The organism is Arthrobacter sp. 05T423 (genome assembly GCF_056396245.1).
In genome coordinates this window covers 112,736-168,928 of the sequence record NZ_JBFTLC010000001.1, presented here as the reverse complement: position 1 = coordinate 168,928, position 56,193 = coordinate 112,736, and the positions used below count along the sequence as shown (strand labels likewise).

Annotated in this window: 53 protein-coding genes and 1 tRNA gene (2 of these 54 only partly in view); 18 read left to right on the top strand and 36 right to left on the bottom strand. The window is 66.6% G+C overall.

Annotation, left to right across the window (positions count from 1 at the left end; genetic code table 11):
* Window positions 1–586 carry the 3' portion of an SGNH/GDSL hydrolase family protein gene (locus AC1DFE_RS00845; RefSeq protein WP_476904037.1) on the top strand. 266 nt of this gene lie to the left of the window's left edge, so 586 of the gene's 852 nt are visible here — the last part of the coding sequence; its start codon lies off the left edge, out of view; its stop codon occupies window positions 584–586.
* A gap of 96 nt (window positions 587–682) precedes the next feature.
* On the opposite strand, the gene AC1DFE_RS00840 is transcribed toward AC1DFE_RS00845, so the two are convergent.
* Window positions 683–2,557, bottom strand: a complete 1,875-nt coding sequence (locus tag AC1DFE_RS00840) for an ABC transporter ATP-binding protein (RefSeq protein ID WP_476904036.1) — start codon at window positions 2,555–2,557, stop codon at window positions 683–685.
* A gap of 79 nt (window positions 2,558–2,636) precedes the next feature.
* Between AC1DFE_RS00840 and AC1DFE_RS00835 the strand changes: the two genes are divergently transcribed.
* Window positions 2,637–3,266, top strand: a complete 630-nt coding sequence (locus AC1DFE_RS00835; RefSeq protein WP_476904035.1) for a PH domain-containing protein — start codon at window positions 2,637–2,639, stop codon at window positions 3,264–3,266.
* A 43-nt stretch (window positions 3,267–3,309) separates the two neighbouring features.
* On the opposite strand, the gene AC1DFE_RS00830 is transcribed toward AC1DFE_RS00835, so the two are convergent.
* From AC1DFE_RS00830 to ychF, 4 genes are all read right to left on the bottom strand, one after another.
* Entirely contained in the window at window positions 3,310–4,437 is a 1,128-nt protein-coding gene (locus AC1DFE_RS00830; RefSeq protein WP_476904034.1) for an ABC transporter permease, read from the bottom strand.
* Window positions 4,434–5,975, bottom strand: coding sequence for an ABC transporter permease (locus tag AC1DFE_RS00825; protein ID WP_476904033.1), 1,542 nt, complete (start codon window positions 5,973–5,975; stop codon window positions 4,434–4,436). Before AC1DFE_RS00825 ends, AC1DFE_RS00830 begins: the two co-directional genes overlap by 4 nt.
* Before the next feature lie 178 nt (window positions 5,976–6,153).
* A complete protein-coding gene (locus AC1DFE_RS00820) occupies window positions 6,154–7,932 on the bottom strand; it encodes an ABC transporter family substrate-binding protein (protein WP_476904032.1) in 1,779 nt (592 codons plus the stop codon).
* Between the two features lie 324 nt (window positions 7,933–8,256).
* The gene (gene ychF, locus AC1DFE_RS00815) at window positions 8,257–9,342 is read right to left on the bottom strand and encodes a redox-regulated ATPase YchF (protein ID WP_476904031.1); all 1,086 of its coding nucleotides are present in this window, start codon (window positions 9,340–9,342) and stop codon (window positions 8,257–8,259) included.
* A 114-nt stretch (window positions 9,343–9,456) separates the two neighbouring features.
* Between ychF and AC1DFE_RS00810 the strand changes: the two genes are divergently transcribed.
* Window positions 9,457–10,692 (top strand): DNA recombination protein RmuC, encoded by a 1,236-nt coding sequence (locus AC1DFE_RS00810; RefSeq protein ID WP_476904030.1) that lies wholly within the window; start codon window positions 9,457–9,459, stop codon window positions 10,690–10,692.
* Between the two features lie 35 nt (window positions 10,693–10,727).
* Here the strand turns inward: AC1DFE_RS00810 and AC1DFE_RS00805 are convergent, their stop codons facing one another.
* Together AC1DFE_RS00805 and AC1DFE_RS00800 are read right to left on the bottom strand one after the other, a co-directional pair.
* Window positions 10,728–11,804 carry a 4-hydroxy-3-methylbut-2-enyl diphosphate reductase gene (locus AC1DFE_RS00805; protein ID WP_476904029.1) on the bottom strand — a complete coding sequence of 359 codons (1,077 nt, stop codon included), beginning with the start codon at window positions 11,802–11,804 and terminating at the stop codon, window positions 10,728–10,730.
* A gap of 41 nt (window positions 11,805–11,845) precedes the next feature.
* Window positions 11,846–12,694 (bottom strand): hypothetical protein, encoded by an 849-nt coding sequence (locus tag AC1DFE_RS00800; protein WP_476904028.1) that lies wholly within the window; start codon window positions 12,692–12,694, stop codon window positions 11,846–11,848.
* Window positions 12,695–12,920: 226 nt separating this feature from the next.
* Between AC1DFE_RS00800 and xseA the strand changes: the two genes are divergently transcribed.
* Window positions 12,921–14,222, top strand: coding sequence for an exodeoxyribonuclease VII large subunit (xseA, locus tag AC1DFE_RS00795; RefSeq protein WP_476904027.1), 1,302 nt, complete (start codon window positions 12,921–12,923; stop codon window positions 14,220–14,222).
* A gap of 209 nt (window positions 14,223–14,431) precedes the next feature.
* Window positions 14,432–14,620, top strand: a complete 189-nt coding sequence (locus AC1DFE_RS00790) for an exodeoxyribonuclease VII small subunit (protein ID WP_476904366.1) — start codon at window positions 14,432–14,434, stop codon at window positions 14,618–14,620.
* 43 nt (window positions 14,621–14,663) lie between these two features.
* Here the strand turns inward: AC1DFE_RS00790 and AC1DFE_RS00785 are convergent, their stop codons facing one another.
* The 8 genes from AC1DFE_RS00785 to AC1DFE_RS00750 form a co-directional block, all read right to left on the bottom strand.
* Complete coding sequence (locus tag AC1DFE_RS00785) at window positions 14,664–15,518, bottom strand: PPK2 family polyphosphate kinase (RefSeq protein ID WP_476904026.1); 855 nt, start codon at window positions 15,516–15,518, stop codon at window positions 14,664–14,666.
* Window positions 15,519–15,553: 35 nt separating this feature from the next.
* Window positions 15,554–16,774 carry a pyridoxal phosphate-dependent aminotransferase gene (locus AC1DFE_RS00780; RefSeq protein ID WP_476904025.1) on the bottom strand — a complete coding sequence of 407 codons (1,221 nt, stop codon included), beginning with the start codon at window positions 16,772–16,774 and terminating at the stop codon, window positions 15,554–15,556.
* 249 nt (window positions 16,775–17,023) lie between these two features.
* The gene (locus AC1DFE_RS00775; RefSeq protein WP_476904024.1) at window positions 17,024–17,983 is read right to left on the bottom strand and encodes an ABC transporter substrate-binding protein; all 960 of its coding nucleotides are present in this window, start codon (window positions 17,981–17,983) and stop codon (window positions 17,024–17,026) included.
* Window positions 17,980–18,723, bottom strand: a complete 744-nt coding sequence (locus tag AC1DFE_RS00770; protein ID WP_476904023.1) for an ABC transporter permease — start codon at window positions 18,721–18,723, stop codon at window positions 17,980–17,982. The genes AC1DFE_RS00775 and AC1DFE_RS00770 overlap by 4 nt, the downstream gene beginning before the upstream one ends.
* The gene (locus AC1DFE_RS00765) at window positions 18,720–19,433 is read right to left on the bottom strand and encodes an ABC transporter permease (RefSeq protein ID WP_476904022.1); all 714 of its coding nucleotides are present in this window, start codon (window positions 19,431–19,433) and stop codon (window positions 18,720–18,722) included. The genes AC1DFE_RS00770 and AC1DFE_RS00765 overlap by 4 nt, the downstream gene beginning before the upstream one ends.
* Entirely contained in the window at window positions 19,433–20,521 is a 1,089-nt protein-coding gene (locus AC1DFE_RS00760) for an ABC transporter ATP-binding protein (RefSeq protein WP_476904021.1), read from the bottom strand. Before AC1DFE_RS00760 ends, AC1DFE_RS00765 begins: the two co-directional genes overlap by 1 nt.
* A 268-nt stretch (window positions 20,522–20,789) precedes the next feature.
* A complete protein-coding gene (rsgA, locus tag AC1DFE_RS00755) occupies window positions 20,790–21,851 on the bottom strand; it encodes a ribosome small subunit-dependent GTPase A (protein WP_476904365.1) in 1,062 nt (353 codons plus the stop codon).
* Between the two features lie 354 nt (window positions 21,852–22,205).
* Complete coding sequence (locus tag AC1DFE_RS00750) at window positions 22,206–22,673, bottom strand: NUDIX hydrolase (protein ID WP_476904020.1); 468 nt, start codon at window positions 22,671–22,673, stop codon at window positions 22,206–22,208.
* A gap of 55 nt (window positions 22,674–22,728) precedes the next feature.
* On the opposite strand from AC1DFE_RS00750, the gene AC1DFE_RS00745 reads away from it, so the two are divergent.
* Entirely contained in the window at window positions 22,729–23,769 is a 1,041-nt protein-coding gene (locus AC1DFE_RS00745; protein WP_476904019.1) for a pirin family protein, read from the top strand.
* A 56-nt stretch (window positions 23,770–23,825) separates the two neighbouring features.
* On the opposite strand, the gene AC1DFE_RS00740 is transcribed toward AC1DFE_RS00745, so the two are convergent.
* Window positions 23,826–24,698, bottom strand: a complete 873-nt coding sequence (locus AC1DFE_RS00740) for an N-acetylglucosamine kinase (protein WP_476904364.1) — start codon at window positions 24,696–24,698, stop codon at window positions 23,826–23,828.
* Between the two features lie 150 nt (window positions 24,699–24,848).
* Here AC1DFE_RS00740 and AC1DFE_RS00735 point away from each other — a divergent pair, with 150 nt between their 5' ends.
* Entirely contained in the window at window positions 24,849–25,880 is a 1,032-nt protein-coding gene (locus tag AC1DFE_RS00735; protein WP_476904018.1) for a nitronate monooxygenase, read from the top strand.
* 22 nt (window positions 25,881–25,902) lie between these two features.
* On the opposite strand, the gene AC1DFE_RS00730 is transcribed toward AC1DFE_RS00735, so the two are convergent.
* A complete protein-coding gene (locus AC1DFE_RS00730; RefSeq protein WP_476904017.1) occupies window positions 25,903–26,889 on the bottom strand; it encodes a LysR family transcriptional regulator in 987 nt (328 codons plus the stop codon).
* Window positions 26,890–26,979: 90 nt separating this feature from the next.
* Here AC1DFE_RS00730 and AC1DFE_RS00725 point away from each other — a divergent pair, with 90 nt between their 5' ends.
* Both AC1DFE_RS00725 and AC1DFE_RS00720 read left to right on the top strand, forming a co-directional pair.
* Entirely contained in the window at window positions 26,980–28,251 is a 1,272-nt protein-coding gene (locus AC1DFE_RS00725; RefSeq protein ID WP_476904016.1) for an MFS transporter, read from the top strand.
* Window positions 28,252–28,369: 118 nt separating this feature from the next.
* A complete protein-coding gene (locus tag AC1DFE_RS00720) occupies window positions 28,370–28,879 on the top strand; it encodes an Lrp/AsnC family transcriptional regulator (protein ID WP_476904015.1) in 510 nt (169 codons plus the stop codon).
* A 72-nt stretch (window positions 28,880–28,951) separates the two neighbouring features.
* On the opposite strand, the gene AC1DFE_RS00715 is transcribed toward AC1DFE_RS00720, so the two are convergent.
* From AC1DFE_RS00715 to AC1DFE_RS00705, 3 genes are all read right to left on the bottom strand, one after another.
* The gene (locus tag AC1DFE_RS00715) at window positions 28,952–29,194 is read right to left on the bottom strand and encodes a 2-nitropropane dioxygenase (RefSeq protein WP_476904014.1); all 243 of its coding nucleotides are present in this window, start codon (window positions 29,192–29,194) and stop codon (window positions 28,952–28,954) included.
* Window positions 29,191–29,946 carry an ArsR/SmtB family transcription factor gene (locus AC1DFE_RS00710; RefSeq protein WP_476904013.1) on the bottom strand — a complete coding sequence of 252 codons (756 nt, stop codon included), beginning with the start codon at window positions 29,944–29,946 and terminating at the stop codon, window positions 29,191–29,193. The genes AC1DFE_RS00715 and AC1DFE_RS00710 overlap by 4 nt, the downstream gene beginning before the upstream one ends.
* Window positions 29,947–30,080: 134 nt before the next feature.
* Entirely contained in the window at window positions 30,081–31,316 is a 1,236-nt protein-coding gene (locus AC1DFE_RS00705) for an MFS transporter (protein WP_476904012.1), read from the bottom strand.
* Window positions 31,317–31,489: 173 nt separating this feature from the next.
* Here AC1DFE_RS00705 and AC1DFE_RS00700 point away from each other — a divergent pair, with 173 nt between their 5' ends.
* The 6 genes from AC1DFE_RS00700 to AC1DFE_RS00675 all read left to right on the top strand — a co-directional run bounded on the left by AC1DFE_RS00700 (window position 31,490) and on the right by AC1DFE_RS00675 (window position 35,019).
* Window positions 31,490–32,008 carry an Lrp/AsnC family transcriptional regulator gene (locus AC1DFE_RS00700; RefSeq protein ID WP_476904363.1) on the top strand — a complete coding sequence of 173 codons (519 nt, stop codon included), beginning with the start codon at window positions 31,490–31,492 and terminating at the stop codon, window positions 32,006–32,008.
* 9 nt (window positions 32,009–32,017) lie between these two features.
* Entirely contained in the window at window positions 32,018–32,242 is a 225-nt protein-coding gene (locus AC1DFE_RS00695) for a hypothetical protein (RefSeq protein WP_476904011.1), read from the top strand.
* 25 nt (window positions 32,243–32,267) lie between these two features.
* Window positions 32,268–33,263, top strand: coding sequence for a magnesium/cobalt transporter CorA (gene corA, locus AC1DFE_RS00690; protein WP_476904010.1), 996 nt, complete (start codon window positions 32,268–32,270; stop codon window positions 33,261–33,263).
* Window positions 33,263–33,769 (top strand): AFG1/ZapE family ATPase, encoded by a 507-nt coding sequence (gene zapE / locus AC1DFE_RS00685; RefSeq protein WP_476904009.1) that lies wholly within the window; start codon window positions 33,263–33,265, stop codon window positions 33,767–33,769. Before corA ends, zapE begins: the two co-directional genes overlap by 1 nt.
* Before the next feature lie 74 nt (window positions 33,770–33,843).
* On the top strand, window positions 33,844–34,185 hold the full coding sequence (locus tag AC1DFE_RS00680; RefSeq protein WP_476904008.1) for a hypothetical protein: 342 nt from the start codon (window positions 33,844–33,846) through the stop codon (window positions 34,183–34,185).
* A 432-nt stretch (window positions 34,186–34,617) separates the two neighbouring features.
* Window positions 34,618–35,019 (top strand): Hpt domain-containing protein, encoded by a 402-nt coding sequence (locus AC1DFE_RS00675; RefSeq protein ID WP_476904007.1) that lies wholly within the window; start codon window positions 34,618–34,620, stop codon window positions 35,017–35,019.
* Between the two features lie 82 nt (window positions 35,020–35,101).
* Here the strand turns inward: AC1DFE_RS00675 and AC1DFE_RS00670 are convergent.
* From AC1DFE_RS00670 to galU, 5 genes are all read right to left on the bottom strand, one after another.
* A tRNA-Ala gene (locus AC1DFE_RS00670) sits at window positions 35,102–35,174 on the bottom strand.
* Window positions 35,175–35,218: 44 nt separating this feature from the next.
* Window positions 35,219–36,019 carry an SDR family oxidoreductase gene (locus AC1DFE_RS00665; RefSeq protein WP_476904006.1) on the bottom strand — a complete coding sequence of 267 codons (801 nt, stop codon included), beginning with the start codon at window positions 36,017–36,019 and terminating at the stop codon, window positions 35,219–35,221.
* Between the two features lie 32 nt (window positions 36,020–36,051).
* The gene (locus AC1DFE_RS00660; RefSeq protein WP_476904005.1) at window positions 36,052–37,038 is read right to left on the bottom strand and encodes a hypothetical protein; all 987 of its coding nucleotides are present in this window, start codon (window positions 37,036–37,038) and stop codon (window positions 36,052–36,054) included.
* Window positions 37,039–37,164: 126 nt separating this feature from the next.
* The gene (locus AC1DFE_RS00655) at window positions 37,165–37,785 is read right to left on the bottom strand and encodes a GNAT family N-acetyltransferase (RefSeq protein WP_476904004.1); all 621 of its coding nucleotides are present in this window, start codon (window positions 37,783–37,785) and stop codon (window positions 37,165–37,167) included.
* 6 nt (window positions 37,786–37,791) lie between these two features.
* Window positions 37,792–38,697: a UTP--glucose-1-phosphate uridylyltransferase GalU gene (gene galU / locus AC1DFE_RS00650; RefSeq protein WP_476904003.1), complete on the bottom strand. Its 906-nt coding sequence runs from the start codon at window positions 38,695–38,697 to the stop codon at window positions 37,792–37,794.
* An 88-nt stretch (window positions 38,698–38,785) separates the two neighbouring features.
* Between galU and AC1DFE_RS00645 the strand changes: the two genes are divergently transcribed.
* From AC1DFE_RS00645 to cpaB, 3 genes are all read left to right on the top strand, one after another.
* Entirely contained in the window at window positions 38,786–39,397 is a 612-nt protein-coding gene (locus tag AC1DFE_RS00645) for a 5-formyltetrahydrofolate cyclo-ligase (RefSeq protein ID WP_476904002.1), read from the top strand.
* Between the two features lie 147 nt (window positions 39,398–39,544).
* Window positions 39,545–39,814 carry an FmdB family zinc ribbon protein gene (locus tag AC1DFE_RS00640; protein ID WP_476904001.1) on the top strand — a complete coding sequence of 90 codons (270 nt, stop codon included), beginning with the start codon at window positions 39,545–39,547 and terminating at the stop codon, window positions 39,812–39,814.
* Between the two features lie 388 nt (window positions 39,815–40,202).
* Window positions 40,203–40,826, top strand: coding sequence for a Flp pilus assembly protein CpaB (gene cpaB / locus AC1DFE_RS00635; protein WP_476904000.1), 624 nt, complete (start codon window positions 40,203–40,205; stop codon window positions 40,824–40,826).
* A 56-nt stretch (window positions 40,827–40,882) separates the two neighbouring features.
* On the opposite strand, the gene AC1DFE_RS00630 is transcribed toward cpaB, so the two are convergent.
* The 11 genes from AC1DFE_RS00630 to AC1DFE_RS00580 all read right to left on the bottom strand — a co-directional run.
* Complete coding sequence (locus AC1DFE_RS00630) at window positions 40,883–41,134, bottom strand: hypothetical protein (RefSeq protein WP_476903999.1); 252 nt, start codon at window positions 41,132–41,134, stop codon at window positions 40,883–40,885.
* Window positions 41,131–45,336: an AAA family ATPase gene (locus AC1DFE_RS00625; protein WP_476903998.1), complete on the bottom strand. Its 4,206-nt coding sequence runs from the start codon at window positions 45,334–45,336 to the stop codon at window positions 41,131–41,133. Before AC1DFE_RS00625 ends, AC1DFE_RS00630 begins: the two co-directional genes overlap by 4 nt.
* 158 nt (window positions 45,337–45,494) lie before the next feature.
* Window positions 45,495–47,084, bottom strand: a complete 1,590-nt coding sequence (gene guaA, locus AC1DFE_RS00620; protein WP_476903997.1) for a glutamine-hydrolyzing GMP synthase — start codon at window positions 47,082–47,084, stop codon at window positions 45,495–45,497.
* A gap of 72 nt (window positions 47,085–47,156) precedes the next feature.
* Window positions 47,157–47,657 carry a DUF3817 domain-containing protein gene (locus AC1DFE_RS00615; protein WP_476903996.1) on the bottom strand — a complete coding sequence of 167 codons (501 nt, stop codon included), beginning with the start codon at window positions 47,655–47,657 and terminating at the stop codon, window positions 47,157–47,159.
* Window positions 47,654–48,508 carry an SURF1 family protein gene (locus tag AC1DFE_RS00610; protein WP_476903995.1) on the bottom strand — a complete coding sequence of 285 codons (855 nt, stop codon included), beginning with the start codon at window positions 48,506–48,508 and terminating at the stop codon, window positions 47,654–47,656. Before AC1DFE_RS00610 ends, AC1DFE_RS00615 begins: the two co-directional genes overlap by 4 nt.
* Window positions 48,509–48,574: 66 nt before the next feature.
* Entirely contained in the window at window positions 48,575–49,063 is a 489-nt protein-coding gene (locus AC1DFE_RS00605; protein WP_476903994.1) for a PTS sugar transporter subunit IIA, read from the bottom strand.
* Between the two features lie 50 nt (window positions 49,064–49,113).
* Window positions 49,114–50,865, bottom strand: coding sequence for a glycerol-3-phosphate dehydrogenase/oxidase (locus AC1DFE_RS00600; protein ID WP_476903993.1), 1,752 nt, complete (start codon window positions 50,863–50,865; stop codon window positions 49,114–49,116).
* A gap of 97 nt (window positions 50,866–50,962) precedes the next feature.
* On the bottom strand, window positions 50,963–52,099 hold the full coding sequence (locus tag AC1DFE_RS00595) for a GuaB3 family IMP dehydrogenase-related protein (RefSeq protein ID WP_476903992.1): 1,137 nt from the start codon (window positions 52,097–52,099) through the stop codon (window positions 50,963–50,965).
* Window positions 52,100–52,323: 224 nt separating this feature from the next.
* Window positions 52,324–54,183 carry an ABC transporter ATP-binding protein gene (locus tag AC1DFE_RS00590; RefSeq protein WP_476903991.1) on the bottom strand — a complete coding sequence of 620 codons (1,860 nt, stop codon included), beginning with the start codon at window positions 54,181–54,183 and terminating at the stop codon, window positions 52,324–52,326.
* A 152-nt stretch (window positions 54,184–54,335) separates the two neighbouring features.
* Window positions 54,336–55,847 carry an IMP dehydrogenase gene (guaB, locus tag AC1DFE_RS00585; protein WP_476903990.1) on the bottom strand — a complete coding sequence of 504 codons (1,512 nt, stop codon included), beginning with the start codon at window positions 55,845–55,847 and terminating at the stop codon, window positions 54,336–54,338.
* Between the two features lie 257 nt (window positions 55,848–56,104).
* Window positions 56,105–56,193, bottom strand: the 3' end of a protein-coding gene (locus tag AC1DFE_RS00580; RefSeq protein ID WP_476904362.1) for an acyltransferase family protein. Its footprint extends 1,981 nt past the window's final position; only the last 89 of its 2,070 coding nucleotides appear in the window; its start codon lies beyond the right edge, outside the window; it ends in the stop codon at window positions 56,105–56,107.

The following is a 56,193-nucleotide window of genomic DNA, read 5'->3' as shown; positions in this document are numbered from 1 at the left end:
GGTGATCGTGGGCAACATCTCCCACACCGCACTGCTGATCGGTGACTCGCAGTCCGAGCCGCAGGCCAGCTGGCCGCGCCGGGCCCTCGCCGGGCTGGGCTACGACGTCTTCTTCTGCGGCAAGGGCGGCACCGGCTACGTCGCCTCCAACGGCACCACCGGCAACTTCGTCGATGCGCTGCAGCGCGGCGACTGGCACCTCCCCTACGGTTTCCCGCCGCTGGTGGTCATCGAGGGCGGCGGCAACGACGCGAAGCAAGGCGCCAGCAACGAGCAGATCTCGGCCAACGCCGACCGGCTCATCACCACGATCAAGCAGCGGTACCCGGGTGCGAAGCTGGCCATAGTGGGAACCCTGGGCAAGGGAGCGGACCACGGCCGTGGCCGCCGCGCTGAGGTGGACGCCCTGCTGGGGACCGTCGCCGCGGACCACGGCATTCCGTTCGTCAGTGTCGGGGACTGGCTCACCCGTTACGGGCTGGAGGCGCAGCTCAAGGACAGCGTCCATATGAACGACGACGGCCACCGCGCCCTGGGTGCGTTGCTGGGCGACAGGCTCGCCAGGCTGGGGCTGGCACTGCCCTAGGCTCGGGTGCTTTTTAGCCACGAAGCCGCAGTACGAAGGGAGCCGGTGGCCGCCTTTTGGCGGTCACCGGCTCCCTTCGTACTGCTTAATACCCGGCTATTCGGTTCCGGTGGCCAGCAGCTGTGCCCGCAGTTCCCGGCGTTCGCGCTGCCTTTCCGGATCCGGCAGCGGCACGGCGGCCAGCAGCCGCTGCGTGTAGGACTCCTTCGGGTTGCGCAGGATCTGGTCGCGGGAGCCCTGCTCCACGATGCGGCCGCGCTGCATGACGCAGATGCGGTCGGCCAGCACGTCCACGACGGCAAGGTCGTGGGTGACGAAGAGGCAGGCGAACCCCAGCTCGCGCTGGAGGTTCTGGAACAGCTCCAGGACCTTGGCCTGCACCGACACGTCCAGCGCCGACGTCGGTTCGTCAGCCACCATGAGTTTCGGCTTGAGCGACAGTGCCCGGGCAATGCCGACGCGCTGCTTCTGCCCGCCAGAGAGTTCATGCGGGTATCTGTTCCGGTAGTTCCGCGGCAGCTCCACCTGGTCAAGCAGGGCCTCGATGCGCTTCTGCAGGTCGGCGCCCTTCGCCACCCCGGCGAGGTACATCGGCTCGCCGATGCTTTCCCCGATGGGCAGGCGCGGGTTCAGGGACGAGGACGGGTCCTGGAACACCATGCCGATGTGGCGCCGCACCTTGTGCAACTGCTTGCCGTTCTTCTTCGCGGCGGAGATGTCCTCCCCCACCACGCGCATCGTTCCGGCAGCGACCGGCAGGAGGCCGACGGCGGCACGCCCGATGGTGGTCTTGCCCGATCCGGATTCCCCCACGAGGCCCACCACCTGCCCGGGGTAGATGGCCAGGTTGGCGCCCTCGACGGCGCGGAATGCGGGCACGCGGCCCTGCTTCGGATACTCGATCGAGACGTCGGTCAGCTCCAGGACAGGCTCCCCCGCCGGTCCCCTGGATTCGGCGGCAGCCAGGGCTGCCGCGTTCTCCCGCTCGCGGCGGACCAGTTCATCGCGGTCCACGGACTCGAGGTCGGCATGGGTGGCGGCGGCCAGGGCCGCAGTCACATCCACGTCCGGCGCCGTGTCGGTTCCGCCCTGGCCCAGGTGCGGCACCGCTGCAAGCAGCGCCTGTGTGTACGGGTGCTGCGGGTTGTGGAAGATCTGTTCCGCGGTTCCGGTCTCCACGATGAGGCCCTTGCGCATCACTGCGATCCGGTCGGCCAGGTCCGCCACGACTCCCATGTCGTGGGTGATCAGGACGACGGCGCTGTCCAGCTTGTTGCGCAGGTTCCTCATCAGGTCCAGGATCTCTGCCTGCACCGTGACGTCCAACGCCGTGGTTGGCTCGTCAGCGATCAGCAGTTTGGGGTCACAGGACAGCGACTGCGCGATCATGGCACGCTGCCGCTGGCCGCCGGAGAGCTGGTGCGGGTACGACTTGAAGGCCTTCACGGGGTCCGGCAGCTCCACCAGCTCCAGCATCCGCAGCGCACGTTCCTTGGCCTGGTCCGGTGAGACTTCGTTGTGCAGCCGCACCGTCTCGACGATCTGGGCTCCCACCGTGTAGACCGGGTTCAGCGCCGTCATGGGCTCCTGGAAGATGACCGCCACGTCCTTGCCCCGGACGTTGCGGATGTTCGCGGCATCCGCACCCAGCAGCTCCTTGCCGGAGAGCCTGACGCTGCCGGACACCCTGCTGTTGCTGGGCAGCAGGCCGAGCAGCGCCATGGAACTGGCGCTTTTACCCGAGCCGGATTCGCCCACGATGGCCAGCACCTCGCCGGCGCGGACCTCATAGTTAAGGCCGACGGCGGCCGGCACCCACTTTTTTTCCACGCCGAAGTCGACGCTGAGGTCGCGCACTTCAAGGACGACCGAACCCTTAGCGTCTGCCCTGCGCCGTCGGATGCCGGGCTCGATGGAGTTTGGCTCCAGCGGGTCCGACGACGGGCGGTCAGGGGTGATGTAGTCAGACATGTTGGGGTTTTCCTTCCACCCGGGCCCGCGGGCCAGCTGAGATTAGTGCTGCGGCCGGGAATACTGAATTATTGGGGGCATGAGCACTCTGCCGCATGCCGGAAACGCCGCAATCTTCAAAGCGCGCACCAACAAATGGTTTGCCGGATTTTCGTGGCTCGTGGCGGCCGCCGGGCTGGCCGGCCTCGTCGTGGCGGGCGGATTTCCAGCCCTGTCCGGTGCCGCGCCCCTGTTGCTCATCGCCTACCTGGGCTGGCTGCTGTTCTGGCGACCCGCCGTGGTTGTCCACGACGCCGGCGTCACCATCGAAAATCCGTTCCGCTCCATCACGGTGCCGTGGGCGGCGCTGGTGCAGGTGGACACCCGCTACGCGCTGACCCTCGTCACTCCGGGACGAAGCTACGGGGCCTGGGCGGCCCCCGCTCCCGGTATCTGGGGCGGACGCAACGCCCGCCCCGAGGACCTTCGCGGACTGCCGGACAGCACGTACGGGCCGGGGAACTCCGTCCGCCCCGGCGACTTGAAGACCACTGACTCGGGACAGGCCGCGCAGCTGGTCCGTGCGCGCTGGCAGCGGCTGGTCGAATCGGGGCTCCTGGATGCCGGAGCAGCCGAGACCACCCCCGTCGGCGTGAAATTCCGTTGGCGCGAGGCAGCAGTAACCCTGCTCCTTATCGGGCTCAGCTACTGGAGCGTGGCCGTCCTGTAAGCGGGGCCCGGGCTTCGCCCGCCCGTCGCGTCGCAGCAGCACGTCAGGCTCCCCTGTCCCCGCCGGAGGTCCGGCCATCATCGGCCTCGCTGCCCAGTGCCGTCACGGGCGCCGCCTCCGCAACGGCGGTGTCCTTTGCCTTCTTGGAGTTGAACTTCTTTTGCCGCGGGTCAAAGGCGTCCCGCAGGCCGTCACCAATAAAGTTGATGCTCAGGCAGATGAGCACGATGAACAGGCCAGGGAACCAGAACAGCCAGGGACGGGTGGCGAAGGCTTCCTGGTTCTGGGAGATGAGCAGGCCGAGCGAGGTGTCCGGGGACTTCACCCCGACGCCCAGGTAGCTCAGGGCCGTTTCGGTGAGAATCGCCGCCGACATGGTCAGCGTGACGTTGACGATCAGCACGCCCACGGCGTTGGGCAGGATGTGCTTGAAAATGATCCGGGCGTTGCTGGCCCCGGAGATGCGCGCCGCGTCCACGAACTCGCGTTCCCGCAGGGAGAGGAACTCGCCGCGCATGAGCCGCGCCAGGCCCACCCAGCTAATCAGTCCGAGGAAGATGCCGAGGGCCAGGACGCCGTTGCTGCTGGCGAAGGCTGCAAACCAGCTGCCCTCATCGCGGCGGCCTGCCAGCTGCGCCATGACGGCGGCGAGGAGCAGCGCCGGGACGATGATGATGACGTCGGTGAGGCGCATCAGGACGGCTTCCATCCAGCCGCGGAAGTAGCCGGACAGCGCCCCGACCACCACGCCGATCAGGCCGGCGATCAGGCCGATCACCACCATGATGGTGATGGACTGCTGGGCGCCGCGCATGGTCATGGCGAACAGGTCGCGCCCGATCCGGTCCTGGCCGAAGGGGTGCTCGCCCCAGGCCAGCGGCCACAGGGATGCTGTGGGAGTGCCGTCATTGACCAGCGGCGAGACGTCTTCGTGGGTGTACTTCCACCAGCCGGGGATCCCGGCATAGCCCACGGAGGTGAAGGCCATGACGAAGATGATGGCGAAGACGGCAAGGCCGACGATGGCGCCGGAGTGGCCAAGAAACCGCTTGCGGACAATCTGGCCCTGGCTCAGGCCGCGGGCTTCGGAAACAGGCTCGATGCCGGCAGCTTCCTGCCGCAGGCCGGCCTCCTCCGCCATGATCTCGTCCTGCTGACTGGGCTGGCTCATGCTTTCACCCTTACTCGTGGATCCAGTGCGGAGTAGGCGAGGTCCGCGATGAGGTTGAACGCCATGGCTGTTATGGCGACGCAGACGAAGACACCCATGACGGGGTTGGGGTCAACGTGCTGGATTCCGTCAAGGAACAGGAATCCCATGCCCCGGACGGAGAAAACCGTCTCGGTGATGACTGCGCCGCCAATCAGGCCGCCGATGTCGAAGGCCACGATCGTGGCCACCGGGATCAGGGCGTTCCGGAACGCGTGGCGCATGACCACAGTCCGTTCCGACAGGCCCTTGGCCCGGGCCGTCCGGATGTAGTCCATGTTCATGATCTCCAGCATGGAGGCCCTGGTAAACCTGGTGTAGCCGGCGAGCGAGATGAGGATGAGCGCGGTGGTGGGCAGGATGAGGTGGGTGAAGGAATCGAGTCCGAGGATCCAGAAGTCGCCCTCGATGTTGGGCGTGCCCGCGCCGATGGTTGCGATCGGCCGCCCCCGGACCCGGCTGTTGTTAAAGTACGCGGGCCAGGCCTGCATGAAGCGGTCCAGCATGATGAGGAAGCCCACCAGGAAGGACGTAATGGCAGCAGCGCGCATGGACTGTCCGCGGTCGTAGCCGCCCATCACGTAGCCGATGGCGAGGCCGACCAGGACCGCGGCAAGCGCCAGCAGCACGATCATCAGGAACGTTGCCTGGTTCAGCAGCGGCTGAACCACGAAGTAGAGGACCACCCCCACGCCCGCGGCGATCAGGGCGGACTGCAGTGCTTTGCGGTTCCGCAGGCCCGCTGTCAGCAGGGTAACGGCAAACGCGATGCCCGCCCCGGCGATGGCGATCACCACGGGGCCGAGGCCTGGAGTCTTGAACCACTGGGTCACGGAGAAGTAGATGAGGACGGCAGCGACGGCGGCGAAGACGATGCCGCCCGTGAGCACCCTGCGCCTGGCGTCACCGCCGGCCACGATCAAAGCCACGGCGCCGAGGACCGCGCCGACGCCGAGCGAGACCGGCAGGGGTATCTCCGGGTTCCGGAGGAAGTTGTTGAAGCCGATGGCGCCAAATTCCTTGAGCAGGACGGCGACCCAGAAGATCGGCAGGGAGAAGAACAGGAAGGCCATGAAGGTCACGCCGTAGTCCAGGGTGCTGTACTGGCGCAGCGCGGTGATGATGCCCAGCGTGATGCCCACGAGGATGGCCAGGACGGCGGCCCCGGTAACCAGGGTCAGTGTCTGAATGAGTGCGTGGCCGAGGGCGTCCGTGATGGGCTGGCCGGCGATATTCTTACCCAGATTGCAGGATCCGGTGAAGGGCACCAGACACTGGGCTGCGCCGCCGAGCCATTTGAAATAGCGCACCGGAGCAGGTGTATCGAGATCCAGCAGCGCGGATCTGGAGTCCATGAGCTGCTGCTTGTTCGGCGCGCTGCTGGCGCGGAACTCTGCAAGCGGATCGCCCGATGCCGCGGTCAGCAGATACACCAGGAAGGATGCGCCCAAAAGGATGAGTGCGGCGGTGACTAGCCGCCGGACTATGTAGGTCACCATTGTGATAGAACCTCAGGATTCGGGCCCGGGGATTGCCCGGACCGGTCGCAGGTTTGGCGGTACCTTATTGCTTGTGCTGCCAACACAGGCACTGCCGGGAGATGGCGCCGCAAGGCGCCGGGACCGTGGTGCATGGTCCCGGCGCCTCAACTAGCTTGTTAATCTTCGTGGCGCGGACTTACTTCTCGGCCCACTCCCAGAAGTTCCACCAGACGCCTGTCTGGTTCGGCATGAACTTCACGCCGGTTATGCGGTCGCTGTAGGCGTCAACACCAACGGACTGGAAGAGCGGGAGGCCGTAGGCCGAATCCCAGATCTTCTTGTCTATCTGCTTGCTGAGGTCGGCCTGCTTACTGCGGTCGGTGGTCACAATGAGTTCGTCCATGAGCTTGTCGGCTTCAGGATCGCTGAACTTGTTGAAGTTGGAACCGTTGCCGGAGCGGAAGATCTGCGGCACGCCGGAGACTCCGACGCCCGGGTTGATCCAGCCGAAGATCGTGGCGTCGTAGCCGCCCTTGCCGAGGGCCTTGCCCCAGTCAGAGGCGCCAAGTCCGCCGTCGACGATCTTGAAACCGGCCTTGGTTGCTGACTCGCGAATGAGCGAGAACGCGTCCACCCGGTTCGGGTTGTCCTTGTTGTACATGATGCGGACCTCGGGGGTCGCCCCGTTCAGGAGCTTCTTGGCTCCGTCAACATCCGCATCCTGGTAGGACGAGGAGCCGTTAGCCTTCACGGAGTCGTTGTAGGCCGGCTGCGCGGGAACGAACAGCTGCGAGTCCAGGGGCTTTGCCTGTGGATCGAGCTTCTTGATGATCTTGTCGACGATGTCCTTGCGCGGCACCGTCTTCATGAAGGCCTCACGGACGTTCTTGTCCGCGAACGGTCCCGAGTAGTTCAGGTCGATGTGGTCATAGGAGAGCTGGTTGCCCTGGTCCACAGTCACGCCCTGGCTTTCCAGAGCCTTGAGCTGGTCCAGCGTGTCAGCCGAGGCCTGCGGCGCGATGATGTCAGCCTCGCCGTTCTTCAGGGCCTGGACCTGGGCCGGGGAGGAACCGATGTAGCGGACGGTGATCTCGTCCAGCTTGGCCTCCGGGCCCCAGTTGTAGTCCTTGTTGCGGACCATGGTCAGGGACTGGTCCTGGTTGATGCTCTGGACTACGAACGGGCCGTTGGACAGGAACAGGCTCGGATCGCTCGGCAGGGTCTTGGAGTCGAAGCCGGTGTTCCACATGTCGGACATGGTCTTGAGCTTGGCATCAGGGGCCTTGGGCGCCTTGGCATCGCCGCGGGGCAGGCTCTTGAGGTGGTCGATGAAGGCCTGCGTGTCTGCGAGGCCGGCCTTCTTGGCCAGGACGTGCGCCGGTATATCAATGCCCGGTCCGCCCAGCGCGATCTCCCAGTCAGCGAACGGCTTGGAGTACTTAATGGTCATGGAGCGGTTGTTGTCGCCAATTTCAGGGAAATCAGTGAGGCCGAGACCCGTGGAGTCGCCGGCGTACGAGAAGTAGGACGTTCCCGTCTTGCCCTCGGCGTCAGCGTCGTTGTAGTACCCGGAGAAGGCTGCCCACTGGAGGAGCAGGTCCGCTGCGGTGACGGGCGTGCCGTCCGACCACTTCACACCCTCGTTGATGGTGTACTTCACGGTCAGCGGGTTGTCAGACGTCTTTTCCATCTTGCCGAATTTGTCGTTGTGGACGACGTTCAGCTGGTTGTCGATGTAGTAGAACCCGGAGTGTGTGGCGTAGCTGACCTTCGAGTTGATGTCAGTGTTGCCATCGGCCGTGTTGGGGTTGAACGTGTTGAACGCATTTACCTCAACTACAGTGGCTGTTCCCCCCTGCTTGCCGGCCGCATTACTGGACGGGGTTGTCCCGCCATTGGTGCTCGCGCAGGCGCTGAGCGCCAGTGCAGCCGCGGCTGCAACGCCTACTGCTTTGGAAATACGACTGAATCGCATTCCGCCTCCTATGTTTCTGTGAGTGTGGAAAGGACCTTCGCTGTGGGCGCCGGCCAGACCCGCTACATCCCCCCAGTGAGATGTGGCGAGTCTCACATGACAAGTAGCCTAGACCCGAACGCGCGGGCTGCGGTCCGAAAGTTGTCCCTCAGTAAAGGTTGTTACCGAGATGCAACCAAGCTGTTGGCGGGCGAAAAGCCCGATCCATTTTTCCTTGACGCTCTGCTGCACTGAGAGTCATGGGGCAATCACACAAAAAGCCCCGATCCAATGGATCGGGGCTTTTGGTTGTTAATACTCAATCACTGAGTAGCTCAGGGAAACTCACACGTTAAAGCGGAACTCCACTACATCGCCGTCGGCCATGACGTATTCCTTGCCTTCGATACGGACCTTGCCGCGGGATTTGGCCTCCGACATGGAACCGGCGTCGATGAGGTCATGGAAGGAGACAACCTCGGCCTTGATAAAGCCGCGCTGGAAGTCCGAGTGGATGACGCCGGCCGCCTGCGGGGCGGTGTCGCCCTGGTGGATGGTCCACGCACGTGCCTCCTTGGGCCCGGCCGTGAGGTAGGTCTGCAGCCCCAGGGTGTGGAAGCCGACGCGCGCCAGCTGGTCCAGCCCGGATTCGTCCTGCCCGTTCATTTCGAGCATTTCGCGTGCCTCGGCCTCGTCCAGTTCAACAAGGTCAGACTCGAGCTTCGCATCAAGGAAGATACAGTCGGCCGGCTCAACCATGGCGCGCAGCTCGGCCTGCTTCTCCTCGCTGCCGAGGATTCCTTCGTCCGCGTTGAAGACGTAGATGAAGGGCTTGGCCGTCAGGAGGCTGAGCTCCTTGAGATGCTCCATCTCCAGCTTGTCGCTCTTAATGGAAGAGTAGATGGTGTCGCCGCGCTCCAACACGGTCTGGGCGGTCTTGATGGCGGCGAGCTCCGCAGCCTCCCGCTTCTTGATCTTGACCTCTTTTTCGATCCGGGGAATGGCCTTCTCGATGGTCTGCAGATCGGCGAGGATCAGTTCGGTGTTAATGGTCTCCATGTCGGAGCGGGGGTCGACCTTGCCGTCGACGTGGATGACGTCGGGGTCATCGAACACCCGCACCACCTCGGCGATGGCTTCCGCTTCGCGGATGTTGGCCAGGAACTGGTTTCCCAGGCCCTCCCCTTCCGAGGCGCCCTTGACGATGCCGGCGATGTCGACGAAGGAGACAGCTGCGGGCAGTACCCGCTGCGAGCCGAAGATCCCGGCGAGCTGCTGGAGCCTGGGGTCGGGCAGGTTCACGACGCCGACATTGGGTTCGATGGTGGCGAACGGATAGTTCGCGGCCAGGACCTGGTTGCGGGTCAGTGCGTTGAATAGTGTTGATTTGCCGACGTTGGGCAGTCCGACGATGCCAATAGTAAGAGCCACGGACATTGATTCTACCCGTTCGGCCCCCGCATCCCGTGCCGCTATCCAGCTCCGGTGGCCTGGGCCCGGCTTGCCTTCGCAAAAAATGTCACAGCCGCGTGCCACAGTGAAGGCATGGAACCTTTTGCAGTCATTCTGGCCCTTTTGATGCTGTTGCTGGGCGCCGTGTCCGGCGCGGGCGCGGTGTACGTGGTGTTGCGCCGGCGGAGCGCCGCCCTGGAGGCGGATTTCGACGGCGTTTCGGCGCGGCTTTCGGAGGTCACCGCCCAGTTTGCGGCCGCGGATGCCGAGCGCAGGCTCCTGTCCGCCCAGAACCGGGAGCTGGGCATGTCCCGCGAGCAGGACGGAAGCGTTCTCCGTGCCCTGGCGCCAGTGGCCGAGAAACTGACTGCGGTGCAGCAGCAGGTATCCCTGCTGGAACGCGACCGGCTCGAACAGTACGGCCAGCTTGCCCAGCAGCTGCAGGAAGCCCGTCTCACGGACGAGCAGCTGATGCGGTCCACGCATGCGCTGGAGTCGGCGCTCCGGTCCAACAGCGCGCGCGGCCAGTGGGGCGAAGTGCAGCTGCGCCGCGTGGTGGAGGCTGCGGGCATGATGCGGCACGTCGATTTCCACGAGCAGCACCACGGCACATCAGGGACGGAGGCCGCCGTCCGCCCGGACCTCGTGGTTCAGCTGCCGGGTGACAAGCAGCTTGTTGTCGACGCCAAGGTCCCCCTGTCCGCCTACCTTGAGGCGCAGGAACTGGGGCAGTCGGCCGGCGACAAGCCCGCCCTCAGCCAGGCGGCGCTGCAAAACCTCATGGCTGCACACGCCAAGGCGCTGAAGTCCCACGTGGACGCCCTCAGCACCAAGAAGTACTGGGATATTTCAGGGAACTCGCCGGAGCTGGTGATCTGTTTTGTCCCGGCCGAGTCCATTCTCGCCGCCGCGCTTTCCGCCGATCCCGCGCTGCTGGACTACGCGCTCTCCCGGAATGTGGTGCTGGCCTCCCCCGGCACACTGCTCGCGGTGCTCAAGTCAGTGGCGTTCACGTGGCGGCAGGACGTTCTCACTGACAGTGCGCGGGAACTGTTCGAACTTGCCCGGCAGCTGTACGAGCGGATGGGCACGCTCGGGGACAACGTCGGCAAGCTGGGGTCCTCGCTGAAAAGCTCCGTGGACCGTTATAACGCGATGGTCGGCACGCTGGAGGCACGTGTGCTTCCCACCGCGCGGAAACTGAATGCCCTGGACACCACCGGACTTGTCACGCCGCCGGCTGTGCAAGTCACGCCGCGTTCCCTCGCAGCCCCGGAACTGGGGGCCGGCGAGCTGCGGGCCACCGTGGAAGAGGAAGACGCCGCTTAGTCACCGCCGGACGGACGCCGGCTCGCCTGCCGCTGTTAGCGTGAGCGGCGTCCGCCGAGGGCGCGGGATACGTCCCCCGCCTCCTTGAGGGTGGCGCGGAGCTCTTTGGGCAGCGAGAAGAGCAGGTCTTCCTCCGCAGTCACGATTTCCTCGACGGCGTCGTATCCGTAGTCGGCCAGGAGGCGAAGCACGTCCTTGACCAGAACCTCCGGAACGGACGCCCCGGAGGTCACACCCACCGTGGCAGCGCCCTCGAACCAGGCCTCGTCAACCTCGTTGGCGAAGTCAACACGGTACGACGCCTTGGCACCGTACTCGAGCGCCACCTCGACGAGCCGGACGGAGTTGGAGGAGTTGGCCGAACCGACCACAATCACCAGGTCGGCCTGGGGCGCGATCTTCTTGATGGCCACCTGGCGGTTGGTCGTGGCGTAGCAGATGTCGTCGCTGGGCGGATCCTGGAGCGTGGGGAACCGTTCCTTGAGCAGCCGGACGGTCTCCATGGTCTCGTCCACGCTGAGCGTGGTCTGCGAAAGCCAGATGACCTTTTCGGGATCCCGTACCGTCACCTTGTCCACCTCATGGGGGCCGTTGATGATCTGGATGTGGTCGGGAGCCTCGCCGGCCGTCCCTTCAACCTCTTCGTGGCCGTCATGGCCGATGAGGAGGATGTCGAAGTCGTCCTTGGCAAAGCGGACGGCCTCCTTGTGGACTTTCGTCACCAGGGGGCAGGTCGCGTCGATGGTGCGCAGCCCGCGGTCTTCCGCGGACTGGACGACGGCCGGGGACACGCCGTGGGCCGAGAAGATGACCAGGGCGCCTTCGGGCACTTCGTCCGTTTCGTCCACGAAGATGGCGCCCTGCTCCTCGAGGGAGCTGACCACGTGCACGTTATGGACAATCTGCTTCCGGACATAGACGGGCGGTCCATAGTGCTGCAGGGCCTTTTCGACGGCGATAACCGCGCGGTCGACGCCCGCGCAGTATCCGCGGGGAGCCGCCAGCAGAACCCTCTTCGGGCCGGGGACCGGTGCCGCCGCGAGCACTTCCTCCGGCGAACGCCGCCTTCGCGGGACGGTTGGCATCGAAAGGGAAACTGCAGAGGAAGTCATTGCTCCATGCTACCGGCTGGGCCGCAGGCCTCCGGGCGGGCTCATCGCCTGCGGGCAGGACCGCCGACCAGTCTGAGCAGCAGGCCTGCCGCCACCAGGACCACACCGATAATCGCCGCCACCAGCGTCCAGGACGCAAACCCGGCAGCAGAAGCCGCAACGAACTCCCGCTTGAACAAGTCTGCCATTTCGTTTCCGCTCGCGGTGCCCATGACGGCGTCGGCGGCCCACCGGGATGCCAGCGTCCACAGTCCGGAAAGCGCCAATGCGCCCGCTCCGATGCCCGCCAGGACTTTCCACCGGCGGCGGGCGGTGACGAATGCCAGAAGGAATGCGATCCCGGCGCCGATCGCCAGGCTGTAGCCAAGCGGGGAGTAAGCGGTCACCCGTTCAGTGAGCTGGCGCTGGTTCGTCCGGCCGATGTTCACCAGGGCCTGGCCCGGAGCGTCCAGCTGGACACCCACCTGGCTGGAAATCTGCTTTGCGGCGAGGGCCACGAGCGGGGCCACATCCAGGGTCAGCGAGGTGCTGGAACCCGCTTCGGGAGGGAGGGACGCCGGGTCAGCGAAGTTGAGGCGGTGGCTCTTTCGCAGCGTCTCTTCCCAGGCCGCCGGGTACCCAGGCAGGCCGGTGAGGGACGTGGCCGCCGATTCCAGCACAGGCCGGACCAGTGCGGCCATCTGCGCAGGGATTGCGCCGCCGGTATCAATGCCGTTGACGGCGGCGGTCGCCAGGCGCTTCTGGAACTCCGAGTTCTTCCCGAGCGGCGCCGCCAGGGCAACGAAGCCATCCTCCTGCACGATGTTGCGGTCCACCCAGATGGCCGGAACGGCGGCGGCGGAGAGGAGCAGACCGAGGATGACGGCCAGGGCCGCAAGAAATGAGCGCAAGGGATTCCTAGCTGGTCGGGTTTCTCGGCTGGTCGGGTGCCTAAGTGGTCAGAAGGACACTGCCATCCTAGGCGTGCGGCGCGGCGATCGAAAATGCCGGCCCGTCAGCAATGTCGGCGCCCGGTGATACAGCTATGGATAGAGTTGATTAACCCATCCACCCGCACCAAATCCACAGGCAAAGGACTGACCATGCAACTGCCACTCGCCGCCACCGGGGCTGCACATGGCTGAAAATGCCACCGTCCCTGCAGCCGGCGCCGGCCCTGTGGCCGGGCAGGGGGCCGCACCCGGCCCCAGCACGGTGCCAGCCACCGCCGCCGACACAAGCCCGGATAACCCCTGGCCCCTGCAGTTGCTCTCCCAAAAGCTCAAAACCCACATCGAACGGGCACCGGCAGCCTGGGTTGAAGGGCAGGTCATCGAACTGAACCGTCGCGGCGGCAGTGCGTTCCTTACCCTCCGGGATGTGGACGCCGAGATCTCCCTGCCGGCCTCCATCTGGTCCAAGTTGCTCGACCGGCAGGAGACGCCGCTCGAGCGCGGAAGCCGGGTGGTGGCCCTGCTCAAGGCGGAGTTCTGGCTGAAGACCGGGCGCCTGAACATGTCCGTGAAGGACATCCGTCCCGTTGGGTTGGGCGATCTCCTCGCCCGGATTGAACGTCTGCGCCATGCCCTGGCCGCGGAAGGACTGTTCGCCGAATCGCGGAAAAAGCGGCTGCCGCTGCTCCCCCACCGGATCGGGCTCATCACCGGCCGTGACTCCGATGCCAAGAAGGACGTGCTGCGCAACGCAGCCCTGCGCTGGCCCGCAGTGGAGTTCGAGATCCGCGAAGTCGCGGTGCAGGGCAACACCGCCGTATCGCAGATGGTCAAGGCCCTGCGTGAACTCGATGCCCGGCCCGAGGTCGACGTCATCGTCATTGCCCGCGGCGGCGGCGCGCTGGAAGACCTGCTCCCGTTCAGCAGCGAGGAACTCATCCGCGCCGTGGCCGCCGCGGTCACCCCGGTGGTCAGCGCGATCGGCCACGAGGCGGACCGGCCCATCCTGGACGACGTCGCCGATCTCCGCGCCTCCACGCCCACGGACGCCGCCAAGCGGATCGTGCCGGAAGTGTCGGAGGAACTTGCCCGGGTCCGCCAGGCTGAAGCCCAGCTGCGCCGCTCCGTGACAATGCTGGTGGCCCGGGAAACGGACCGCCTGGCGGCAGTCCGTTCCCGCCCCGTCCTCGCGGCCCCGGAAAGCATGATCACGGCGCGGGCGGACGACGTGGAACGGCTCGCGCGCCGGTCCACGGCCGCCATCAGTGCGGCCGTCACGAGGGCCTCCGACCAACTGGGCCACCTCCAGGCGCAGGTCGGGGCCCTGTCGCCGCAGCAGACCCTTGACCGCGGGTACGCCGTGGTGCAGCTCTCCGGAACCGCCGGGCCAGTTGTCCGCCAGCCGTCCCAGGTCCCTGCGGGAACTGCGCTCTCGGTCCGCGTGGCCGGCGGGCGGTTCGGCGCCGAATCCACCGGCGCACCATAAGCCGGGACACCCTGAAGCCAGCGCCTCAAATGCGCCGGCCCCGAATGACGTCCGCAGCAATTGATCACCACCCCCGACATGACAGGCCAGGAAACATGACAGACCCCACCCTGAACGAAGACCCGGCCAACCCGGCCAACAGCACGGGAAATCCGGGCACCACAACGGCCAACGCAGGCCAGCCCGGCGGCGTCGCCCTTCCTCCGGACATCGATGCCCTCAGTTACGAGGAGGCGCGGGAACAGCTGGTGGCTGTGGTCTCCAAGCTCGAGGCCGGCGGAACCAGCCTCGAGGACTCCCTGGCCTTATGGGAGCGGGGCGAGGCCCTGGCACGGCGCTGCGAGGAATGGCTCGAAGGCGCCAGGAAAAGGCTCGCCGCTGCCCGCAAGGACGCCTGAACACCAGCGGGGGCTAAGCCCGGTTCAGGACCTCACGGGCAATTCAGGACCGTTCCACGAGGCGGCGCTCGGCTTCAACGTCGAACTCGGCCTTGGGCCACTCCAGTTCCAGCTCGCCGAGTCCCTCCAGCAGCAGCTGCTGCACCGCTATGCGCGCATACCATTTCTTGCTGGCCGGCACGACGTACCAGGGCGCATGTTCCGCGTTGGTGGCATCGAAGGCTGCCTGGTACGCGTCCATGTAGTCGTTCCAGAAGGCGCGCTGTTTGAGGTCCTCGGTGTTGTACTTCCAGTGCTTGGCCGGATTGTCCAGCCGGGCCAGCAGCCGCTCTTTCTGCTCGTCATTGCTGATGTGCAGCATGACCTTGACCACCTTGGTGCCCACCGCCGCCTGCCGGGCTTCAAACTCGTTGATGGCCCGGTAGCGGCGTTCCAGCTCCTTCGGGTCCGCCCAGCGGTGCACCCGGTGGATCAGGACATCCTCGTAGTGGGACCGGTCAAAGACCCCCAGCATGCCGGCCGCCGGGACTTCCCGTTCGATCCGCCAGAGAAAGTCGTAGGCACGCTCCTCGGGGGTTGGGGCCTTGAAGGACTTGAACTGGACGCCCTGGGGATCCATGGCGCCCAGCACGTGCTTCACGATTCCACCCTTGCCGGCGGTGTCCATCCCCTGCAGGATCAGGAGAACCCTCTTGCTGCCGCCGAACTTGGACTCGGCAAACAGCTTCTCCTGAAGGTCTGCCAGCTTCGCGTCCAACTCCTCGAGCAGCAGCTCGCCGTCGGCCTTGTTCCCCGGATAACCCAGGGTGGTGTCCGGGTCAACGTCGGCCAGCTTGAAGCCCTTGCCAACTTTCAAGGACTCGGAGGGTAACTTCGTGAATTCCACAACGCCGGCCATCGGGTCCTCTTTCCGCAGTTGTCTGTGGGTAAAGGCTAGTTCCCCTCGTACCTGCTGAGGAAGTCTCCCATCCGGCCAATTGCTTCCTCGATGTCCTTGACGTTCGGCAGGGTTACCATCCGGAAGTGGTCGGGCCGGACCCAGTTGAACGCCCGGCCGTGGGAGACCAGGATCTTCTGTTCCTTGAGCAGGTCCAGGACGAACTTTTCGTCGTCCCGGATGTTGTAGACCTCCGGGTCCAGCTTGGGGAACAGGTAAAGGGCCCCCCGCGCCTGCTGGGTGCTGACACCGGGGATGGCGTTGAGCATCTCATACGCCTTGTTGCGCTGTTCCAGCAACCGGCCGCCGGGCAGGATGAGGTCGCTGATGCTCTGGTACCCGCCCAGGGCGGTCTGGATGGCGTGCTGGGCCGGGACGTTGGCGCAGAGCCGCATATTGGCGAGCAGGTTGATGCCTTCAAGATAGTCCGCGGCATCCTTTTTGGGCCCGGAGATCGCCATCCATCCCGCACGGTAACCGCAGACGCGGTACGCCTTGGACAGCCCGCTGAATGTCAGGCACAGCACGTCGTCCCCGGTGAGCCCGGCCATGTTTACGTGCACGGCGTCCTCGTAGAGGATCTTCTCGTAGATCTCGTCGGCGAAGATCACCAGCCCGTGCTTTTCCGCGAGGGCAACAATCTTGCGCAGCGTGCTTTCCGGGTACACGGCCCCGGTGGGATTGTTCGGGTTGATCACCACGATGCCCTTGGTGCGGGGCGAGATCTTGGCCTCGAGGTCCTCCAGGTCGGGCTGCCAGCCGGACTCCTCGTCGCAGAGGTAGTGCACGGGACGTCCGCCGGCCAGCGCCACGGACGCGGTCCACAGCGGATAGTCCGGGGTGGGGATGAGGATTTCGTCGCCCTCTTCGAGCAGGGCCATCAGCGACATGGTGATGAGTTCGCTGACGCCGTTGCCCAGGTAGATGTCGTCCACGTGGATGCTCTGGATGCCGCGGGTCTGGTAGTACTGCGAGACGGCGGTGCGGGCGGAGAAGATGCCGCGCGAGTCGCTGTATCCCTGGGCGTGGGGCAGGTGGCGGATCATGTCCACCAGGATCGCGTCCGGCGCTTCAAAACCGAAGGGTGCGGGGTTGCCGATGTTCAGTTTGAGGATGCGGTGACCCTCTGCCTCCATCTGCTGGGCGGCCTGAAGAATCGGTCCACGGATGTCGTAAAGGACATTATGAAGCTTGGTGGACTGCTTGAATTCTGCCATTCATCAAATATGCCACAAGCGGGATGTCCTTCCGGGGAGACGTGCCTCACACAGAGCTTGGCTCCGGTCGTAACGAACCAGCCGACAGCGCCCCCAAGTAGCTCGCAGTTGTTGTCGTTTTGAGGCTTCATAACGACAACAACTGCCAGTCAGTTGGGTTCGCGCCGTCATCCGCTTAACTACGACGGCGGCTGCCGGTCCCAGCGGAACCGGCAGCCGCCGTCGTACTCGCCTAGTCAGCCACCCGGGCTACTTGACGATGCCCTTGTCCTTCAGCCATGCAGCGGCCGCGTCCTTGGCGTTCTGCTTCTGGTTACCGCTGACCGCACGGTTGAGGCTGATCAGATCGTCGGTGGTGAGGATCTTGGAGACGTTGTTGAGCGCTTCCTTCGCCTTGTCCGTCACCTTGGCCGTGTTGTAGAGCGGCAGCACCTGCTGTGCCTTGAAGTTGTTCTTCGGGTCCTCCAGCACCACCAGGTCATTGTCGGCGATGGACGGCGTGGTGGTGAAGATGTCGGCCACCTGGACTTCATCGTTCAGGAGAGCCTGCAGCGTCAGGTTGCCGCCGCCGTCGCTGAAGGGCTTCAGCGCCTTGAGTTCGCAGCCGTAGTTCGTCTTGAGCCCCGGGAACCCGTAGGACCGCGTTTCAAAGGTGGCCGGCGCGGCCATGGTCAGGTCCTTGCAGACCTTGGCCAGGTCCTCGATGGACTTCAGCTGGTACTTTTCCGCGGTGGCCTTGGTGACCACCATGGCGTCCTTGTCCTCGGCCTTGGACGGATCGAGCACGGCGAGTCCCTGCGGCAGCTTGCCCTGCAGCGCCTTGAAGATGTCCTCCGGCGTGACCTCTGCCGCCTGCGCATCGACGTGGGACAGGAGGTTGCCGGAGTAGTCCGGAACGACGTCTACCGATCCGTCCTGGACGGCCTTGAAGTAGATCTCACGCGAGCCGATGTTCGGCTTGGTGGTGGCGGTGACCCCGGCCGCGTTCAAAGCACCGGCGTAGATTTCCGCGATGATCTGGCTTTCGGGGAAGTCCGCGGAGCCGACGACGAGGGAACCGCCGGACGTGGCACCGCCGGTTGAACTCGTGCTGGGGGACGACAGCGGGTTGCCGCTGCTGCACGCCGAAAGGGCAAGGGCGACGCCGACACCGGCGGCGAGGCCGCCCAGGCCACGGCGGGTAAGAGTCGTGCGGACGGGATACTTCATGCGGTGCCTCCTTGAACAACGGCTGCCGCGGGCGCGGCGGCCGAGAGATCGGTGGCGGCCTTGCGGCCGCCTTTGGAACGAGCGGTGAGTCCGGGCGAAACGAGCAGCCGCTGCGCGGCCGCCAGGACCAGGTCAACCACGATGGCCAGGGCTGCGATGAGCAGCGAGCCTGCCAGCATCCGCGGGAAGTCCTGGAGCACCAGCCCGTCGAACAGGTACCGTCCGAGGCCGCCGAGCGGAAGGTACGCCACCACCGACACCGTGGCGATCACCTGCAGCACAGCGGTGCGGATACCGCCGAACATGACCAGTAGCCCGTTGGGAACCTCCACGCCGAACAGGACCTGCAACTCTTTCATGCCCATGGCGCGGGCGGCGTCCACCACGTTGGAGTCCACGCTGGAGATGCCGGCGTAGGTGCCGGCCAGCAGCGGCGGCACGGTGAGGATGACTAGCGCCCACACCGGCGGCATGAGGCCGCTGCCGGCAACGAGGGCGAACAGCACGAGGAGCCCGAGCGTGGGCAGGGCCCGGAGCGCGCCAGCCACGGCCACGGCCACCACCCGGCCCCGGCCGGTGTGCCCGATGAAGAGCCCCACGGGAACCGCGATGGCGGCGGCGATGACCAGGACCAGGCCGCTGTACTGCAGGTGTTCGAGCAGGCGGACGGGGATTCCCCCCGGGCCGGACCAGTGCAACGGGTTGGCGAGCCAGGCGAATGTTTCGGTGAAGATGTTCATGATCCGGCCCCCGCGTGCACCTTGGCGTCGGCGATGAATTCCGCGCCGGACTGGGCCTGCGCGTCGGTCCGAACCGAACCGGCCCTGGTCCAGGGCGTGAGGACCCGTTCAAGAATCACCAGCAGCGCGTCCATAACCACGGCCAGCAGCAGGATGGCAACAATCCCCACCACCACTTCCGTGACAAAGTTCCGTTGCAGCCCGTCCGTGAACAGCATCCCCAGGTTTCCCACCCCCAGCAGGGCGGCAACGCTCACCAGCGAAATGTTGCTTACCGACACCACGCGGAGGCCGGCGAACATCACGGGCAGGGACAGCGGCAGGTCGATCTGCAGGAACCGGGCGGCCGGCTTGTAGCCCATGGCAACGGCCGCCTGCCGGAGGTCATCGTCCACCGAATCGAAGGCGTCCATGGCCGCCCGCACCAGCAGCGCGACGGCGTAGATGGTCAGGGCCACAATGACGTTCAGCGGGTCAAGGATGCGGGTTCCGAGCAGCGGCGGCAGGATGATGAACAGCGCCAGGGACGGGATGGTGTAGAGCAGCGAACTCACCGTGGACACGAGCTGCCGGAGTGCGCTGTGCCGCCGCGATAGCTGTGCCAGCGGGATGGAGATCAGCAGGCCCAGGACCATCGGAACCAAGGCCAGGACCAGGTGCTGGCCGGCCCGTTCAAAGACCATGGGGCTGTTCGCCAGGAACCACTCCATCAGGGTGCGCCCTGCCGGGTCCGGCGTGCGGACTCGATGACGGAGAGCACCTCCGCCCCCTTGACCACTCCGGCAACCTTGCCGTCGCCGTCGACCGCGACGCCGAGTCCCGAGGGCGAGGACAGGGCGGCGTCCAGGGCACGCCGGAGGGTGTCGCCCGGCCGGAACAGTGAGCCGCCCGGAATGAGCTGGGAGTCCAGGCCGGGGCCTTCCCAGCCCAGCGGGCGCTGCTGGTCGTCCACCACCAGGCGCCAACTGTCCGTATGTGAAGTGGCGTCCCTGCCCCTGGTGACCGTGTCCACGGGATGGACCGTGACGCCGTCGGCCGTGGTGAAGGCGAGGTGCCGGAACCCGCGGTCCCGGCCCACGAAGGAAGCCACGAACTCGTTGGCCGGTGCCCGGAGAATCTCCTCCGGCGCGGCGTACTGTGCCAGCTTGCCGCCGACGGCGAAGACCGCCACCTTGTCGCCCAGCACGGTGGCTTCGTCGATGTCGTGGGTGACAAAGACGATGGTCTTGGCCAGGTCGCGCTGCAGCCGCAGGAGTTCCTGCTGCAGCTCGTCGCGGACCACGGGATCCACGGCGCTGAAGGGTTCGTCCATCAGCAGCACGGGCGGATCGGCCGCGAGCGCCCGGGCGACGCCGACGCGCTGCTGCTGGCCGCCCGAGAGCTGTGACGGGTACCGTTTGCCCAGCGACGGAGCCAGGCCCACGACGTCGAGCAGTTCTTCCGCACGCTTGCGGGCGTCAGCCTTTGGCACGCCGTTGAGCCGCGGCACGGTGGCAATGTTGTCAATGACGGAGCGGTGCGGCATCAGCCCGGACGACTGCATCACGTAGCCCATGGAGCGGCGGAGCTCGGCAGCGGGCACGGAGGTGACGTCGCGCCCGCCGACCGTGATGGTCCCGGACGTGGGCTCCACCATCCGGTTGATCATGCGCAGGGAGGTGGTCTTGCCGCAGCCTGATGGTCCTACGAACACCGTGATGGAGCCCTGGTCAATGGACATGCTCAGCTGGTCCACCGCCGGTTGCCCGCCCTGGTACTGCTTGGTGACGCTCCGGAACTCAATCATGGCTTCGGCCATACCCGGCTTACCTAACTGTTGGGCGGCAACATCGGACGGTAAAGCGAAATGATCATAAGCACGCCGTTTTTTGGCTGTAAAGCGCGTCTTGACACAGCGTAACCACTGGCTGGAGCAAAACTGGGGCGGGCGCGGATACCGTAATCATTCGGAGACAAACACCTTTGATTCGGCGCCAGCCCCTTCCCGGATGGGTGGAGGAGTTTTTGTCCAGATAATGGGTCCAAATGCCCCCGAAGCGGCCATTATCTGGACAAAAACTCCAGCTTCAGGAGTGGCGGTAGCGTTCGGCCGCTCGCTGGCTCCGGCTCGCCACCACCACTTTCTGGTGCCATTCCCGCTGGTACGCCCGTCTCGCTGCACTGTCGTGGCGCCGTTCAAGGGCGGCGAGCTCGCGCTGGAGCTTGAGGTAGCTGGCCCACCGCCTCTCCTCGAGGGACCCGTCGTCGAGCGCCGCCCGCACGGCGCACCCGGGTTCCCTGTCATGGGCGCAGTCGGAGAAGCGGCACTGCCCGAAAAGCACCTGCAGGTCGCCGAACATCTCCTCCATCCCGTCTTCGGCGTCGAACAGCCCGAAGCCGCGGACACCGGGAGTGTCCATCAGCACGGCTCCGTTGGGCAGCGGCACCAGCTCCCGCGAGGTCGTGGTGTGCCGCCCCCTGCCGTCCGCGGCCCGCACGCCGCCTGTCGACTGGACGTGGTGCCCCACGAGCGCGTTGATGAGCGTGGACTTTCCTGCGCCGGAGGGCCCTAGCAGGGCGAGCGTCCACCCCGGCTGTACCCGGGACAGGAGTTCGTCAATGCCGTCCCCCTGCTCCGCAGAGGTGGTCACCACGTCCACGCCTGCGGCCTGCAGGATCACCTTCCCGACGACGTCATCGGCGAGGTCCGCCAGGTCCGCCTTGGTGATGATCACCAGCGGGGTGGCACCGGAGTCCCAGACGGCCACAAGTGTCCGTTCGAGCCTGTTGTGGCTCAGCGGCCGGTCCACGGGAACAACCACGCCCACCATGTCGATGTTCGCGGCGAGGACCTGCGCCTCCGTGGACGGGTCGAAGGCGCGCTTACGGCTCAGTTCGGACGTACGGGGAAGAACGCCGACGACGGCCGGTTCCGCCGCCCGGTTGCGGCCGAGCCAGATCCAGTCGCCGGTCGCCGGCACGGCGCCGGCCGGGTACGGCAGGTGCACCAGTTCGTCGGCCGTGGCCGCGACAATCCGGTTCCGGTCCACCCGGACAACGCGGGCGGCGGCCTCGCCGCCGTCGGCCGGATGTGCCGCGAAGTGCTGCGCCGCGGCCTCCGTGAAGCCGTACCGACTCGGCCCGGGCAGGAGTTCCGGGTCTTCTGAAGGCGTTGGCTTGGGGGTTTGGTTTTGAAGCTGGTTGGCACGAATGCCGAAGGAATTTTTCACTGTGAACCTCGGGTTGGCCCCGAAGCGCCGCCGGGCGGCAAAGCAGCGCGCTGAGCGCTGGACCGGCTAAAAGTGGGCGGCAGCGGGGGCAGGAGTAATGAAGGTGTTTTCGTTAGGGCGCCAAGCGCGCACGCATTCTGCAATCATCAGGTCCACCTCCCCCGTGCTTAGTTCATCCCAGACTGGCCTCCAGCGGACAGACTGTCCGGGGACTTCCCCAGAATAGCCAGCGGTGCGCCGGCTGGCTAGGGAAACCGGGTTGCGGCCGGAAATTCAGTCCGGGAAATCTGAGTCCAGCTTTCCGTTGACCGGCCGCTCCCGGAACAGCCGCAGCGCGGCGTCGACAAGCGACACCCTGTTCAGCGCGCCGACGTCCTGCAGCGGTATCCACGCGGCGTGGGTAGTGGTGCCGTTCGTTTCGTGGGTAAGTTCCCCGCCCGTCACCCTCGCCTCATAAACCAGGCGGAGCGCCTGGAAGTCGCGGTCAGCACCGTCCAGCCGTGAACCCCCGGGCCAGTGCCCGACGTCGATGCCGAGCATCGCACCGATTTCGGCGTGGTAGCCCGTCTCCTCGAAGACCTCACGGATGCAGCCATCCACCGGATGTTCGGCCAGGTCCAGCCCTCCGCCGGGCAGCGTCCAGCCTTCCTTGCCGTCCTGCTTCCAGTACGCCAGCAGGATGGCGCCGTCGCGGATGATCACCGCGTAGGCGGCGGGGCGGGTGTCGAAGAGAACGGTCATTGCTCCAGCGTAGCCCGCGCTATCGGCAAGGGGACGGCCGCCCTAAAGTGGGACTGTGACGAATCTGGAGCTACTCCCGCAGGAGGAAACCTGCCCGCCCGCCGGCCCCGACACAGGGACGGGATCGGGGCCGTGTCTGCAGCTGTGGCCGGCACGCGAGGTGCCGCTGGGCGGGGTCCGCGCCATGACGGTGCTCCGCACCCTGCCGCAGCGTGGCCTGCCGACCGTGGGTGCCTGGTGCTTCCTGGACAGCTTCGGCCCCGACCGGACGGCGATGTCCGTGCTGCCGCATCCGCATACCGGCCTGCAGACCGTGACATGGCCGCTGGCGGGGCAAATCAGGCACCGTGACAGCGTGGGCAGCGACGTCATTGTCCGTCCGGGCGAGCTGAACATCATGACCGCCGGCCACGGCGTCTCGCACTCCGAGTTTGCCGTCCTGCCCGTGACGGCCGCCGGCGGCGGCACGGACGACGGCGGTGCAGGGCTTCCGCTGCAGCGCGGGCTGCAGCTGTGGGTCGCGTTGCCGGACGGGGAGCGGGACAGGCCGCCGGCCTTCGAGCAGCACCGCGACCTGCCGGCGGTCCATGGCCCTGGCTTCTCGGCCACAGTGCTGGTGGGAACCTTCGCCGGCGCTTCCTCGCCGGCCACGATGTACACGCCGATTGTCGGGGCGGACGTCCGCTGCGACGGCGCCGCCGCTTTCCCGCTGGACCCGTCGTTTGAGCATGCCGTCCTGGTGCTCGACGGCGGCCTGACGGTGGACGGGCAGGAGATCGGCCCGGGGCCGCTGGGCTACCTGGGGGCCGGGCGCGAGGTCCTGGCCGTGGACGCCCTGCCTGATACGAGGTTCCTGCTGATCGGCGGCGAGCCGCTGGAGGAGGAGCTGCTGATATGGTGGAACTTCGTGGGCAGGACGCATGCGGACGTCGCGCAGGCGCGGGCGGACTGGGAAGCCCAGGCCGCGCTCCCCGACCAGGACGCGGAAACAGCCCGCTTCGGCCTGGTCCACGGCGCGGAGGCCGGCCGCGAGGCCGGCAGGATCCCCGCACCGCCTTTGCCCGGCGTGGAGCTCAGTCCGCGGACCAGGTCCTAACCGTCAGGCGGCCCTTGGCTGGTTCCGTCCAAGCACCAAGGGATACAGCGCGGGTGTCAGGCCTGGTCGCGGACCAGCAAGGGAACGCCGAAGACGGGGTCCTGTTCCAGGATCCGCACGTCGACGACTCCTGCGGCGGCCAGGTGCTTCCGGAAGGATTCCTGGAGCCGGACGACGTTCATGCCCAGGCCACTGCCCAGAATGACCGGGCCGTTCAGCCCCAGCTGCTTCAGGACCTGGCCGGCCATGTCGGCCAGGTCCTTGCCTGCCTGGTCAACCAGTCCGCGGCTGACGATGTGGCCTGCGTCGGCTGCCTCAACCACCAGCCGGGCCTGCTGCGCCCAGAAGCGGCGTCCGGTGTCCGGGGAGTGGAACAGCGCGATCAGCTTGTTGGGGTCATCGGTCTTGCAGGCATCCAGGAGCGCCCGGGTCAGCTCGTCCGGCTCCTGTCCCTGGTTCATGCGCCGCAGGCTGTGGCGGACTGCCTCGCGGCCCAGCCAGTACCCGCTGCCTTCGTCGCCCAGGAGGTAGCCCCAGCCGCCGGCCCGTACCTCCTCGCCGCGCCCGTTCATGCCCCAGGCGGCCGAGCCGGTGCCCGCAATGACGGCGACGCCGGTGCTGGCGCCGCCGGCGGCGAGCAGCAGCCTGGAGTCGTGCACCACGGTAATCCTCGCCCCCGGGGCGTGCGGCTCGATGAGGGCGGCCAGGGCGGCGGCGTCCTCAGCGGTGTCGATCCCGCCTGCGCCCGCGTACACGCGGGAAACCGGGCCCCGGCCGATTCTGGCGAAAAGTTCGGCAAGGTGCGCGGCGGCGTCGGCGCGGCTGACGTTCTGGACGTTGGCGCTTCCCACGCTCTGGTCGGCTACCGGCTCCCCGTGCTCAAAGCGGACGCCCCTCGTCTTGGTGCCGCCTATATCCAGGCCAATCACGACGTCGTTGGAGCCGGCGGTGCTGGAGCTGGGGGCGCCGGACGGGACTGTGCCGGACGAATAAGCATTGGACGCGGCAGGGGCCGCACCGGATAGGTTGTCAGAGTTAGTCACCAGAACAGATTACTGATTAGCCCCAAGGAGCCGGCCATGCCCCATGCCGAGATCAATGCCCGCATCATTGCAGCGCCCATGGCGGGCGGGACCTCCACGCCGGACTTCGTCCAGGCCGTCCATCGCGCCGGAGGCCTGGGCTTCCTCGCCGCGGGCTACAAGAGTGCGGACGCGGTCAGCACGGAGATCCGCGCCTGCCGGGACGCAGGCGTCCGGTTCGGCGTCAACGTTTTTGTGCCGGACCCTGCACAGCTGAACCCCTCCCCCGACGCCGTGGCCCGGCTGGAGCAGTACCGGGGCAGCCTCGACCGGGACGCCCGGCGCTACGGCGTGACCGTGCCGCCCCTGGTGCTTGATGACGACGATGCCTGGCAGGCGAAGATCGATCTGCTGCTGCAGCACCCCGTTGAACTGGTCAGCTTCGCGTTCGGGCTCCCCGATGCCACGGTTGTTGGGGCGCTCCGGAAGGCGGGGTCGACGGTCCTCGCCACGGTCACCAGCCGCGCCGAGGCCGAGCTGGCCGCGGACCGCGGGGCGGATGCGCTGGTCGTCCAGCACAGCAGCGCCGGAGCCCACTCCGGGGCGTTCCTGCCCATCACGAAATCCGGCGGCAGGCCGCCGTCGACGGCTGACCTGATCAGGGAGGTGGCTGCCGGCGTCGAGCTGCCGCTGATCGCGGCAGGCGCCGTGTCCGACGCCGCCGCCGTGAGGTCGGTGATTGCGGCCGGAGCGGTCGCCGCCCAGGTGGGAACGGCGCTGCTGCGAACCGACGAAAGCGGTGCGCGGCAGCTGCACAAGGACGCCCTGGGCGATGGGCGTTTCACCGAAACAACGCCCACCCGGGCGTTCACCGGCCGCTACGCCCGGGCACTCGTCAACGACTTTGTCCGCGACCACCAGAACGCCCCCGAGGGCTACCCTGCCATCCACCACCTGACCGCCCCCATCCGCGCGGCTGCAGCCGCCGAAGGCGACCAGCAGCGGCTGAACCTCTGGGCGGGCAAGGGCTGGCGCACGGCCGGGACAGGACCGGTGGCCGAAGCAGTGGGCGCACTCCTGGACGGGTAACAGCCCGGCGCCAGGGCACCGCTCAGGCGCCCGACCGCGCCCGGACCAGCCCGGCCAGCAGCCCGGGCCCCTCCTCCAGCACCAGCTCGCGGAAGAGGCGCACGGCATCCGGTTCGCTCTCCCGCCCGCTGCGGCGCTCCCGCCAGGCCAGGCCGATCTCACGGTACGCCAGCTCCGATTCCAGTGCGATTTCGACCCAGCCCAGGTCGCCGGTGTCCGCGGTGACGCCGCGGCCCGGGCCGTTGCCGCCCTCGGGAGGAAGGATGCTGACACCCAGCCCGGCGGACACCAGGCCGCGCGCCGTATGTGAATCCTGGCTTTCGAAGGCTATCCGCGGCCTGAAGCCGGCCTCCCGGAACAGGACATCCGTCAGGGAGCGCAGCCCGTAGCCGGATCCGAGCGCCACGAACGGGTCTTTGCGGATCTCGGCCACAGCCACAGACTTCCGGCCTGCCAGCCGGTGCCGGTGGTGCACCACGAGACGCAGCGGTTCCCTGTACAGCGCGGCGGACCCGATCGTCCGGCTGTGCGGCGCCACGGGTGCGGTCAGGGCCAGGTCGGCGGCCCCGGAGGAAAGCTCCGCCAGGCAGCTGTCGTGGGAGCCTTGGCTGAGATCGAACTCCGTCTGCGGGTGGCGGCTCCGGAACGCGCTGATGAGCAGTGGCAGCGTCGCTTCGCCGAAGGTGTGCTGGAAGGTCACGGTGATCCGGCCGCGCACCACCTCCGACTCGTGCCGGACAAGGTCCAGACCGGCGCGGAACTCGGCGAGCGCCGATTCCACGTAGGGCAGCAGGCTAATGGCTGCAGGGGTCAGCCGAACGCCCCTGCCGTCCCGGACCAGCAGGTCGGTCCCCACCACGGCGCTGGCGCGCGCCAGCGCCCGGCTGACGGTCGACTGCGGAACCCCCAGCAGTTCGGCTGTTTCGGTGATGTGCTGGGTCCGCCCCAGCTCGGCCAGCAGCGGCAGAATCGGCAGCAGCTGCACCAGCTGCCTGTGCTCGATGTCCACGGTTTTCCTCCGTAATTCAATCCGTTCCGGCATGAATTACTGATGAATCATGCATTGGATACTCAGTCAGCATAGATCTACGCTGAAAACATGCCAGCGCCCAACAAGCATGCCCACGGAAGCCAGCAGTGGAACGGGCACCCTAAGGGGTCACAGGCTTACGGCAGGATCCTGGCCGGACTGGCGTTCGCCGGCGTGGCCACCTTCGCCCAGCTCTACTCCACCCAGGCAGTGCTGCCGGTCATGGCCGCCGAGCTTCGGGTTACTGCTGCGGAAGCGGCCCTGACCATTTCTCTGGCCACCGTTGGCCTCGCCGTAACTGTCATTCCCTGGTCCTTCCTCGCAGACCGGATCGGGAGGGTGAAGGCCATGACCTGGGGAATCTGCCTGGCCACGGCGCTCGGACTACTGGTGCCGCTGGCCACGTCCTTCCCCATCCTGCTGGGCCTGCGGATGCTGGAGGGCATGGCCCTGGGCGGCATTCCGGCCATCGCCATCGCCTACCTCAACGAGGAGATCGACAAGGCACACGCTGCCGTGGCCGCGGGCAGCTACGTTGCCGGCACCACACTGGGCGGGCTGGCCGGCAGGCTGGTGGCCGGTCCGGCCGGCGAATTGTGGGGGTGGCGCGCTGCGGCCCTCTCCGTGTCCGTGCTTGCCACCGTGGCGGCCGTGCTCTTCCTGGTCCTTGTCCCAAAGGCCCGCGGCTTCAGGGCGTCCCACGGCGTTGGCTTCCGCGGTGCGGCCAGGACCCTGTCCGGCCACCTGGCCAACCCGCGGCTGCTGGCACTTTACGTGCAGGCCTTCCTTCTGATGGGCGGTTTCGTGGCCGTCTACAACTATCTGGGGTTCAGGCTGTCCGGCGAACCCTTCAGCCTTCCCGCCACGCTGATCAGCCTCATCTTCCTGGCCTATCTTTCGGGCACCGTGACCTCACGCTGGGCTGGAGCCCTGACGCAGCGATTCGGCCGGCGCACGGTACTCCTTGCCGGCATTGCGGTGATGGCAGCAGGCCTGGCCCTTACCCTCACCCAGGTGCTGGTGCTAATACTGGCCGGGCTCTTCATCTTCACCGGCGGTTTCTTCGCGGCCCACAGCATCGGCGCGGGGTGGACCGGAGCCATCGCCCAGTCAGGCCGGGCGCAGGCAGCTTCGCTGTACAACCTCGCCTACTACCTCGGTTCCAGCATTCTGGGCTGGGCAGGAGGTCTGCTGTTCCAGTCCCTCGGATGGCAGGCGCTGGCCCTCGCCGTCATCATCCTGGGATGCACGACGGCGGTGATCACCGCCGTCGTGCATCCCGCCACCGGCCACCAGCGGCGGCCGCGGCACCAGGATGAGGCGGGCCTGCAGCATCCCTGAATAATTCGCCGCCCAAGCGGGCTGGAATCCTGCAGATGTTCGAAGCGGGCGCCTGCCCGTGAATGTCTTGGCAGGATCGGCGCCGCTAGGATGAACGCAGGACACTTCAGGAGGATCCGTGAACAGCAGCGCGAAGAATATTCGGCCGGGGGCAGGGCACGAACCGCTGGACGCCATCGATGAGCGGCTGCTGGCGGCACTGGTGGACGATGCGCGGATCTCCAACAAGCAGCTGGCCGAGCTGGTGGGCATCGCCCCCTCCACCGCCCTCATGCGAACCCGCGCGCTCTCGGACCGGGGCATCATCCAGGGGTTTGAGGCGAAGCTGAGCCTTTCCGCGATCGGCCGGTCAGTGCAGGCCCTGATCGCCGTCCGGCTCCGTGCCCACGACCGTGAGCAAATAGACCGGTTCACCTCCCGCGTCCCCAAGCTGCCCGCCGTCCTGTCAACTTTCCACACGTCGGGCTCGGTGGACTACCTGCTGCACATCGCCGTCGCCACCACCGAGGACCTGCGGGACTGGGTCCTGGACAACCTCGCCACCGACCCCGTGGTGGGCCACACCGAAACCACACTGGTGTTCGACCACATGCAGGGCAACCACGGGCCGCTGCCGGATCAGGACTGACCACCCCCCCCCCCCCCCGGACAACCGGTTCGCCGGGACAACCGGTTCACCGGGACTACCGTCCCGCTCCTGCTACTGGCGGGGAAGAAGCAAACCTGAGTGCGCAACTCCGAGGAGGTCGCCCCGGAGGAGGCTGAGTTCATCGCGGCGCCGTGCGGCGTCCCGTTGCTGCCGGGCGGATTCCTCAAGAACTATCCGGCGCCCCTCCGCCCATTCCACCAGGCCGGCGCCTATACGGACGGCCACGGCTTCCAGGACGGAGGCTCGGCGGTAGCCGGCGCAGGGGAGGGAGTGGTTGACCGACAGAGCGCTCATGGCTCTTTCCTTTCGGGGCTGGTTGTCTGCTTTGTGCTGTTCGGTTCTGCCTCGGCGGCGGGCTGTGCAGCGCTCTGGGCGAGGTCCTGTGCGGCGTTCTGTGCTTTGCGCTGCCTGCGGTTGCCCGCGGATGCGGGGACGCCGAGTATGGGGAAGGCGTTGAAGTGGATCTGGACCGGCCGGGCGCCTTCCTGCTCGTCCTCGCTCCGGATTTCCTCCAGCAGCCTGTAGGAGTAGGCCTCCATGGCCCGCGTGTAGGCGGCCAGCTGCTCTTCGTTCATCCGCACGTTGGCGGTGCTCACGGTGGCGGCTTCCAGCCAGTCCCGGTCCAAGGTGTCCGCACCGTGCGCCATGAAGTCGGCGAGGACGGCCTGGCGGCGGTGCTCGAACTCGCGGTTGACCAGGCGCGACGCTTCCTGGGTGGCGGGGGAACTCGCCAATTCAGGGGATGACACCTCGATGACGCCGCGCGGCCGTTCCCACCACCGCTCCCGCGCGGTGCCCTTTCCTTCTACCTCCCGAACGAAGTCGTGCTTGGCCAGCTGGCGCAGGTGATAGCTCGTGGAACCGCTGGACTCCCCCAGCAGCTCGCCGAGGCTGCACGCTGTCTGCGCGCCGTACCGGGACAGCATTTCCAGGATCTGGACGCGCAACGGGTGGGCAAGCGCCTTGAGCGAGGCCGGGTCCATCCTGCGGACGGGGTACGGCATGTCCTGCACCTCATGGGCTTCGGTGTTCGGCTTGGTGGCCATACGGCAAGGCTACGCTTGCAAAGGTTTCTTTGCAACGGTTATTTTGCAACCTTTTCTTTGCAGAGGGTGCGATCTGACGACGGCGGCCTGCCTGGCCTGCGCTCCGGCAGTCGGCTCGCGGCCGGCACCGGACGTTACCGGCGGAGGCTGCGGCGCCAGGTGATAACGGCCAGCAGCCCGGCCGCTGCGGCGCACAGCGTCACGAATCCGGCGACGGCAGCGTCAAGCCCGCAGGCCGCCGTTGCAAGCCCCAGACCGACCACCGGGACGGCGCTTCCCAGGTAGGTGATCACGTAGACGGTGCTGATCACCTGCGCATGCCGGGACGCCTCCACCTTCCCGGCCACGTCATTGAACACGGTCCGGAAGGCGATACCCTGGCCGGCCCCTGCGGCCAGGCTGGCGGCGATCAGCAGCCACGGGTTAGCGGCTGCCGCCGCGGCGGCGATGAGCGCCACCGCGCCGCCCAGCACTGCCAGCCCAGACGGCACAACGAACCTGCTCCGGACGCCGATCAGCTGGCTTAGGGCTGACGCCCCGAGCGTGAGCCCCGCCAGCACACCGATCAGCGGGCGTGAGTCGGTGCCGAGGATCTTTGCGAAATAGCTCGGCGCGAGGGACAGACAGAAGCCGAAAACGGCAAAGCTGAGGAAACCAACAGCCGCGGCCAGCCAGAATGCGCCGCGGGCGTCCCTGGACACCGTCGGCCGGCGCGGAGCGAGGGCCCTCAGCGGGCGCGGACCTGCCGCCGGTTTAATGGCGGGCCGGGCGCGCAGCAGGTACAGCGGGACTAACAGGGCGCCCAGGACCACCGAATGGATGAGGTACGGCGTCGTCGTGGGACCAGGCAGGATGGAGAGAATCCCCCCGATAGCCGGCCCCGCCGCCACTCCACCGGCCGAGGCCAGCAGGGTGAAACGGGAGGCCCACTCAGGGCGCTCCGGCAGCAGCTCGCGCAGGGCCGCGGAGCTCGCCCCGGTGGCCAGGGCCACGGCAACGCCCTGGAGTGCCCGGCCGCCGCACAGCCCGGCAAGACCCTCCGCGTTCGCGAAAACCAGGCCACCGGCAAGTCCCGTCAGCACGGCCAACAGGAGGGCTGCGCGGCGCCCGATGTGGTCGGACCAGTGCCCGGCGAGCATCAGCGTGGCCACCAGCGCGAGGACATAGGCGGCGAACGCCACGGTGATCCCCAGGGAACTCAGGCCGAGCCGCACCTGCAGCAGCGAATACAGCGGGGTCGCCAGGTTTGCTCCCACCAGGAGCGTGAAAATGACGACACCGGCCATGGCCAGCCGCGCGGTGGTGGATGCGTCCCAGCCCCAGCGGGTGGCTGTGGCGGGACGCATTCGAAGTTCGCTGAAGACGGTCATGCCCGTGCCCTTGCCTGTGTGTCCGGGGACCCAACCCCTTGTGGGGGCTGCTCCAGCGGATGGAAATTGGTTCCTCAAGAATGCGGCAGGAGTGCGTACCGGGCACGTCCTTCTGTGGGAATATTGAGCAAAACCATCAATTATTGACCGGATTCATGAACCGGAGTGACGATTTGAACACCTTGGACCCTACGGATCTGAAGATCCTGCTCCAGCTGATCCGCGACCCCCGCATTCAGATAGGCGAACTGAGCGACACGCTCCGCATTGCGCGCAACACCGCCCAGTCACGCGTACGCCGAATGCTGCGCTCCGGCGTCCTGCACGACGGCGGCCGCGAGATCGACCTCGAGGCGGTGGGATACGACGTCGTCGCCTTCGTGACGATCGAAGTGACCCACCGGGAGCTCGACGGCGTGATCGCCGCGTTGCGGCTCATTCCCCAGGTCCTCGAGGTGCATGAGATCTCCGGCAGGGGCGACGTCTGGTGCCGGGTGGTGGCGACGGACACGCACAATCTCCAGGCCGCGTTGCGTTCGGTCCTTCGGATCAAAGGCGTGATCCGCACCGAAACCGTGCTGGCTCTCCACACGCACATCCCGTACCGGACCGAGCCGCTGATCAGCCGACTGGTGCAATCGTCCGCGGTCCAGTCATCGGCCGCTCAATCCGCACCTGCTCCTCCGGCATAGGATTCGAGGATGGATTGGCTCTCATACTTCTTTCAGGTCAACTGGCTTGCGGTGCTTCTTGCCTTCGCAGCGAGCATGGCCATCCGCTTTGTCTGGTACCTGCCAGCAGTCCTCGGCAAACGGTGGATGGAGGCCGGTTTCGCCAGCCGTCCAGCGGCCGTGACGCTCATCGATTCCGGCCATGATGTCCTCGCCGTGACAGCGGCCGGGGTCATCAGCGGCGCGATGTCCTAACCCAACAGACGGAGACCTGCAGACAGTGACCATCATCGACAACGCCGTCTACGTGGACGGGGTCCGCACCGCGGAGCCCGAAGACCTGGAACAGACCTTTGAAACACTCGGCAGCCACGGCGGGATGGCCTGGATCGGCCTGTACCGTCCTTCGACAGCCGAGATGGCCGCCGTTGCGGAGGAGTTTGGCCTGCACCGTCTGGCCGTCGAGGACGCTGTGTCGGCCCACCAGCGGCCCAAGCTGGAGCGTTACGGAGACAGCCTGTTCACGGTGCTCAGGCCGGCCCGGTACCGCGACGACGCCGAAAGCGTGGAATTCGGGGAGCTCCACATCTTCGTTGGCAAGAACTTCGTGGTGACTGTTAGGCATGCGGAGATGTCCGGCGTGGGAGAGGTACGCCGCCGCCTCGAGTCCAGGCCGGACCTCCTCCGGCACGGGCCGCCGGCGGTACTGTACGGACTGCTGGACCAGGTGGTGGACGACTACGCCCCGGTAGTGGCCGGGCTGGAAAATGACATCGACGAAATCGAGGACCAGCTGTTCTCCGGGGATTCCGCGGTGTCGCGCCGCATCTATGAACTCGCCCGTGAGGTTATCCAGTTCCAGCGGGCCATCCATCCGCTGCCGGAGATGATGCAACAGCTCAACCAGGGCTTTGACGACTTTGCCGCCGACGCCGAGCTGCAGCACAACCTGCGGGACGTCGAAGACCACGTGGAACGTGTGATATCCCGGGCGGACTCATTCAGAGACCTCCTGCAGAATGCGCTGACCCTGGACGGCACGCTCACGGCCACCCGGCAGAACGAGGCCAGCGCGCAGCAGAACGAGCAGGTGAAGAAGATCTCGTCCTGGGCGGCCATCTTCTTCGCTCCGACCTTCGTGGCCGGCGTGTACGGCATGAACTTCGACCATATGCCGGAGCTTCACTGGGCGTACGGCTATCCCATGGCGGTGCTGTTGATGGCTGCCATGGCCGCCCTGATGTATCTCATCTTCAAGCGGAAGGGCTGGCTTTAGTGGCCGGTTTTGACCGGGGCCTGGTCATCATGCCCGGCACGGAGCGGCAACTGGGCGCCTACGGGCTGTTCAGGCCCTCCCCTTCCCAGAAAGAGGTCCTGGACCTGCCCAGCGGTCCGCTGACGGTCCGGGGCGCTGATCCGGACATCCTATGGGTGAGCTTTGCAGAGCTGTGCGGCGCCGCCAAATCCACCGCCGACTATGTTCTGCTGGCCGCGAGGTTCCCTGCCTGGGTGGTGGAGGGCGTCCCGGCACCGTCTGCCGAGTCCGCCGCCGGCCCGGCTGACTGGCAACGGTTCCTGGCATTGCTGGACGTCCTGCATGAGCGGGACATCACGCCGATCCTCATCGCTCATGGGCCCCTTGGCAGCCCAGCGGCCGCGCCGGAGGGCAGCGTTCCTGGGGAACTGGCCGCCGTCCTGTGGCGGATTGAAGAGCGGCTCTCATTGCTTCGCCGGATCGAGTCGGACGAACAGTTGGAGGACGAGCAGTCCGCAGGCTGCTAGCAACAGCCGTAACCAGCCGTCCCGAGCCGGTTGCGTCTGCTTACAATCGATTGACATCAACTACTGAGGGAATCATGAAGAAACTCACCACTGCCCTGCTCGCCGCCGGGTTCGTCCTCTCCGCTTCCGCCTGCGCTGCACCGCAGCTCACCACCGCGCAAACCTGCGACCGGATCAAGACGGTTGTATCGAACCCTTCGAACTCCGTGGGCAAGACCGGCATGACCCGCCTGGCCAACCAGATCCGTCCCATCGAGGCAGTGTCCTCGGACGAACTGCAGCCCGCGCTGCAGGCCATCCTGGAATACACGGACGAGTCCGCCAAGGAAACCCCTGACGAAGCGAAGCTCACCGAGCTCAAGGCCGGCTACGAGCAGGCCGGCAGCACCTACAGCAAGTTCTGCGGCGGCCAGTAGCCCCCGGCGTCGGAACGCCCGGCGTCACGGGCAGGGTCTCCTCCTGCCTGTGACCGGGCACAACAACCCGCCCCTGAGAACTTGGAAAATCCTTGGACGTGCCCCGTCCAACCCCTCATGTAGGGGGTAAGGCGAAGCCCAGCTCTCAGGTGGCACCCGCATTTCATAGCGTGCGGGCCGCACACTGTTTCTGTCCCTGAAGCTGAAGGTAGCCGCGAACCGTCGCTTCAGAACTGCCGGGTCCGGAACGCATTCCCCATGTACCCCGGACCCGGCGGACAATCACCAGATGCGCAGCCCGCAGCCAGCCGCCGGAATGCTCGTGAACTCTTGATCCGAACCTGCGATGACAGTGTCGGGTTCTTGAGCCGAGTCCCGGACCATTTCATTGAGAATCACAGGACAGCGTGGACAACTGGATGAGGTGGGTGCATGGCGGAGGACCAGGACGCGGGCCAGGACCTTCCGGTACTGGACGACGGCGCATTGCAGGACCTCAGGGACGAAGCCGGAGAGGATGCAGCGCAGAAGTTCATGGAGGAGTATCTGGTGATGCTTCCCGTGCGGGCAGCCAAAATCTTCAAAGGGCTCACCCGCGGCGATAGTGAGACGACCCTGGAGGCCCTCATCAGCCTGAGGGTCAGCTCCGGAATGGCTGGGGCGCAGCGGCTTGAGGCGTACTGCGCCAACCTCGAGACCGCGCTGAAGCACGGCCACAACCCTGATATGACAGCCGTGAAAGCGGTGTTGTTCGCGAACATCCGGCAGGTAGTCCGTGAAGCGTCCCGGCGCGGCCACCTGCCGCCCAGGTCGCACGGTTCCGCAGGGTCGTGATTTCAAAAATGCTTGGCGTCAGGTGGTGGATCAGGGACGTACATAAACGAAACACCCCGGTCCATGGACCGGGGTGTACCTGTGGAGCTAAGGGGATTCGAACCCCTGACCTCTTCGATGCGAACGAAGCGCTCTACCAACTGAGCTATAACCCCGTGGCGCCATATCCGGAAGGAACTCCAGCGCCGATTTCCCTAGGCTACAAATTTTTTTGCCAGTTTGCCAACCAGGCCTCAAATGTCGTGCGTCCGTAACGCTGTTCGGCCGCCAGGTTTTTCCCCCCACGAAGAAATCTGCCCATTGCACCGGGCAGCGGCAACCGGATCAAACGGCCCTCGGCGCCGATGGTCCGCTTCCAGACGCTGGCCAGCGAGCCCATGCCCAGCACCTCCGGCCCGCCGACTGTCTGGACCCCGTGGTGGTCGTCTGACGACGGTGCCAGAGCGGCCTCCAGAAGCGCCGAGGCCACGTCGGACGGGGCGATCGGCTGGAACCGGACGCCTTTGATCACCGGCACCAGGCCAACCCGGGAACCGGCGTCGAATATCCCCGCCACCAGGGTGTGGAACTGTGTTGCCCGCACCGTGCGGGTTTCCAGCGGCGATCTGGCGTACATACGTTCCTTGTCCGCCTTCGACCGGTAGTACGCGAAGGCGCCCTGGTCGCAGTTGACAATGGAAAGCAGGACGGCCCGGGCAACCCCAGCCGCCGCGGCTTCGCCCAGCAGCAGCGCACCGCCCGCGGCATAGTGCCTGAGTGCCGTGCCGGTCCGCGCTTCGAGGCAATCGATCACGACGTCGGCTCCGGCCAGGGTCTCTGGCACCCCGTCTCCGGTGGTGACGTCCGCGCGGAAGTAAGTGGCGCCGTCGTAATACTCCCGGTCACCCGGACGCGGTGGGTTCCGGCTCAGAATGGCGACGGCATGCCCCATGTCCAGTGCCTGCCGCACCACTTCACGGCCGGCGCGGCCAGTGCCGCCGGCAACGCAGATTCGGGTCATTCAGGGGCGCCTGATCCGGCCTGGACGTCCGGCTACGCGCGGCGGCGCTGCAGGACGTCGTCCAGGTTGCTCAACGCGCTCTGGGCCTTGGTCAGCGGCTTTGCGGGCGCGGCATTCGGCGGTGCTGCAGGAGGTGCGGCGGCCGGCCCCTGCTTGAGCGAAGGCTTGCCCACGGATTTCGGAGCCTCGGGCAGCGCCAGGGGCTCAGGTGCAGGACGCTCGGCCTTGGCGGCTTCGACGTACGTCGGCTTCGGAACTTCCACCGGCTCCCAACTGGAGTCCGGTGCCGCAGCTGCGCTCTGTATGGGGGCTGCGGCGCTTTCGTCACCCGCTGCAAGGGCAACTGCCAAGGCCGCCTCCCTAAGTTCAACAGCCGTGAGGGGCTTGGGCTTCGGTGCTTCGGCCTCGGCGTCGAAGAGTGCGTTTTCACGGGGCTTCTCGGGCTCCGAAGCAGGCGTTTCTTCTGCGGGACGCTCCGCGGGTGCCCGGTGGTTCGTCCGGTCGGAAGACGGGCCCATGGCCGCCCTAAAGGCGGCACTGACTTTCCTGCGGCGGTCACGGACGGCGAGCCTGCGTAAAACCACGACGGCGGCAACTCCGGTCAAGAACGCCACGGCCGGAACCCAGGGGTTGCCGATCCCGAAGAGGCCCAGGACGCCGGCCACTATCGCCGTCAGGAAGGACAGCAACCCAACGAACGCGATGGCCGTTCGTCCGTAGCGGATCCGAAAGGCACCGGCCCCCTGGGCGGCAGGCCTATTGCCGGACGGAGCCGGGGTGTGGCCTGTTGCTGGTTCGCTGCTCTTCCTGGTGTCCATGCGTTTCTCCTGCTGGGCGGCCATATACACAACCGTCCCGGCTTGCGGGTTTGCAGTTTCGGCGTCGACGCTCTCCAACGTCAGGTCACCGGCAACCTGGAACTGATGCCGGCCGTTGCGGAGCACGTAAGGGGCAACCCAAACGATCCAGAGCGCAACAGCAGCCACAAGGATGACTGAGCTGCTAAGGGGGAAGTCCACACACAAAACCGTATGAGGAATAGGGGGCCGGTTGTGGCATTCGTCTCGGTGTGTCGCGGCCGAGCTTCAAATCAATGGACTTATGCACAGAACCCGGCCCTGACCAGCGGCTCCGTCGGCCAGCGGTCAGGCGGGCCTGACCCGCAGCCAGCGGCTGAGGAGGCCTTCCGGAACTTCCTCTGAGGTCAGTGCGAAGGAGCGGTGGTCTGCCCATTCGCCATTGATGTGCAGGTACCGCGGACGGTAGCCCTCGTCCCGGAAGCCCAGTTTTTCCACGACGCGCAGGCTGGGTCCGTTTTCGGGACGGATGTTGATTTCCATCCGGTGCAGGCCAAGGGTCCGGAAACAGTGGTCAGTTGCCATCGCCACGGCCGTGGGGGCAATCCCGTGCCCGGCCCGGGACTGGTCCACCCAGTAACCGAGCGTGGCCATCAACGCGGATCCCCACACGATCGAGGAGACGGTCAACTGCCCCACAATGACCGGGTCACGGTATCCGGGCGTCCACTCTGCAATCACAAAGGGAAGTGCCGTGGCCTGGGCAGCCTGGGTGTTCAGCGACCTGACCATCTGCCGGTAGTCGGGCAGCGCGCCACCCGGGATCGGGTTGGAGGCCTCCCAGGGTGCCAGCCAGTCACTGTTGCGCGAACGCACCTCGGTCCATTCCTTCCGGTCCCGGTACCTGATGGGCCGCAGGACAATGTCCCCGCACTCCAGCGTGACCGGCCAGATGTGGCTGACCCTCATGAAGGGTTACTTTGACAAACCGGCGGCAAGTTCCCGAAGCCAGTCACGCAGACCAGGTCCGAGGTCGTCGCTGTCGATGGCGAGCTGCACGCAGGCCTTGAGGTAGCTGAGCTTGTCCCCGGTGTCGTAACGGCGGCCGCGGAAGACCACGCCGTACACACCGCCGCCTTCACCGTCCCTGCTGGCCAGCTCCTGCAGGGCGTCCGTCAACTGAATCTCGCCGCCGCGGCCGGGCTCGGTCTTTTCCAGCACATCAAACACATCGGGGTGGAGCACATAGCGGCCAATGACAGCCAGGTTGGAAGGAGCTTCGTCGACGTCCGGCTTCTCCACCAGCTTGTTGATCTTGACGAAGCCTTCGCCCTCGATCTCGGAGATATCTGCGCAGCCATAGGCACTGATCTGGGAGGGCTCCACCTCAATGAGGGCCACCACAGAACCGCCGGTCTTGGCCTGCACGTCGATCATGATGCTGAGAAGCTCGTCGCGGGCATCGATCAGGTCATCGCCCAGCAGCACTGCGAAAGGCTCGTGGCCCACATGCTGGCGGGCACGCAGCACAGCGTGGCCCAGTCCCTTGGGGTCACCCTGGCGGACATAGTGGATGTCGCCGAGGTTGCTCGCGGCCTGGATCGATTCCAGCTTGGCGGTGTCGCCCTTGGCCTCCAGCGTCGCTTCCAGGGCCGGGACGCGGTCGAAGTGGTCCTCGAGTGCGCGCTTGTTGCGGCCGGTGATCATCAGAACGTCACTCAGGCCCACCTTGACGGCCTCCTCGACGACGTACTGGATGGCCGGCTTGTCAACCACCGGCAGCATCTCCTTGGGCATGGCCTTGGTGGCAGGCAGGAACCTGGTGCCGAGCCCGGCAGCAGGGATTACGGCCTTGCGGACTGAACAATTAGTGGAAGTCACTGGTCTAATCTATCCGAGGGAACATTCATACGGTAAATGCTTCCGGCAGCGGCCCCGCCGCCTGCCGCTGCGATAAAGGAAGACACCCATGCCAACAGGGACCACGCCGTCGAAGGACGGGATCCGTTCGCGGCACCGGCAAATCCGGGCCACCATGACGCCAGCGGACGTGGCCGAAGCCGGTGAACGCATCGCCGTCCACGGCCTGTCGTGGGCCCAGACGCTCACCGCGGGCAGGCCGGCAACGTTCACCTCCTACCTCGGGGTGGGATTCGAGCCGCCGACCCTTCCTCTGCTGCACGCATTGCATGGGGCTGGCCACCGGGTGCTGCTGCCGGTCTGCGAACCGGACCGCCAGCTGAGCTGGGTCTACTGGACCCCGGACACCGAGTTAGTCCGCAGCAGGTACGCCCCCATCCAGGAACCCGCCGGCGAGCGGCGCGGCATGGAGGCCGTCCGCGCCGTGGCAGGCCTGTTCATGCCTGCCACGGCGGTGGACATGAGCGGCAACAGGATCGGACAGGGCGGCGGCTATTACGACAAGTTCCTGGCGGCAGCCGCCGCCGGCGGACTGGAGCCGCCGAGGGCTGCCGTGATTTACGACGCCGAACTCCTGCCAGCGCAGTCCATCCCGGCCGAAAGCTTCGACCGGCCGGTGGACGCGGCACTCACTCCCTCAGGGCTGGTACCCTTCGGGTGACCTCGGCCGGGCGGGGTGCTAGAATTGGCACTCAGGCCCTGCGACTGCTAATGGAGTCATTTCCGCCACGGATATCCGGCTAGGAAAATCCGGGAAATGAAGCCAGGCAGCACGGGACCTGTCGTTTGTCCAAGAGGAGGATCTACAGTGCCCACGTATGCCTATGCCTGCAAGGATTGCAGCCATGCCTTCGACATCGTGCAGTCTTTCACCGACAGCACTCTGACGTCCTGCCCCGAATGCCAGGGCACGCTCCGCAAGAAGTTCAACAGCGTGGGCGTGGTCTTCAAGGGCTCGGGCTTCTACCGGACTGATTCGCGCGATACCAAGGGAAGCACCGTCTCCCCCGCTGCGTCCGCTCCGGCTGCGCCCGCCGCCGCCCCATCGGCTGCCCCGGCCTCCGCAGCCGCCAGCTAGAGGCCTCGCCGCGGCCCCTGCCGCACCGCAGCTAACGCCGCCTTCAGTCGGCGCTGCCTTCAACTAACACCGCCTTCAGCAAATGGAGTCCGGCCGGGATTGCCCGGCCGGGCTCTTTTGTTTTCTCCGGGTTCTTGGTTCGCTGCGCTGCAGGGCCTCAAGTGTCCGTTCACGCTTTGCTCGGCAGGCATCGTTGAGCTGAGGGGCAGCTTTTCCACATACGGCTTCCGGGGCCTGTCGCGGGCCGACGGATGGCCCGTAGCGTGGCGGCATGCCAGCCACCGGAATTTTTCCCGCAAGTGCATCCCGCCCGGCCGTCCGACCCGGACGCCGCAACTCACTGCCCGGTCCAGCCGCCCGCCCGCGCCGGCGGCGCTTCGCCGGATGGGTGAACCGTAACCGGCGTCTTGCCGTGGCGCTCCTCCTCTGTGCGGCCGCGGGGATCGCGGTCCACCAACTGACTCCTGCCCCTGCCCAGACCGTGAGCGTCCTGGCCGCCGCCCGTGACCTTCCCGCCGGAGCCAGCCTGAACGGCAGCGATGTCACACCCGTGAGAGTTCCCCCTGCCATGGTGCCGGACGGAACCTTCACTGAAAGCTCCGGCGTGGACGGCAAGCAGTTGGCCGCGCCGCTCCGCAAGGGCCAGCTCCTCACGGACACCCAACTGGTGGGGCCCGGTCTGCTGGCGGGAGCACCGCCCGGATCTGCTGCGGTGCCACTCCGGATGGCGGACCCGTCCTCCATCCAGCTGGTCTCCCCCGGGCAACTCGTGAACGTGGTTCTGACAAGCGGCAACGGCTATGACCAGGCATCAGCCTCGAAAATACTCGCCAAGTCGGTGCCTGTCCTCTGGACCTCCGGCCAGGAGGGCCAGGGCGGTCAATGGCTAGCTGCCGGGGATTCCGACGGTCTGCTGGTAGTGGCCGCCACCCCTGGCCAGGCCGGTGCGCTGGCGGGCGCATCAACCCAGGGAAAGCTGTTTTTCGTCCTGGTGGGATCCGGTGCCCGCTGAACCGGCCGTCAAGACCGGCGGCTCCCCGCGAAGCAGCAGTTCTTTTGCCCGGCCGCTTAACCCCAGTGCGGCGGCTTCTGCTCTTTCAGCCACGCGTCGTGGTCGTTACCGGATTCCGCGTCGCCCCAGGTGCGCGGATCGTCCTCGGCTGCCCTCTTGGGGACGACGCCCGTCCGATGCTGCCCGTCGGATTTTTCGCGCTGCGTCTTTGCTGACTTCGCCGCGTCGGGGGCCTGCTGGTCCTCGGGCTCCGTACCGTCTTTGCGCTCCATCCCGCCCGTGCGCTCCATCCCGCCGTCGGCTGTCACAGCGGGCCCTCCTTCCGTTCCATGACCAGCCGCTCCACGCCTGGCTCAGAACCGAAGCCTACTCCGGCACGGGGCGCGTCGGAATCGGCAGCGTCCCGGTTGGCCCGGTCAGTGCGGGCCCGCTCAGTTTCCGGCTGCCCGACGCCCGACTGGCCGACGTGGGAGTTACCGATGTTCGACTCATTTATGTCCGCCTGATCCGCATTCGCCTGATCCGCGTCGGCCGGGACCGCCGCCAACCGGTCAGCGTTCTCCCGGACAGCGTTCTCCCGGTCAGCTTCCTGCTGACCCGCATCGCCACCTTCCGGGTCGCTGCCGAAACTGTCTGCCGGGTTCCCGTACTCGTCCTCCTGACCCTGCCCAGGCTCGAAGTCGCCCACCGCCAGGGTGCTGACGTCGTCATCCAGGAAGAATCCCGGCGCTCCGACAGAGCGCACCGAAGGGGCGGGCTTCTCAAGCCCAAGGTATCCGCCGATCCTGTCGGCGCAGGCCGAGGGATCGGTGAACACCTCGATGGTCCACAGCGGCAGATACCGCCAGCCGAGCCGCTCCAGCAGCTGGGGGCGCAGCCGGCTGCGTTCCCGGACCGTCATTTGCCGGTACTGCTCGGTACCGTCCGATTCGATGGCGACCGGCCGCGGGATGTCGGCGTCGTCCTGGCCCATGGTGCTCAGCGGATCGGCTGCAGCCACCACGTCGATGACGCCGTCGTACTGGTGCCAGACGCGCGCGCCGCGGGCCCGCAGCCGGTCACCGAGGTCGGCAACCAGCGGGTCGGCCCCCAGCGCCTGTTCACTGGCCGCAGCCCTGGACGCGGGAGTTCCCAGGTCCGTGTTGCCGGAGATCTCACGGTCCAGGAGCTCGTAAAGGTCAACGGCACCGTGGGCCAGCCGGGTCCGGTCAAGGTCCTCCGGCTTGAAGCACGTCAGCACATGCAGCGACTGACGGGCCCGGGTCATGGCCAGAGCGAACTTGGCCCGGCCGCCCTCGGCGGACAGCGGACCGAAGCTGTGCAGGGCGCGGCCGTGCGGCGTCCGCCCGTAGCCCGGAGAGAAGATTACCCGGTCGCGGACCAACCCCTGAGCGCGCTCCAGGTCCACCACGCGGAACGACTCATCACCTGCCGTGAAGAATCCGGACAGCGAGGGATGGTTGGGCAGCTGCAGCCGGATGGACTCGCCGATCCGTGCCGCATGCCGGAGGCTGGCGGTTACCACCGCCAGCGAGGTCCGGGGACGGAGCCGCGCGTGCTCAAACACGAGCTCCACCACCCTGCTCACCTCTGCCACCACCGATTCGACGCCCTCATGGTCGGCGCTGGGCAAACCGGTGCCGTCAGGAAGGTATTCCACCGTCAGCGCACGGTCCAGCCCCGTGGCCGACTGGCCCTCGGGCAGGCGGCGAAGGCTGCCGTCATAAAAGTTCTTGCTCAGCTGCAGCACGAGGTCCTCGTCCACCGCGCGGAAAACCGAGCGCAGCGGCGCGGTCGGCAGCACCGCCGAAAGTGCTGTGAAGGCGCTTTCGACACTCTGGTGCGACTGCTCGCCGGCAGCGAGCCGTTCCACCGCAACGGTAAAGGTGCGGGGGCTGGCAATCTTGTCGTCGCCAAAGGCGATCACCTGCTTGGCGCGGGCGACCGCCGGGAGGACGGCCTGCAGCGAGGTAGCCTCGGCGTCGAGGATCACCACGGCGTCGAACTTCTGCTCGGCCGGGAGGAGTCCAGTCATGAGGTAGGGGCTGACCGACCACACGGGCACCAGCATGGGAACCAGCGCCGGCGCCTGCGCCGTCAGCGCTGCAAGCGTGACGCGCCCGTCCTTGAGAAGGCTCCGGAGCAGGTCCGCCTGGCGGGCATGCTCCTCGATGGCCGCCCGCCAGCGCCCGGCCAGCTTCCACCGCAGGCGGCCTGCACCGCTGGCAACGTGGGCGTCGTCCGCGAGCCGGTACTCCGCCTCAAGCTGGCGCAGCGCATCGCCGTCGGACATGGCCAGGTAGTCGTCCCCGCTGATCATCGCTTCGAGCGCCGACTGCCACCAGGCCAGATCCAGCTCGGCGGCAACGGACCCGGCACCCACCTCGCGTTCCGAGAGGTCTGCCAGCAGCTCCCCCAGCCCGTGCTCACGCATGTTCTCGATGAGGAGCGTGCGTTCGGGCAGGGTTTGCAGCGTCTTCGTGTCGGCGACCAGCCGTTCCAGGCGCTCCATGAGCTCCGGGTAGGGAACGTTTTCGAGCGAACCGCCGGCAGCCGTGTGCCGCAAGGCGTCGCCCAGCTGCTTCATCTCGCGGGTCAGTCCGCGGTGCATGATGCTGATCTCCGCGAGGCCGGACGGCACCGCCGGATGCCGCTGCGTGGTGGCGTACCCGGCCCACTGGGCACGCTGTTCCTGCACCAGCACCAGCGAGCTGTGAAGGTCGGCAATGTGCACGCCGGGGCGGACATACTCCTTGGCCACCCGGCGGAGGCGGGACCGCTGCATGGAGGCCATGTCGATGCCCCGCTCCCTGCGCCACGACGAGGAAGCCGTCGCGGAAATGAGGTCAGTCACGGGGCGGTCAAAGATGTCCGGGGTGAACTTGTCCAGGCTTTCGCGGACGGCCACCAGGAGCCTGAGCTGGGAGCCCCACTCGGCGAAGGTGGCTCCCAGGCGGATTTCCGCATGGCTGGCCACGTCCTCCATCCGTTCCTGGAGCTGCGGCAGCTTCTTCTCCACCGCGCGTGCCAGCTCCTGGGCTTCCTCGGTCTCCTTGCGCGTCACCAGGCGGGCGCCGTGCCAGGGGCTGGTGGTCGAGGCCCTGCTGAAGGCACCGAGTTCGGCGGCCCGCTTCAGCCGGCCGGCGAGCTCCTCGCGGTCGCGGATGCTGTCCAGGACGCTGCGCTTCAGGCGCACGGTGGTGGCCGGGGCAGGCTGGATTGACGTCAGCTCAGCGAGCGACTGCATGGCCTGGTAGGGCGAGCAGCCCCACCGCTGCCGCACGTTATGCAAGGACGCGACGTGGTCCAGAAGGGCGTGGCGGTGCTCGGTGAGGGTCTTGTGAAGGCTGCCGAGCTGGGGTTCCTGGGCTTTTTCGTTGCGCACGATGGAGCGCACCAGTTGGCCTTTGAGCTGCTGCGGCGTTGCGTTTCCGGACAGCTGGAAAAGGATCGACTCCAGGCCGAGGCCCTCGAGGCGTCCGGACACCTCATTGAGGCTGGCACGCCGGTCCCCCACCACGAGGACGGTCTTGCCTTCGTCCACGAGCGCACCGATTGTGTTGATGGCAGTCTGCGTCTGGCCGGTGCCGGGCGGGCTGCTCACCACCAGCGAATCCCCGGCCCTGACGGCGTCGATCACATACTGCTGGTCGGCATCGGCGTCGAGGAGGAGGAGCTCCTCGGCGGGGTCCCGTTCGTCCACGCTGGGAAAGCGCTCACGCTGCAGGCCCGGAACATCGACGACTTCGCCCGACGCGGCCTTGGCCAGCGAGGCCACCAGTGCGTTCTGGCCGTTGATCCACGGATCGTCGAGGTTCCCGGAGAGGTCAGCGAAGGTGGAGACGAGCAGGTTGTGCTCCACCTCGGCCCCGTGGATGGGCTTGACCAGCGTGCTGATCCGGTCCAGGACGGGCAGGGGGTCGAAGCGCGCGGTGCTGTAGGCCATCCGGGTCACGGCGTTGACGTCGAACACGATCCCGTGAATGGTTTTCAGGTGCCGGATCAGGGCAGGGTTGATGCGCGCCTGCTCCGTGAGCTGCAGTTCGTAGTCGTCTTCGCCGGGGCGGATGGTGAGCGTCATGGCGGTCAGCATCACCGGTGCCGAGACACGCTGCGGTTTGCCCCCGACGGCGGAGGTCCACACCACGGTGCCGGCCGAGAAATACCCGGCCTCGATGCCGCGGTCATTGGCCAGTTCGAAAATCTTGGAGCGCAGGTTCCGGCAGGCCCGGGCAGCCACGACGTACTGCTTCTGGTCACGGATCAGCGTGGAAAGCCGCGTCCGGCGTCCGGCCATGAGCTGCGCCAGTCCCGAAGGGTGCGCGTGGGTGAGGTCTATGGAACCCTCGGGCGTTTTGGTGAAGCGCAGCATTGTGTCTGCCCCTGTAACGGGCTTTAGCCCGGACAGCCACTTCCTGAGCTCCTCCGAACCCTCGGAGTCGACCTGACCTACTGACACTACTGCCTTCTTTTCTGCGCTCGCGCGTGACGCCTTGGACCATACGGGCATAGTTTCGAGCGTAGCCGGAAACCGCCGCGGTTGAGAGACCGCAACACTGGGTCGGCCCAAGTTGCGGCGCATTTCGCCCCAATGCATCCCGCCCGGCCTCGCTACCGGAGAATGCAAAATGGCCGGCCTCCCTGCGGAGTCCGGCCATTTTCACAACGCTATTCCCACTCGATGGTTCCCGGCGGCTTGCTGGTGACGTCGAGCACCACGCGGTTGACGCCGTCGACCTCATTGGTGATCCGGTTGGAGATCCTGGCCAACAGGTCGTACGGGAGCCGTGACCAGTCGGCCGTCATGGCGTCCTCGGAGGAAACGGGGCGCAGCACGATCGGGTGGCCGTAGGTGCGGCCGTCGCCCTGGACGCCGACGCTGCGGACGTCCGCAAGCAGCACCACGGGCATCTGCCAGACGTCGTTGTCGAGTCCGGCGGCGGTGAGTTCGGCGCGGGCGATGGCGTCTGCCTTGCGCAGCAGGTCCAGGCGTTCCTTGGTGACCTCCCCGACGATGCGGATTCCCAGGCCCGGGCCGGGGAACGGCTGGCGGCCGACGATTTCCTGGGGCAGTCCGAGCTGGGCGCCCACGGCACGCACCTCGTCCTTGAACAGGGCACGCAGCGGCTCGACGAGTTCGAACTGCAGGTCCTCGGGCAGGCCGCCCACGTTGTGGTGGCTCTTGATGTTCGCTGCGCCCTCGCCGCCGCCGGATTCGACGACGTCCGGGTACAGGGTGCCCTGCACGAGGAACTTGATCTTTTCACCGTGCGCCGCGGCGTCGGCGATGATCGCACGCTCCGCCTCTTCGAAGGCCCGGATGAATTCGCGGCCGATAATCTTGCGCTTGGTCTCGGGGTCGCTGACCCCGGCCAGGGCCGCCTGGAAGCGCTCCTGCTCGTTGGCTACGTAGAGGTTGACGCCGGTGGCCGCAACGAAGTCGCGCTCCACCTGCTCAGCTTCGCCTTCGCGCAGCAGCCCGTGGTCAACGAAGACACAGGTCAGCTGGTCGCCCACGGCGCGCTGGACGAGGGCGGCGGCAACGGCTGAATCCACTCCGCCGGAGAGTCCGCAAATGACCCGGGCGTCGCCGATCTGCTGGCGGATGCGGTCCACCTGCTCTTCAAGGATGTTGCCCGTGGTCCAGTTCGGCTCCAGCTTGGCGCCCTTGAACAAAAAGTTCTCCAGCACCTGCTGGCCGTACGCCGAGTGCTTCACCTCGGGGTGCCACTGCACGCCGTACAGGCACTTCTCCTCGTTGGCGAAGGCGGCAACTTCAGCCCCCGCCGTGGTGGCCAGCACTTCGAAGCCCTCGGGAGCCGCGTGGACAGAGTCGCCGTGGCTCATCCAGGTGTTCTGGTGCTGGGGCATTCCCTCGAGTACGGAACGGCCTTCACCAAGGATGGTGGTTTGTGTGGAGCCGTATTCCCGCAGGCCGGTCTTGTCCACCTTGCCGCCCAGGGCGTTGGCCATGGCCTGGAAGCCGTAACAGATGCCGAAGACCGGGACACCTGCCTCGAAGAGGTCGGCGCCAACGCTCGGGGCGCCGTCCGCGTAGACGCTGGCGGGTCCGCCGGAGAGGATGATGGCGGCGGGGTTCTTGGCCAGGAGCTGCTCAGTGCTGTGGGTATGCGGAACCACTTCCGAATACACATTCGCTTCCCGGACGCGGCGGGCAATCAGCTGCGCGTACTGGGCACCGTAGTCAACAACCAGCACCGGCTTCTGGGAAGTCTGGGATGCAGTGGGAGTAGTCACCGTACTAGCCTACTTTGCACGGTTGCCCCGACGCATCTTGAGCGGCCCCGCTGTGACGCACGGAACGCCGGACTAGTAGCGGCTGGCGGCCTGCGGGTTGGCGGCAAGTTCGGCCTCCACCTCCGCGTGGAACTTCTTCTCCACGATGAAGGACAGGAACGGGACCACACCGCCGAGCGCCAGCAGGATCATCTTGGCGAACGGCCAGCGCATCAGCGACCACAGACGGAAGTTGGACATCAGGTACACCACATACATCCAGCCGTGGACGATGAGCACGGTGACGGACACGTTGAACCCGCCGAGGACGCCCTTCGGTTCGGCCGGGGTGAACCCGAAGCCGAACGGCTGGCCGGTCAGGGCGTCCGTTCCGCCGGCGAAGAGGTATTGGCCGAAGCCGTAGCGGGCAACGAGCTCCGCGCACAGCAGCAGCAGCATGGCACCCGTGAGGTAGGCCATGACCTTGTAGAACTTCAGGGCGGAGCGGATCTGCGCCTCCGTGCCGCCAAAGCGTCGCTTCTTCGCCGTCCCGGTCGGGTTGGAGGGCTGGATGGCCGGCTTGGGTTCGATCATGGCTGTACCTTTTGTTGGATCTCGTTGGGTTGGGTGGGTTCTGGCCCGGGGTGGCGGTGGGCCCCGTCGTCGTGGTCCTCGGCGTCCTCGAGGCTCCTGCGGTAGTCGTCCTTGACCAGCCGCCACCAGATGAACAGGGCGAACCCGGCGAAAACGATCCACTCCACGGAGTAGAAGAGATTCAGCCAGTTGACCTTCGCGGACGGCGGCTGCGCGGCAATGTCGAGCGGCTTGAGGCGGCTGCCGGCGGCAGCACCGACGTCGGCCGTTCCGGACTTTTCCGCCGCAGCGGAAACGAAGGCGGGGTAGCTGCTGACGTTCCAGTCGTTGACGAGCTCGGCCACAGAGACGGCCGTCGCACGGCCGGGTTCAGGCGCCGTGTTGGGCACGGGCGCCTCGGACGGCAGGAGCCGTCCGGTCAGCCGGATGACGCCCGACGGCGGGGCGCCGGCGTCGGCGGGATCGGCGATCCAGCCGCGGGCCACCGGTATGTAGGTTTTCGGCGAGGCTGCCGCACCCTTGAGCGCTGGGGCGTCCGACACCGCGAAGGCCGTGACCACCCAGTATCCGGTCTTGCCGTCCTTAAGCCGGCCCGGAACCAGAACCTGCTTGGCCGGATCGTAGGTGCCGGAGGCTGAGACCATCTGGTCCGCCACCGAGCCACGGAAGAATTCGCCGGGCTGCAGGGTTTTCGTCAGGGCCTGGACCTGCTCCGTGGTGGGGTTGACCGGAACCTCGGGCTGCGTGGAACGGCCGAACTGCCATTGGCTCAGGAGCACAAAGACGCCCGAAATGGCGATCGCAAAGACCAGGCCTGCGATCCACCGGGGCTGGAGGGCTGTTTTCCACACCCCTTAACGTTACTTCGTCCGTGTGTAGAACAACGAAACGCCTGTCCAGGCGAGGGCCTGCCCCAATCAGTGGTCGAAGAAGACCAGGCTTGAGTTGATGAGTTCCGCGATGACCTCGGGGTCGTAGGCCCGTCGCAGCGATTCCCGGAACGATTCCTTCGACAGCGACCTCGCCAGGGTGGCGAGCACTTCCAGGTGGTCGGAGAACGAACTCGCCGGTGTGGCGATGAGGAGGATCACTGTGGCGGGGCCGTCGGAGGCCCCGAAGTCCAGTGCCTTGCCGTACTTGGTGATCCCGACGGCGATCGACGTCTCGGAGACGAACTCGCTGCGGGCGTGCGGCAGGCCCACTCCCCCGGGCAGGCCGGTGGCCAGCTGGTGCTCCCGGGCGTTGACGTGGCTCAGGAAGCCCTCGAGATCCGAGACCCGGCCGGCGTCGTACAGCTTCCGGGCAAGCTGGCTGGCCGCGTCCACCTTGTCCTCGGCCTCCATTTCGAGGATCACCATGTCCGGTGTGGTGAGCTGAGCATCGTAACGGTCCAGTGGTTCCGCCAAGTGGTGTCCCTTCAGTGAAGCCGGGGCCCGCCCGGCGGCGGTCTGCGATCTCAGCGCAGCGGGACGATGTCCTCCGCGCCCAGCCGGGCAGCATCGGCCGATTCGTCATCGGGCTGCTGCTGGCTAAGCCGTTCGGCTTCCACCCGCGCAAGATAATGCTTGATTTCGCTTTCCCGCTGCGCATCGCTCCAGCCAAGAATTTCTCCCATAAGCTTAGCGACTACCGGCACGGCAGACACACCACGGTCCCACGACTCGATGGAAATCCTGGTGCGGCGGGTCAGGACGTCGTGCACGTGCCGGGCGCCTTCATGGGTTGCCGCGTAGACCGCCTCGGCCTGAAGGTAGTCGTCCGCGCCGGGCAGCGGTTCGGCCAGTTCGGGCCGGTCCTGGATGAGGGCCAGCACCTCAGACGCCATGGATCCGTAGCGGTTCAGCAGGTGCTCCACACGGGCCACGTGCACGCCGGACTCCTCCGCGGTCCGGTTGCGGCGGTTCCAGGCGGCCTTGAAGCCGCCGGCTCCCAGCAGCGGAATGGTCTCAGTGCAGCTGGCGGGCACACGCTCGTCCATGCTGCGGACGGCTTCGTCCACGGCGTCCTTGGCCATGACCCGGTACGTGGTCCACTTGCCGCCGGCCACCACCACCAGGCCGGGCACCGGGTGGGCCACGATGTGCTCGCGGGAGAGTTTGGCCGTGGAGTCGCTTTCCCCTGCGAGCAACGGCCGCAGCCCGGCGTAGACACCCTCCACGTCTTCCCGGGTGAGGGGCCGCTTGAGGACCTTGTTGACGTGTTCCAGAAGGTAGTCGATGTCCTTGCTGGACGCCGCGGGGTGGGCCTTGTCCAGGTGCCAGTCGGTGTCCGTGGTGCCGATGATCCAGTGCCGTCCCCACGGGATGACGAACAGCACGGACTTCTCCGTCCGCAGGATCAGCCCGACCGTTGACTGGAAGCGGTCCCGCGGCACCACCAGGTGGATGCCCTTGGACGCGCGCACCTTCAGCTGGCCGCGCTCGGTGACCATGGCCTGGGTTTCGTCGGTCCAGACGCCGGTGGCGTTGATGACCTGCTTGGCGCGGATGTTGAAGTTGGTACCGTCCTCGCGGTTCACCACCTTGGCGCCCACCACTCGTTCGCCTTCGCGCAGGAAGTCGACGACGGCGGTCTGGTTGACCGCGTGCGCGCCGTAGTAGGCGGCGGTCCGCACCAGGTTGGCCACGTACTTGGCGTCGTCCACCTGGCCGTCGTAGTAGCGGATCGATCCGACGAAGGCGTCGTCCTTCAGGCTCGGGGCGGCACGCAGTGTGCCCCGGCGCGACAGGTGCTTGTGGAACGGCACGCCGCGCTTGTGGCCGCCGGAGATGGACATGACGTCGTAGAGGGCGATGCCGGCGCCGATGTACGGCCGCTCCACGACGTGCTTGGTCAGCGGATACAGGAACGGCACCGGCCGGGCCAGGTGCGGGGCCAGCTCGGAAAGCAGCAGCCCCCGCTCCTGCAGCGCCTCCTTCACGAGTGCGAAGTCCAGCATTTCGAGGTAACGGAGGCCGCCGTGGATGAGCTTGGAGGACCGTGAGGACGTCCCCGCGGCCCAGTCGCTGGCTTCCACGATGCCCACACTCAGGCCGCGGGTTACAGCGTCAAGGGCCACGCCGGTGCCGACGATGCCGCCGCCGACGATCAGGATGTCCAGTTCCTTGCCGGGCTCCGTCGAAGCCTTCAGTGCGGCTAGCGCGGCCTCCCGCGCCTCGGGGCCGAGTGCTCCCCTGGTCACCGCCGGACGTTCACCGAAACCGGACATGACAGGCCTCCATCCTCATCGAACGTTGTAGTTCACCAGAGTACTTCGTACGTCTGCCGATGGGCAGGGTGCGGACTGTGTTGCCGGGGGCCGCCGGTCAGTTTCCGGCGTAGGGCGAAACCACGACGTCGACCCGCTGGAACTCCTTGAGGTCCGAGTAGCCGGTGGTGGCCATGGAGCGGCGGAGCGCACCGATCAGGTTGGACGTCCCGTTGGTGTGGTGGCCCGGCCCGAAAAGCACTTCTTCCAGCGGACCGACAGTTCCGATGTTGACCCTGTCGCCGCGGGGCAGTTCCAGGTGGTGTGCCTCCTGGCCCCAGTGCCAGCCCTTTCCGGGTGCTTCCTCTGCCCGGGCGAGGGCGGTGCCGAGCATGACGGCGTCGGCGCCCATGGCGATGGCCTTGACGATGTCGCCCGAGGTTCCCATTCCACCGTCGGCAATTACGTGGACGTAGCGTCCGCCGGACTCGTCCATGTAGTCGCGGCGGGCGGCGGCGACGTCGGAGATGGCGGAGGCCATGGGCGAGTGGATGCCCAGCGCGCGGCGCGTGGTGGTGGTGGCACCGCCGCCGAAGCCGACCAGGACGCCGGCCGCGCCGGTGCGCATGAGGTGCAGGGCGGGCGTGTAGCCCGCGGCGCCGCCCACGATGACCGGGACGTCGAGTTCGTAGATGAACTGCTTAAGGTTCAGCGGTTCGTGGTCCTTTGAGACGTGCTCGGCGGAGACCGTGGTCCCGCGGATAACAAAGATGTCGACGCCGGCCGCCACCACTGTCTTGTAGTGTTCCTGGGTGCGCTGCGGGGTCAGTGACCCGGCCACGGTGATGCCTGCGGCACGGATTTCCGCCAGCCGGGAGGTGATCAGTTCGGGCTGGATGGGTGCCTGGTAGAGGTCCTGCATCCTGCGGGTGACGGCCGGGCTGTTGGTTTCGTCGGCAAGCACGCCGATCTCGTCCAGCACGTACTGCGGGTCCTCGTACCGGGTCCAGAGGCCCTCGAGGTCCAGGACGCCCAGGCCGCCGAGCTTGCCGAGCGCGATGGCCGTTGCCGGCGACATGGCGGAATCCATGGGTGCCGCAATGACGGGCATGTCGAACTTGTATGCATCGATCTGCCACGAGACGGAGACGTCCTTAGGGTCACGGGTGCGTCGGTTGGGGACGATCGCAATGTCGTCCAGGGAGTAGGCACGACGCCCACGCTTGCCACGGCCAATCTCAATCTCGTAAGTCACTGCTCTAGGTTATCCCAGCTACAGTGGCCGGATCGGCAGACGCTGGGTGTTCGAGGACCACATTGCAGGCATCGGAACCGCGTCCGGCGAGTTCATTGCCGCCACCTCCGCTTCGAGGAAGTCCGCGTCGTGGACGTGTCCGCCGCGGTGGCAGGGGAGTCGTTGGTTCAGCAGCGTCCCGCCGCGCCCCAGCCTTGCCCGTGTCCGGACCACCGTGGTGGAAGTCAGATCCCGCCGGCCTCCTCGACGGTGAGCTGGGATTCGAACATCCGGAAGTACCGGCCCCGGAGAGCCACCAGTTCCCGGTGCGTGCCTTGCTCCACGATCCGGCCGTCCTCCAGCATGTACACGATGTCTGCCTTCTCGATCGTGGCGAGCCGGTGGCTGATGGCGATGATGGTGCTGCTGCGCTCGGCGAACAGCCGGGTGAAGATGCGGTGCTCGGCCAGCGCGTCGATGGCTGAGGTGGGCTCGTCCATGACCATGAAGGAGGCGTTCCGGTAGAAGTTCCGTGCCATGGCCAGCCGCTGCCACTGCCCGCCGCTCAGTCCGCTCCCCTTGCGGCCGCGCGGATCCTCCATCCAGTTACTGACGTGGTTGTCCAGGCCGTTGGGCAGCTTGTTGATGAAATCCAGGGCCTCGGCGTCGCCGGCCGCCCGGACGATCCGCTCATCGTCGCGGGGCAAATCGACGTCGCCGAAGAGGATGTTTTCGGCTGCGGTGGCGAATTCGTACTTGAGGAACTCCTGGCTCAGCACCGCCAGGTGGCGGTGCCAGGAGGTGACGTCGACGGCGGCGAGGTCCACGCCGTCGAGCATCACCTGGCCGGAATCGGGGCGGTAAAGCCCGGCCAGGATACGGATCAGCGTGGACTTCCCGGCGCCGTTCTCCCCGACGATGGCGATGTGCTGGCCCTCGCGGATGGTCATGCTGATGCCGCGGATCACTTCGATGTCACTGCCGGTGTAGGTGAAGCGGATGTCGCGCAACTCAACGGTCTTTGGCGCTTCCAGCAGCGGCGGTGCGTGGCTGGAGTGCACGGGCAACGTCATGAAGAGCTCGTAGTCCTTGAGGTTGGCGAGGTCCTCGTCGATGGAGCTGAGCGAGGAGACCAGGTTGTTCGCGGTGGACAAAGCCCGGCTGACGATCTGCTGGACGTAGAGGAACTGCCCCACCGGCTGGGCCCGGACGATGACCTGGCCCACCACCCAGATGAGCGAGACAACCTCCGCGGCGTACTGCAGGGCGTCGGCCACCAGCTGCCTGGGGATGTATCTCTTCTGGAAATCCAGCCGGCGCTTCTCGTCGGCGTCCCGGAGCCGGGAGCGCAGTTCCATGAGGTACCCGACGATCCCGTACAGGCGCATCTCGGCGATGTGCTGCGGACGGAGCAGGTTGGTCTCGATCATCCGCCGCTGCCGCCGCGAATCCACCTGGGTGTTCCAGTGCGCAATCTGCTCGCGCGACAGTTTGAACTGCAGGTAGACGCTGGGGACGATCGCGACGAGGACGATCAACGCAATCCACCAGCTCACCAGCAGGAGCGCGCCGATGGCGAGGATCACCGAGACCAGCTGCGTGAAGATGGCGGCGATCCGGTCGAGGACCCTGGCATACGAATCCGAGAACCGCTTCGCGCGGTCGTAGAGATCCACTGTTTCCTTGTCGTCGTACCGCCAGAAATCCAGCGCAAGGAACCGCTCGTACATCAGGTCGCCCACGATGGCGCCCACCCTGAAGCTCATGACCTGCTGGATGTAGCGGTCCAGGCTGCCGAACGCGCCCCAGAACAGGCCCAGCGCGGCGGTGATGATGACGTAAACGATGGCCTGCTGCCCGGCGGCGGCGTCCCCGCTGTAGGCGGCGGCCAGCGCGGTAGTGGTCAGGCCCGCGAAGTACGTGGTGACCAACGGCAGCACCGCCGAGATCAGCGAGCCGGCCACCTTCATGAGCACGGCACCGGGCGACGCACGGAAGCTGACACGCAGGACCTGGGCCACGGCACCGGCGTAGGGCTTCAGTGCCAGCCGCCGCTGGGGTTCCCGTTTCGGGTTCAGTTCGGCGGGATGGCGTGGCTGGGACATGGCTCCAGCCTAGTCCCGGCACCGATACGTATGAGGCGGTGCAAACGACGACGGGCCGCCGGAAGGAATCCCGGCGGCCCGTCGTTGGTGCTTGGGGCCACGCCCGCCGGGTTCCCTGGGCCGAGCTTGCGAGGTTAGGGAACGGGTGGGGATTAGCGTGAACCGTAGTTCGGTGCCTCGACGGTCATCTGGATGTCGTGCGGGTGCGATTCCTTCAGGCCGGCCGGGGTGATCCGAACAAACTTGCCGCGGGCCTTCAACTCGGGAACGGTGGGAGCGCCGGTGTAGAACATGGTCTGGCGGAGGCCGCCCACCAGCTGGTACGCCACCGAGGCCAGAGGTCCGCGGTAGGCCACGCGGCCCTCGATGCCCTCGGGGATGAGCTTGTCATCGCCGGAGACGTCGGCCTGGAAGTAGCGGTCCTTCGAGTAGGAGGTATTCTTGCCGCGCGACTGCATGGCACCGAGGGAGCCCATGCCGCGGTAGCTCTTGAACTGCTTGCCGTTGACGAAGATCAGCTCACCCGGGGATTCGTCACAGCCCGCCAGCAGGGAGCCGAGCATCACGGTGTCGGCGCCGGCAACCAGCGCCTTGCCGATGTCGCCGGAGTACTGGAGGCCGCCGTCGGCGATCAGCGGAACGCCGGCCGGAATGGCCGCCTTCGCCGATTCGTAGATGGCAGTGATCTGCGGAACGCCCACGCCCGCCACCACACGGGTGGTGCAGATGGAGCCCGGGCCGACGCCCACCTTGATGCCGTCGGCACCTGCGTCGATCAGCGCCTGGGCGCCTTCGCGGGTGGCGGCCTGGCCGCCGATGATGTCCACGTGCGCCGCGACCGGATCGGACTTCAGGCGGCGGATCATGTCCAGCACACCCTGCGAGTGGCCGTTCGCGGTGTCCACGAAGAGGGCGTCCACGCCGGCGTCCACCAGCTTCATGGCGCGCTCCCAGCCGTCACCGAAGAACCCGATGGCGGCGCCGACACGGAGCCGGCCCTCGTCGTCCTTGGTGGCCAGCGGGTACTGCTCGGCCTTGGTGAAGTCTTTGGTGGTGATGAGGCCCTTCAGGCGCCCCTGCTCGTCCACCAGCGGAAGCTTTTCGATCTTGTTCGTGGCCAGCTTGTGCGAGGCCTCCTCGCGGCTGATACCCACGTGGCCGGTGACCAGCGGCATCTTGGTCATGACGTCGCTGACCAGGCGGATCGGGAAGTCGGATTCCGGGACGAAGCGCGTATCGCGGTTGGTGACGATGCCGAGGAGCCGGTTGCCGTCGTCCACCACGGGCAGACCGGACACACGGTAGCGGGCGCACAGCTCGTCGAGTTCCAGCAGCGTGGCCTCGGGGCCGATGGTGAGCGGGTTGGTGATCATGCCCGACTCGCTGCGCTTGACGCGGTCCACCTGGTCGGCCTGGTCATCGATGGAGAGGTTGCGGTGGACGACGCCGAGGCCGCCCTGGCGTGCCATGGCGATGGCCATGCGGGACTCGGTGACAGTGTCCATGGCTGCAGACAGCAGCGGCGTCTGGACGCTGATGCGCTTGGAGATCCGGGACGACGTGTCGGCGTCCGAGGGGATCACGTCGGTGTGGCCGGGAAGCAGCAGGACGTCGTCGTAGGTCAGGCCGATGAAGCCGAAGGGGTTGTGCTCGGGCTGGGTCATGAATGCGCCTCTTACCTTGGTTTACAGGTTCACGGGGTAGGGGTTGCAGCCGATGACCAGCCCGTCATTACGGGACTGGCCTGTGCAGGGGTTGGCCGGGGCCGGAAGGTGATGCTGGAGGAATTGAATTAATACTAGAACCTTGGCGGCGATCCCCATATTCCTTGCCGGCATTGTGAGCAAGGGCACTCCCCGCCCGCTCCCTAACCTCGCAGGCTCGGTCAGGGAACCCTCGCGGGCGTGGGCCAGCAGGCGCGCTACTTCCAGCCCGTGGCAGCCAGGAGCCGCTTCTCGAACATCGGGATCATGGACTGGACGTACGTCTTGGTCAGGTGGTTGTCGTCCT

What these genes read in the sequence shown, in the direction of transcription:
- AC1DFE_RS00750 (WP_476904020.1), bottom strand. Translation starts at nt 22,673, where the DNA reads ATGACCGTTCTCTTCGACACCCGCCCCGCCGCCTACGCGGTGATCATC.
- AC1DFE_RS00625 (WP_476903998.1), bottom strand. Translation starts at nt 45,336, where the DNA reads ATGCCCGTATGGTCCAAGGCGTCACGCGCGAGCGCAGAAAAGAAGGCA.
- AC1DFE_RS00825 (WP_476904033.1), bottom strand. Translation starts at nt 5,975, where the DNA reads ATGGTGACCTACATAGTCCGGCGGCTAGTCACCGCCGCACTCATCCTT.
- AC1DFE_RS00590 (WP_476903991.1), bottom strand. Translation starts at nt 54,183, where the DNA reads ATGTCCCAGCCACGCCATCCCGCCGAACTGAACCCGAAACGGGAACCC.
- AC1DFE_RS00655 (WP_476904004.1), bottom strand. Translation starts at nt 37,785, where the DNA reads ATGAGGGTCAGCCACATCTGGCCGGTCACGCTGGAGTGCGGGGACATT.
- AC1DFE_RS00715 (WP_476904014.1), bottom strand. Translation starts at nt 29,194, where the DNA reads ATGAGCGCTCTGTCGGTCAACCACTCCCTCCCCTGCGCCGGCTACCGC.
- AC1DFE_RS00840 (WP_476904036.1), bottom strand. Translation starts at nt 2,557, where the DNA reads ATGTCTGACTACATCACCCCTGACCGCCCGTCGTCGGACCCGCTGGAG.
- AC1DFE_RS00760 (WP_476904021.1), bottom strand. Translation starts at nt 20,521, where the DNA reads ATGGCCGAAGCCATGATTGAGTTCCGGAGCGTCACCAAGCAGTACCAG.
- AC1DFE_RS00780 (WP_476904025.1), bottom strand. Translation starts at nt 16,774, where the DNA reads ATGGCAGAATTCAAGCAGTCCACCAAGCTTCATAATGTCCTTTACGAC.
- xseA (WP_476904027.1), top strand. Translation starts at nt 12,921, where the DNA reads ATGGCTGAAAATGCCACCGTCCCTGCAGCCGGCGCCGGCCCTGTGGCC.
- AC1DFE_RS00695 (WP_476904011.1), top strand. Translation starts at nt 32,018, where the DNA reads ATGGATTGGCTCTCATACTTCTTTCAGGTCAACTGGCTTGCGGTGCTT.
- AC1DFE_RS00785 (WP_476904026.1), bottom strand. Translation starts at nt 15,518, where the DNA reads ATGGCCGGCGTTGTGGAATTCACGAAGTTACCCTCCGAGTCCTTGAAA.
- AC1DFE_RS00820 (WP_476904032.1), bottom strand. Translation starts at nt 7,932, where the DNA reads ATGCGATTCAGTCGTATTTCCAAAGCAGTAGGCGTTGCAGCCGCGGCT.
- guaB (WP_476903990.1), bottom strand. Translation starts at nt 55,847, where the DNA reads ATGACCCAGCCCGAGCACAACCCCTTCGGCTTCATCGGCCTGACCTAC.
- AC1DFE_RS00775 (WP_476904024.1), bottom strand. Translation starts at nt 17,983, where the DNA reads ATGAAGTATCCCGTCCGCACGACTCTTACCCGCCGTGGCCTGGGCGGC.
- AC1DFE_RS00805 (WP_476904029.1), bottom strand. Translation starts at nt 11,804, where the DNA reads ATGACTTCCTCTGCAGTTTCCCTTTCGATGCCAACCGTCCCGCGAAGG.
- AC1DFE_RS00725 (WP_476904016.1), top strand. Translation starts at nt 26,980, where the DNA reads ATGCCAGCGCCCAACAAGCATGCCCACGGAAGCCAGCAGTGGAACGGG.
- AC1DFE_RS00600 (WP_476903993.1), bottom strand. Translation starts at nt 50,865, where the DNA reads ATGTCCGGTTTCGGTGAACGTCCGGCGGTGACCAGGGGAGCACTCGGC.
- AC1DFE_RS00645 (WP_476904002.1), top strand. Translation starts at nt 38,786, where the DNA reads ATGCCAACAGGGACCACGCCGTCGAAGGACGGGATCCGTTCGCGGCAC.
- AC1DFE_RS00835 (WP_476904035.1), top strand. Translation starts at nt 2,637, where the DNA reads ATGAGCACTCTGCCGCATGCCGGAAACGCCGCAATCTTCAAAGCGCGC.
- AC1DFE_RS00710 (WP_476904013.1), bottom strand. Translation starts at nt 29,946, where the DNA reads ATGGCCACCAAGCCGAACACCGAAGCCCATGAGGTGCAGGACATGCCG.
- AC1DFE_RS00705 (WP_476904012.1), bottom strand. Translation starts at nt 31,316, where the DNA reads ATGACCGTCTTCAGCGAACTTCGAATGCGTCCCGCCACAGCCACCCGC.
- AC1DFE_RS00770 (WP_476904023.1), bottom strand. Translation starts at nt 18,723, where the DNA reads ATGAACATCTTCACCGAAACATTCGCCTGGCTCGCCAACCCGTTGCAC.
- AC1DFE_RS00830 (WP_476904034.1), bottom strand. Translation starts at nt 4,437, where the DNA reads ATGAGCCAGCCCAGTCAGCAGGACGAGATCATGGCGGAGGAGGCCGGC.
- AC1DFE_RS00810 (WP_476904030.1), top strand. Translation starts at nt 9,457, where the DNA reads ATGGAACCTTTTGCAGTCATTCTGGCCCTTTTGATGCTGTTGCTGGGC.
- AC1DFE_RS00735 (WP_476904018.1), top strand. Translation starts at nt 24,849, where the DNA reads ATGCCCCATGCCGAGATCAATGCCCGCATCATTGCAGCGCCCATGGCG.
- AC1DFE_RS00615 (WP_476903996.1), bottom strand. Translation starts at nt 47,657, where the DNA reads ATGATCGAACCCAAGCCGGCCATCCAGCCCTCCAACCCGACCGGGACG.
- AC1DFE_RS00765 (WP_476904022.1), bottom strand. Translation starts at nt 19,433, where the DNA reads ATGGAGTGGTTCCTGGCGAACAGCCCCATGGTCTTTGAACGGGCCGGC.
- AC1DFE_RS00665 (WP_476904006.1), bottom strand. Translation starts at nt 36,019, where the DNA reads ATGACCCGAATCTGCGTTGCCGGCGGCACTGGCCGCGCCGGCCGTGAA.
- AC1DFE_RS00675 (WP_476904007.1), top strand. Translation starts at nt 34,618, where the DNA reads ATGGCGGAGGACCAGGACGCGGGCCAGGACCTTCCGGTACTGGACGAC.
- AC1DFE_RS00680 (WP_476904008.1), top strand. Translation starts at nt 33,844, where the DNA reads ATGAAGAAACTCACCACTGCCCTGCTCGCCGCCGGGTTCGTCCTCTCC.